The sequence below is a fragment of the Dolichospermum compactum NIES-806 genome (assembly GCF_002368115.1).
Taxonomy (GTDB): Bacteria; Cyanobacteriota; Cyanobacteriia; order Cyanobacteriales; family Nostocaceae; genus Dolichospermum; species Dolichospermum compactum.
The window spans coordinates 848,157-905,567 of sequence record NZ_AP018316.1 but is presented as its reverse complement, the minus strand read 5'-3'; the positions used below and the strand labels follow the sequence as shown (position 1 = coordinate 905,567).

The window sequence follows — 57,411 nt, the reverse complement described above, 5'->3', positions numbered from 1 at the left end:
AGATTTTTAGTGTGACACTTGCGTAAGTCCTATTTCAGTAGCTTTCACCAGTAATGTTGATAAATCATCCTTGTCAACATTTATTAATTGATAGCGGTTAATGAGTTGTTTACGAATACTTTCCAGAAATAATTCAGGACTATTACGATTTTATTGTAAGTTGTTGAAATAACAAATTGTTTTATGTTCAAAAACGTATTTTGCAGCGATGGTACTTTTACCCATTCCTGCATCACCGATAACTGTAAAATAGCCTTTTTTATTGGTGTTGATGAAGTTTTCAAAGGCAGCAAATACAAATCCGCGACCGCAGAAGGATTTGATTTTTTCGGTGATTAGTGATTGAAATTCTGGTGGATAGGTATATGAAATTGTCTGCTTGTCTTGAGAAGCAATTAATTTGTTTAATATTTCTTTTATTTCCTGTGTATCTTTCCCTATTTCCTCAATTTTTTGATGGCTAAGTATCTCTAATGGCTTACCACTTAGTCTTACTAAATCTATAAAAATATTTTTAAATTCTTCTAACTCTTGATCTAAATCAATATTTAATTTTTTTATTTTCTTTCCTAAAGTATTCCAACCTAATTCTTTCTCTGTGTCTGTCCATCCAAAAATCTCATTTAAAGAAGTTTTAAATATTTGATTATCTTCTTTATAAAAACTCTTGTCGAAAGCTTTTTTAATTGCATCTTTTAGAAAAAGTTCTGCTATTATGTCTGAGTCATTCCATTGATCTTCAGTTTTAGATTGGTCATATTTAATAACAGCACAAGCATAAATAATATCAAAATTCTGTTGTGGATGTTCTGTTTGATCAAAGTTAAAATCCTGCAACATCTTGATAATAGCAGGATTGCTTCTAATCTTATTAACAGCAATAGGAGCAGCAGCACCAAAAATACGAATAATTGCGGTCACAAAAGGTTGACTAGGGTTAAAGTTCATACTATTTCTTTAATCTATATTCAACTAGGCATGATTATACTTTATCATACTGTAAACATTACCCTTTATTTTTAAACATTTATTAAGTATTTATCCAGATACTTCATGCAAAATTGGTAAGGGTTTAGCATTGCTAAACCCCTACGACAACACAATATTTTTTATCTGGTATATCTCGTTCCCAGTCAGAGACCTGGGAATGAATAAGATAAGGCTCTGGCTTCAATGAGATAAGATGGAGGCAGAGCCGAGCCTCATCAACTGCATTCCTAGTCAGAGACTAGGAACGAGATAAAGATTTATTATTTTCAGTTATTATTTGGTATATACCCTATAAAATTATGTGTTTCCCGCACTGTTATGGAAAATCAATTGGGATTCTTGCTGAAGTTGCTATTATTTTCGACTTTGATCTCCATATTAATTAAATATGCTGCTCCATTTTTATGGATTCCCGCAACGGTGACAAATGTGTTAATTATGATTTTATCACCAACTATAATTATGGCGATCGCTCTACTGTGGCGAATACCAAGACAAAAGCAAAATTAACAAGAAAAATATAGTCAGTGTTGCTAAAATCAGCTAACCTAACTGCATTGTCATCAAAAAGCATTTTACCAAGCTGGGAGTCTTGCTTGTGAACCTTGGTCAATGGATAGGTTTAATTGCCTTAGTTATATCTCTATATATATTGTGGCAACTTCGTGATGTTCTGCTACTAATATTTGCGGCGGTTGTTTTAGCGACGACTTTAAATCGTCTCGCCCGACGCTTTCAAAGTTTAGGAATAAAACGAGGATTAGCAGTTTTATTAGCTGTAGGGATTTTCTTTGCTGGTGTTGTCTGTTTTTTCTGGTTGATTGTACCACCCTTTGTCCAGCAATTTCATGAACTTACCTATAGAGTTCCCCAAGGATTTGGGCGTTTGAATAGTTGGATTGATGTCCAAAGAACTCATATTCCTGCACAATTATTACCTTATATACCGGATCTAAATAGTTTAATTGAACAAGCCCAACCGCTATTTAATCGCCTCTTAGGTAATTCTTTTGCTTTTGTTTCTGGATCGTTAGAAGTTGTTCTCAAAATTTTATTAGTCCTGGTGTTAACAGGAATGTTTTTAGTTAATCCTGATGCTTATCAAAAAGTATTTATTCGCATATTTCCCTCCTTTTATCGGCGGCGGGTAGGGGGGATTGTACAGGAATGTGAAGTTTCTTTAGGAGGATGGGTGACTGGTGCTTCTATTGGTGTTTTGGTGGTAGGGCTGATGAGTTTGGTGGGTTTATCAATTTTAGGAGTGAAGGCTGCACTAGCTTTGTCCGTGTTAGCGGGATTTATGAATTTAATTCCTAATTTGGGTCCAACTATGAGTGTAGTCCCAGCAATGGCGATCGCTCTTTTAGATAATCCCTGGAAAGCTGTTGCTGTTTTTATTCTCTACTTTTTTATTCAACAGGCTGAGAGCAATTTCATCACGCCTGTAGTTATGGCACATCAAGTATCTTTACTACCAGCCGTGACTTTAATTTCTCAGTTATTTTTTGTGACATTTTTTGGATTTTTAGGATTATTTTTAGCACTTCCTCTGACGGTTGTTGCCAAAATTTGGGTACAAGAAGTATTGATTAAAGATGTTTTAGACCAATGGAATAATGATGAAGAAAATCATACGGAATTAGTGATAGTTGAAGAATATTCCGATATTCATGATGAAGTTTAGGCGTTCATAAAAGATATTTTCTTGTTTCTTTTTTATAAACTCCTGACTTCTGACTTCTGACTCCTGCTATATCAACCAAAACCAGGAATTAATCGCTTTAAGGCGCGATCAGCGACATCACCATAGCGCAATTCTCCACAGAGGATTTTACCCATGATTTGAGCGCCAGAGGGACGTTTGACACCAACTTTGTAGCCAATACCAGGGAAGCGATAAAATGCCCCTGCTAGTTTTTGCGCCCAAGCCATATCATTTCCCCATTGTTCGTTAATGGCATTGGTATAGTTTTCTAGAGCGTTAATATCACCATTTAAAGCATCGTGAATAAACCCTGCGGCCAGAACACCGCTAAAAATAGAGGGACGAATACCTTCGGCGGTAAAGGGGTCAACTACACAAGCTGCTTCTCCAGCTAAAACTGCATTTTGGGTATGGAGTTTTTGGTTTCCATCCCAAATACATAGAGGATGACCGTATTGTTTACTAGTTTTGATATCTAAATTAAAAGATTTGGCATATTCATCTAAAATTTTCTTAAAGTCTTGGGGTTCGCCACCCATAAAAGTGCCGACTCCGATAGAATAACAATCAGTTTTGGGGAAGTTCCAGATATAGCCGTTTTTGATTAAGCCAAACTCAAAGTGAATTGTGGTTTTTTTCTCGACAATTGCCGGAATTTCTGCTTCTAATGCTCCGGCCAATCGGCGTTTGCGGTCTTTAAACCCTAGCCATTTAGCCATTAGACCTTTTGCACCATCAGCGGCGATGAGATAACGACCAGTGACTATTCCTGTGGCTGTGGTAACTTGCCAAGCATCGTTTTTAAATTCTATCCCTGTAACTTCTGTGTTGTCTCGTAGTTCAGCCCCTTGATTTTGAGCTTGTTGGATCAGGAAATGATCAAAAATATCCCGCCGCACCATCCAAACGGGTTCTTTGGTGTCAATTTTTGCTTCTACGGGATCGCTTAATTGCCAGGTAAAGCGCAAAGAGTCAGCTTTGGTAGAGATAGCAGGGCTAAAGTCAAAGTCAAACCATTGAGCTACGCTAGGTGACACACCACCGCCACAGGGCTTATATCTGGGTAGGGATTCTTTTTCTAAGACTAAGACTGAGCGTCCTTTTTTGGCTAGATGATATGCTGCTGTTCCCCCAGCAGGACCTGCGCCAACGATAATGCAGTCGTACATAATGGCTAATTTTTTGCGTTCTATCTTAACTTAGTTGATTTTTCAGTATATATAAGGGGTTATGAGTTTTTTTTATCAATTTTTAGTAAATGGAGTTTGGTGATTGGGAAAAGAAATTATTTTTCCCTGATTTCCCAATCCCCAGTTCCCAACCCTCAGTCCCTAGTCCTTAGTCCCTTCAAGTTACACAGTGGTGATCTCTTTTTCCTTTTCTGCAAACAAGTGGTCTATTTTTTCTGTGTGCTTGTTGGTCAGTTTTTGGAGTTTGTCTTGCTGATCTCGTGATTCATCTTCGGAGATTTCCGCACTTTTTTCCTGTTTGCGAATGGACTCGATAGCATCTCGGCGGATATTGCGAATTGCTACACGACCTTCTTCGGCATACTTGGCCGCAAGTTTAACAAATTCTTTCCGGCGATCGCTGGTTAGTGGGGGAATATTCAACCGAATCACAACGCCGTCGTTACTGGGAGTTAAGCCCACGTCCGACAGAGAAATAGCTTTTTCAATGATATTTAAGCTGCCCTTATCGTAGGGCTGAATCAGGATGGTTGAAGAGTCTGGCGTGGTAATGTTTGCCAGAGATTTCAAGGATGTTGGTGTACCGTAATACTCCACTTGGACTTTATCTAATAAACTCGAATTGGCGCGACCAGTACGAATTGTATTAAAAGCTCGTTGAGTAGACTCAACGGTTTTTTGCATCGTACTCTCAGCTTCAGCTAATTTCACAAGAACCTCCCACAAGAGTGCCAATAGATTCTCCCATGACTGCCCGGTGGATGTTACCTCGCACCGTGAGGTCAAATACTAAAATGGGGAGATTATTTTCTTTACATAGAGCAATTGCGGTACTATCCATAACTCGCAAATCTTTAGCCAAAACGTGGGCGTAGGTAAGGGTGGTAAAACGCTTGGCATCAGGATAAAGTTTGGGGTCAGCATCGTAAATACCGTCTACTTTAGTCGCTTTGAAAATCACTTCTGCTTCAATTTCTGCCGCTCTTAAGGCCGCAGTGGTATCTGTAGTAAAGAAGGGATTCCCTGAACCTGCGCCAAAAATTACCACCCGGCCTTTTTCAAGATGACGGATGGCACGACGGCGAATATATGGTTCTGCTAGTTCTTGCATAGCGATCGCCGTTTGCACCCTTGTCTGAATTCCCATTCGTTCTAGAGAATCTTGCAGGGTCATGGCATTCATTACCGTGGCAATCATCCCGATATAGTCAGCGGTTGCCCGATCCATACCTGCTGATGCTGCTTTAATGCCTCGAAAAATATTGCCACCGCCAACCACGATGGCTACCTGCACACCACTGGCTATCACCTCTCCTATTTCCTTGGCTATTTCCTCGACCACTTCTGGGTCAATGCCATAGCCTAAGTTGCCCATTAAGGCTTCACCGCTCAGTTTAAGTAAAACCCGTCGGTAATTCGTTCCCATGAAGTTCCGCTTTATCAAAAAAGTTGCAATTGCCTCCAATTTAAGATAGCAGTAGAGTGACTATCTGTGTCTATTTAGGTTGTCTTCAGAAGTTCAGAAGTTCAGAAAGAAGAAAGAAGAAAGAAGAAGAAAGAAAAATATAATTCTCCCCCTGCCTCCCCTCTCACAAGGGTAGGTTTTTAATATTGTCTGTGAAGGCAAGACTGGGAAGACTTGGAGGGAACGTAGACAAGGAAGATTTTATCCGCACAATAGTCTTTTAACGGTGTGTTATTGTTGCCAAAAAACATCATCCTGTAGGGTTTTCCTCCCTTGTCACCTTGTCCACCTTGTCGCCCAAGTCTTGCCCTCACCAGAATGTAAAAAACCTACACCTGTCAGCTGCCTCCCCTGCTCCCTGCTTACTGCTTACCTACCAGCCAAAGCAGCAACCACAGAGACTAATTGATCCGGTTCTATGGGTTTGCTAATATGGATTTGAAATCCTGCGGCTAAAGCGGCTGTTTCCTCGGTTTCTCCAGTATAAGCAGTCAGCGCAGCAGCGGGAATTTGCCCACCTGCTTCGGGACTTAGCTGCCGGATCTGACGAATCAGCATATAACCATCTTCTTCTGGCAGACCAATATCAGATACAAGTACATCGTAGCCACCCGGATGATCTCTGAATATTGATAAAGTCTCTCTCACCGATACGGCTTCTGTGACTTCAGCGCCACATTCCTCCAAGACTATTCGGAATAATTCGCGGATGTCTGGTTCATCATCTACAATCAGCACTCGCACACCGGCTAAAGATGGGGAGGTAGGGGGGGTAGAGGAGGTAGGGGAGGTAGGGGGAGTAGGGGGTTCTATGGCTATATCGGTGGCTTTCTGGTTAGTTTGCAGAGGTAGCCTAACTGTAAAAGTTGAGCCTTGACCCTCACCTGCACTGGTGACTGTGATTGTACCACCGTGAAGTTCTACCAAATGACGCACTATGGAAAGCCCTAGCCCCAAACCAGCATTTGACTTGGTTTTACTACCATCAGATTGACGGAAGCGGTCAAATACATAAGGGAGAAAGTCAAGACTAATACCTTTACCCGTGTCCTTAACTTGAATTTCAGCTTGAAAATCACTGTAATCTAAACTGATATCAATTCTGCCTTCTGGGGAAGTAAATTTAATCGAGTTAGAAAGTAAATTCCAAATTATCTGTTGCAAGCGGATCGGATCTCCGACTACAGTTTTGGAACTAGGATCTAGTCTTGATTGAATTTGAATATTTTTTGCCTCTGCGGACAAATGCACTACTTCCATAGCTGCCGAAATCACAGAAATCAGCTTTACAGGCTGGGCATCCAGACGCATAGTACCACTGCTAATTCGGGAAACATCCAATAAATCCATAATTAACAGGTTTTGAGCTTGGGCAGCCCGTTCAATGGATGATAATGCTTGTTCAGTCTTAGCTTCATCAAGCTTTTTATGAAGCAACAACCTTGACCACCCTAGCAGGGAATTGAGGGGGTTTCGCAATTCGTGAGAGAGAATAGATAAAAACTCATCTTTGGCGCGGTTGGCTGTTTCTGCGGCAGTCCGGGCTGACTGTTCTTGTTCTAGGAGGTGAATCCGTTCTGCTTCAAACTGCTTCTGTTGAGTAATGTCCTCAATTACTAGGAGAATCAGTAGTTGCTCACCTATTTGCGGCATTCGTCGGGCATTGAGGCGCATAACTTTGAGGCCGATTTGCTCAAAAATATGCTCAACTTCCACATCTTGAAACTGGGTTTGGTGGGTGATAACATGTTCTAAGAGTGATCGCAATTGAGAAATATCCCACTGTCCATTACCGATTTCAGAAATCAGGCGATTTTCTGTTTCTTCTCGCACTACCCTAAATGTGTCGTAGAAAAACTGATTAGCCGTAACCACCCGTAAATCTGTATCTAGCACCACTAAAGATTGGCGGACAGTATCCACAATTGCTTCTGAATAATCACGGGATGCTCTGAGTTGATCTGTACTATGTTTGAGTTCATCAATATCTACCAAAACTACCACAGCGCCATCAATTTTGTTATCTATTGTCCGATAGGGTCTAATGCGTAAATCATACCAATGACCATCCTGGTCTTGCACTTCCTGAGTTTTAAAATTCAGAGTGCTAATTACGTCTAGAATTTGGGCTTCTAAATCTGGTATATTTAACTTATGTTTAATATCACTTAATGGTCTGCCCACATCGGAAGAAATCAAGTTAAATATTACCCCTGCCACTGGAGTAAAGCGGCGAATCTGTAAATTACTACCTAACATGAGGATAGAAATATTAATACTACTCAGGAGATTTTGTAAATCATTACTTACCTGATTAGATTCAATATTCCGCCGTTGCAGTTCATCATTAATAGTATTTAATTCTTCATTAGTAGCCTGAATTTCTTCCTTAGCTGTTTGTAATTCCTCATTGGTACTTTGCAACTCTTCATTACTAGAAAGTATTTCCTCATTCGCTGCTTTCAAATCTTGATTAGAAGCTTGCTGTTCTTCAATAATTGATTGCAGATACTCTTTATTAGTTTTTAATTCCTGTTGTAGATCAGCAATTTCTTTAGCATAACTGTTATTTCGCTCCTGTACAGATTCAATATCGCTATTTAATGCCGGCACAAAAGTAATTGCTGGCGATGATTCCACAAATAAAACTAAAAATAAATCTTCTTCCTCATGACTAACCATTTGAAAAGGAATTATCTCAATATTCACCAGCCTAAGTAACTCATTTCTGATAATTTTTATCCCTTCTTTTCTAACTGCTGTCCGTTGCCGTTTAGCTTGATGGATAGAAGTCCGTAGATCTAAGCGTAATTCTTCCTTGGCCATTTTCAGCAAATTAAAACTGGGTATACCTGGCGCTGGTTCTAAATAGAGACTTGTTCGACCTCGGAATTGTAAAATTTCTAAATTCTTATCAACAACCACACCTACAGGAGCAAATTGGTTTAACACAATCCTGTCGGCTTGTTTCTGTATTTCTAGATCACTCCACGAAATCTGCTCACGAACTGGTATTTGCGGTTTGAGACTGTCTAGTGGTTTGTGACTGGGGATGATCTGAATTGCCAATGGTTCAGATGTTATTTTTCGACCATATATCTTGTACTTTTTATCCACTACAGTAAATAGATCAGAAAATTCCCCCACTGTTTCTGATGTACCTAACATCAAAAAGCCTGTAGGTTTAAGACCATAATAGAAGATTGGTAGAATTGTATTCTGGATAGCACCACTCAAATAAATGAGGACGTTGCGGCAACTAATTAGATCCAATCGAGAAAAAGGCGGATCATTAATCAGGTTTTGTTTGGCAAAAACACACAGTTCTCGGACTAATTTGCTAATCTGGTAGCCACTCTCTGTATGCACAAAAAAACGTTGCAATCGTTCGGGAGAAATATCTGCTATTTGGTTGGGTTTATAAATGCCAATTCTCGCTTTTTCTATCGCTATTTCATTCACATCTGTCGCAAAAATCTGGATGGGGATATTCATTCCCTGATTCGTTAAAAATTCTATTAAGCAGATAGCTATAGAATAGGCTTCTTCACCAGTTGAACATCCTGCTATCCATATACGGATAGGATCATCAGCTTTACGATGCTTAATCAGCATTGGAAATACTTTAGTTTTTAAAGCTGCAAATGCTTCTGGATCTCGGAAAAAACTGGTGACAGTAATTAATACATCTTGATATAATGCGTTGACTTCAACCGGGTGAGTTTGCAGAAAATAAATGTAATCTTCCAGATTATCTAATCTATATAACATCATCCGGCGCTGAATTCGCCGCTTCAAAGTAGTATGCTTGTAATAGGTAAAATCAACACCAGTAGCCGCCCGGAGGATCTGGAAAATAGTTAATAAAGGATCTGTTGCTTCGGTGACGACTTCACTTACTGGAACTGGTTCTAATTCTTTAATATAGGGATGAGAGCTAATGTTTACTAGTTTCTCAGCAATTTGTTGGGGAGTGAGGATAAAGTCCACATAACCAGAAGCTACCGCAGTATTGGGCATGGTACTAATCATCCCCGGTTCTTCAGCTTGGGCAAAGGTAATGCCTCCTGCACCTTTGATGCTTTCTAAACCCTTTGTACCATCTTCATTACCCCCCGACAGGATCACGCCAATGGCTTTGTCGCCTAAATCATCTGCTAAAGACAACAGGAAACTATCAACAGTCAGCGCCAAACCGCGAGTTTTTTCACGAGGATTGAGTTTTAGAGTGCCTTGGTCAATGGTCATGGTGGCATTAGACGGAATCACATAAACATGATTCGGTTGTACTTTTAGCCCGTCTTGGGCTTCACATACGGGCATTTGGGTTGTCCGGGAAAGAATATCCGGCAACATACTTTTTTGATTGGGACTTAAATGCTGTATCACCACAAATCCCATGCCAGTATCTATTGGTAGATGGTTCAATAGTTGGGTAAATGCCTCTAAGCCACCCGCAGAAGCACCAATGCCGACAATGGGAAATAAATGTTCCTCTGTTCTCTGCTGTTGGGGAGATGCTTGAGGAGTAGGATTATTAGCTGGAGATTTCTTAGTAGACCGCCGAGTATTCATACTATGCACCCGATTAAAGTCCGGGATATGAATTGAGTAACGGAAATTTTACCTTCCTAGATTTAATTTAGCAACATATAGGTTTCATGATATACGTATAAACAAACTATTTTTGAGAAGATATAGAATAAGTAGTGGGACTTTGGGTACTCCCTAATCTAAATCTATCAACAGAATCTCAGCGGCTAAAGCCAGTGAGACTTCCAATTAAAAAAATATCCCAAAATTTCTTGTGGTGCGGGCATCTTGCCCGCTAATCATCAAGGACGGGCAGGATGCCCATCCCACAAAATTGGATCATTTTTTTGTGGAGTTCTCTTACGCACGCTCACTAACTTACCATCATATGAATGAACGAAATTGCGTCGTTTTCGGCTTTGGGAATAACTTATTGAGTAGGGTGCGTCAGATAGAGGAAATCTGTTTTTTACCAAATTATTGGGTCTGACGCACCCTACAAGAGATAAAATCCACATTACATATTTAGAAAACTTTGTCAATGCGTAAGCCCTAATTTTTTTAAAATCAATTATCATTATAATATTTCCCATGCAAGCTGATACAAAGACATTTACTTCTACAGAAATCTGGACTTGGCAAGGTTTTCCTATTTGTTACCAAACTCAAGGGAATACAGGACCCGCTGTAATTCTGATACATGGTTTTGGTGCATCCTGGGGACACTGGCGCAAAAATATTCCAGCTTTAGCCGCAAATTGCCGAGTTTATGCAATTGATTTAATTGGTTTTGGGGGTTCAGCTAAACCCAAACCAGGAGAAATTACCTATACCTTAGAAACTTGGGGAGAACAAGTAGCAGATTTTTGTCGGGAAGTGGTGGGTGAACCTGCATTTTTGGTAGGTAATTCTATTGGTTGTATTGTCGCTATGCAAGCTGCAATAATTAATCCAGATATGGCTTTGGGAACGGCTTTATTAAATTGTTCTTTGCGGTTATTACATGATCGCAAACGCGTTACTTTACCTTGGCTGAAGCGATTTGGTGCGCCAATTCTGCAAAACTTTTTAGCTATTAAGTCTGTAGGTGATTTCTTTTTTAGCCAATTAGCTCAACCAAAAACTGTTAAAAATATTCTTTTACAGGCTTATGCTAACGGGGAAGCAGTAACAGATGAGTTAGTTGATATTTTGATGACACCGGCCAAAGATCCTGGGGCTGCGGCTGTATTTTTGGCTTTTACTGCTTATTCTAGTGGACCTTTACCGGAAGACTTATTACCTGTATTATCTTGTCCAGTGATTATTTTATGGGGAACGGCTGACCCTTGGGAACCTATTAATTTAGGTAAAGAGTTAGCCAATTTTCCCCAAGTTCAAAAGTTCATTCCTTTAGAAGGTGTAGGACATTGTCCTCAAGATGAAGCTCCTGAGTTAGTAAATCCGATTTTACTCGATTGGATTGGTGAACTACTAGTACCGTAGGGCGGAATTAAAAATCAGCCATTAAAAATAAAAAAAGCTGATTACACAAGCTTTTCAGAAATTTTTAATGGTTGATTGATTTACGCCCGGCGGCACTAGTACAGTAGTACAGAAAAAAGCAACTTCAGAGAAATTAACTTTAAACTATTAAGACTGATTTTGTAGCCTAGGCTAACTTACCACCATCCGTGGCGACGATGACCACGCCAGCCACCACCCCAGCCACCATGCCAGCCACCATGCCGGCCACCACGCCAGCCACCATGACCACCAGATAGAAGTTGCTGTTCTTCTACGGATAGTTCTACAACTAAATCAGATGGGATATTTTGAGATGGAATATTTTGGTTTGACATAATAATTGTTGAACTCAATTAATTTTTTGCTAGGTTTTGTACAACCATGTTTACTTTTATAAATATATTTTTGATCAATTTAATGATTCTATAGTTAGAAATATTAGTTGATAACTTATATCTTTTGATGAAAATAAATAAATTTATTTTCTGACTAGAGACAGACTACTACAATTTTAAAGCCTTATCTAAAAAAAGGAGAGAGGAGAAAGTTAAGCCCGAATTTTCGCAGAGCTAAGATACTGTGTATGCTTGATATTAAGGAATTTATCTGCAAATTTCTCCTCACCCTATAATGACAACTTTGAAAAACTAAGACTATCAAAGATAGCCGACTTAGATATTTTGCTTATTGAGAAAGAGTATTAATCATCACAGTTGCCGTTATCATCAGGATAGCTATCTTCTCTGGAATAGGGTGTAGGTTCATCATAGTCTCCGCCACATTTTTTAGGTTTACGACAAGAGGAAGGGGGAGACTGACAACATCCTCCAGATAAAAGCTGTTGTTCTTCTGCGGATAGTTCTACAAGCAAGTTAGATTTGATGTTTTGATTTGACATGATTTTTACCTCAATTAATAGGTTAAACTTTACACACTTAAATAAACAACATAGTTAGCTGTGTGTAATCCTATCTTCTATTTGTAAATGTATTTTGAGAAGATTTTATTCTCCTAAAGTTATAAATAAAGAAACTAAAAGTATGAATTAAAAAATGGCAGTTACTTTTCCGTTATCAGCACTTTTAATTAGGGGAAAAAGAGAAAGATAATTGTTGTCTATAGGAGTTCAATTAATAGTATGTGAAAGAGAACATCCGAGACTACACAAAACCTTCCAAAAATTAATTATTTTGAGTTAGTTATATCAGCTTTCTTTTTCCCCAAATGCCAGGTTGAAATTAAATGGCTACCCAATTTGTGGGTTTATTCCAGTTAATATCTCTAGGAATCACTATCATCAATGTCGACATCAATATCAATATCGGTCCCAGAAGATTTTTTGCTTCTTCGTTTATAGGGACGATAGCGAGTGCAGATTATTGGTCGTTGTCGTCCAGGTCGTTGTCCGCCAGACAGAAGCTGTTGTTCTTCTGTGGATAACTCCACGAGTAAATCAGATCTAATATTTTCATATGACATGATTGTTAGCCTCAATTTATGAATAGGTGAATAACACCTATGCTTCTTTTATAACTATTGATTATGGGAAATAAATGATCCTGTAGTTATAAAGTTTTTAGAGTTTAAATTGATCTTAGGTCATATATATATTTAGATAAATTTCTCTCTTTTAGCTCATGTTTTTTCTTTTGTTCCCCTAATTGAAAATAGAAAATGCTATTCTTTATTAAAAAAAGTTATTTATTAACTCAGACAACAAAAAATGTAGAGCAGAAAATAAAGCTGTCTCTACAAGAAGATATTTAAGTTTAAATCCAGCTATTTTATGAAAACAAATTATTTAGAAGATTTGGTAATAAATTACTCAATTTATCACTACTGGGAATAATTGTTAGCAACCCAAATGTGAAAGAAAGTGCCATAGTGAGTTGAGAAAATTTATATTTAGTGGTTTGTGAAGTAGAATCACCTGAAGCCAGTTTTAAATCACTTTTTCCTTCAGTTTCCAGATCGGTTTGTTGGAAGAATAACTTACTTTCAGCTAATAGACCTAACATAGGAGATATTTGCCCACCAATTAAAGATTCTTGTTCTGTATCAGAAAGATATCTAAATAATTGAGAATGAGTCAATCGAGTATTTTTAGGCATATTATTACTCCTTGCATAAGTAACTACTTTGGGTTAATTAATAGGGCGATAAAAACTTTGACAATATTCATTTATACAGTTAAAAACTGTAAATGCTCTCCAGGTTTTGAGAGGAATGTCTCCGGAGTTCCTTGAATTTGGACTTGACCTTTTTCGATGAGAACAATCCAATTAGCACGATGAATGACACTAGGACGATGGGTAATTAAAATTGTGGTTTTACCTATGCGATGTTCCAAAAGACGATCTAGAACATGAGCTTCACTCATAGGGTCTAATCCGGCTGTAGCTTCATCTAAAATCAGTATAGGTGGATTTGTGAGAATGCCGCGAGCGATCGCTAATCTTTGTCTTTGTCCACCGGAAAGATTTGCGCCAAATTCTCCTAAAACGGTTTGATACTTATTAGGTAATTGACTAATAAAACCATCAGCATCAGCAATATCGCAAGCTTGAACTATGTCTTCAAAAGAAATATTAGGTGTACCCAAACGGAAGTTTTCCAAAATTGTCCGACTCCAAAAATGAGGTTCTTGGGGAACATAAACTACTTGTTGTCTGTAACAATCTAAAGCAATATCTTGGATATTAAAAAAGCCAATGCGAATATTACCAGAATCTGGGACATATAAACCAGCTAATAATTTAGCTAAAGTGCTTTTACCACAGCCAGATTTACCAATTAAAGCAATGGTTTTTCCTCCAGGAAGCTGAAGAGAAAAATCATCTAATAAGTCAACTCTACCTGCATGATGAAATTGGAGATGGGAACAATTAATATCTGCCACACTAGAAATTTGTGCAGTTGGTTTTTGACTTCCTCCTACTACTTCCGGTGTGGCATCAATGACTTCTAATAGTCGAGAAACTGCCGTTTGGGAACGAAAATATTCATCAACAAAACCAACTAATGAGTTAATCAAAGCTAAAACATTAACTTGTAAGGCATTAAAAGCTAACATTTGTCCAATACTTAAATTGCCTTTAATGACCAACATACTTCCCATTCCCAGCAAGATAACACCACCAATTGTAGATATAATTTTAGCGACAGTCCCATTGATAATTGCTATTTGCACTGTGCTAAAAGCCAGATTAGCCAGACGACCAAACCGACTTTGAAATTCATCCCAAAATTGAGGAGCAGCATTTGTAGTTTTAATTACCTGTGCGCCCTTAAATGTTTCTACTAAAACACCTTGGTTTTCTGCTCCTAAGACCAAAAGACTGCGGGTTTTTTGTTGCAGAATAGGTAAAAAAGGTAAAGTAGATACAGTCATTAAACCAGCAACTAATAAAACGGCTATTGTCAATTGCCAACTATAAAATAACATTAAAGAAAAAGAAATTAAAGCAATAAAAAACTGACTAGGTAAAACAATCACAATCTGTGATACTAATTGGTTAATTTCTCCAATATCTCGTAGTCGGCTAGTAATTTCCCCACTTCGACGGGATTCATAATAATTTAAGGGTAATTGCAGAAGTTTACGACCAAATTCTAGAACTAAACCTAGTTGTAATCTTTGTCCAAAATGAGAAATCATTAAGGCTTGAAATACTTGTAAACCTCCACCAAATAAACTCATAACAACAACAGCGGAAACTACAACAGTGAGTAATTGTACATCTCCACGCACGAGAACATCATCTGTTAATAATTGGATTAAAACAGGAGTTCCCAAAGCTAGTAAACCCAGGACAATATTAATCATTAAAACCTGAGTTAGCAACCCACGATAGGGTAAAATGCGGCGAAAAAATCGCGTTATCCCACCTTTTGATTGTTCTTGGGGTTGTTCAAAAAAGCGGTCTGGATCTGGCTCTAATAAGAGCATTACCCCATTCCAGGCATTGGTTAATTCTTCTTTTGTCAGATAACGAAGTCCAACAGCCGGATCAGCAATAACATATTTTTTTCCTTTTTTACCATATAACACAACCCAATGATAGCCTTGCCAATGGATAATTGCAGGTAATGTAATTTCCGTAATTCTGTCTACAATTTCTGGAGAAGCTTTGACGGCTCTAGCATTAAAACCAAGATTTTCTGAACCTCTTTTTAACCCTAATAATGTTGTTCCTAATTGCCCAGTACCAACAGCTTCTCGACTTTTAATCATACTTAAAAAGCGTCCATAGTGTTTGGTAATAGAAACTAAACAAGCTGCTCCACAGTCTTCTTCGCTTAACTGTAAAACACACTGATAATTCTGATGAGATTTGAAGATATTAAGCATAATTAGTAAGAGGAGTTGAGTAGGTTGGGTTGACAAAAGGAAACCCCACTTTATTAACACTTTGGTTGGGTTGTACTTTCGCCTAACAAAACCTATGGTTTTAGAAATGTATTGAATTATAAATTGGTGATTAATTTGCTTTTTCTGAGGATGAATTGTAGTACAGTTTCTTGACGGGAAATAATATCAGCACGTCCTTCCATGCCAGATTTGAGATAACATAAATGATTACCTTTTCCTAAAAATAGACTTTGTGGTTCAATATTGATTTCGTAATTAGCTACTTGGGGTGAGCTGATCATAGAGTTATTTTGTGTAGTTGCTAGAATATCAGGGGCAACTGTTTTCACAATTCCTTTGAGAGTTCCATAGTCTGGATAGGGACAAGCTGAAACTTGCATTTGAACTGCTTGACCTGTTTTTACCTTATCAATATCTTTAGCAGAAACGTGAGCTTTGATGATTAAGGGAGCATCCATAGGAGCAATTTGAGCAAGAGCCTCACTAAGTTGTACAACCTGTCCAGGGTTGCGAAGTTTGAGTTGCATTAGTGTGCCATTTGTTGGGGAGCGAATTACACTTTTATTCAACTCATTTTCTATTTGTTGTAATTCTTGACGAGTGCGAATTTGTTGTTTTTGTAATTCTAACCGTTGTTGAAGTAATAGCTCTCTCTCTTTTTTTAAAGCGGCTAAATTACCTTCACCTTTAGACTTTTCTTGGTTAATTCTTTCCAAAGCCACCGTTACATTTGCATTACTGGGATTAACGGCAATTTTGGCTTTTTCTAAGTTTATTTTAGCTAATTTAACAGCTTGTTCTTTTTCTTCTTGGAGATTCTTAGTAGTAGATTTAGCTTGTTCTAATTTAGCTTGAGCCGATTTAACAGCTTGTTCTTTTTCCTCAATTAGATTGCGAGATATTGCTCCTGATGCAACTATATTTTCCAAGCGATCGCGCTGTAATATAGCCAGCTTTAAACCTGCTTCTGCTTCTTGTACAGTGGCTATTAATACCTTTTCTTTTTGTAATCTCGCTAGTTGCTCTTTTGCTAAAGTTATCGCTATTTGAGCTTGCATCATTTCTGTACTGGCTTTAATTTGCTGATCTTTATAGTTGCGTTCAGTTCCATTTAATTCAGCCTGTGCAGCTACAATGGTGCGGTTATTTAAGTTGATTTGAGCAATTATTTGAGTATTGATTTGATTAATTTGAGCATCAATTTGAATAAGTTGTAATTGATTCTGCTCGATAGTATTTTGCAGTTGTCTTTTTTGAGATTGCAATTGGGAGTCATCAATATAAGCAATGATTTCTCCCTTATTTACTAGCTGATCTTCTTTGACGACAATTCTTTTGACAGTTCCAGTCATTGCAGATTCAACTAACCGTAATTCTCCCAATGGTCGGATAGTTGCAGGGACTTTAACTGTGATGTTGTAATAGAGAACAGAAGTAAGACTCACAGCCACTACAAACATACTAATCATTACCCCCCCACCGATATGAATCCATTTACCGATATGGGGGAGAAACTCATTAGCTTCTAGTATATGCAAATCCTCTGTAGTCGAGTTATTTAAATTATAGGGAGAATTGTTATTTTGACTCTGTAAGGAGTTCACGGTATTACACCTTTGATTAGGACTAAAATAGTCTCACCTAAGATAGAAGTTACTACTACCATGCAGCGGCAAAGTAACTATCTTAGGTAATAAATTGACAGAAATAAAAACAATTAAATTTCTCTATTCACATTGTGAAAATTAATTTGATCATCGGTTATAATTTAGTGAAGGGGTTAGAGATAGTTATGCCCTAGTTGTGGGAATTGCCTTTCTCAAATCTTTGAAGCGGATTAACCGTGAAGAAAATAGGGGAGAAAAATCAAACTTTCTCAAAGTCCTCACTTACGTTGAGCAAGTTATTCTCATCTCCTCTAACCCCCGTTATTGTCTAAAAAAGTTGTTGACTAGCAATGGAGAGCGGCGAAAATAACTAACCATTAAAAATCTCTAAAAAGCTGGCGTAATTTGCTTTGGTGATGTTTTTGTTATTTATTTTCAGTTCCCCTCTGCCGTACTAGTTGAGTCCTGCTTGGAAATTAGGAAACTTATAGCAATATTTTTGCCAAATTGAAAAAACCTTGATTTGTAGGTTGGATTGTGGAACATTTACGTTCACGGATCAATAGCATTGAAACCTAACAAGTGCGTTGGGTTTTGCTCCGCTCAACCCAACCTACAAAAAAATGGCGCAGGTATTGTTATGGGCTTACTAGCCCATACTTAGGCAAGAATCGCTCCCGTTCCACCTGAGTTTGCAACTAGAGGTAGAGGTAATGGAGTGGCAATTGCAGGTGCAGCACCACCGCCGCCACCGCCACCGTCGCTTGGTAATACGGCTGGACCTAAAGCTCCGACACCAGCAGGAAGCTCTGCACCTAAACCTAAGAAATCTTGTCCCGCAGTCAGGATGGTATTAGACTTACCTGCGGAAGTAGCACTGCTACCTTGAGGACCGGATACGCTTGATCCCATTAAGAGCGATCCCTTGTTAGCATAGTTACTAGCAGCTAGTTCAAAGTCAGCCCCACCAGTCACTACTTCTTGTTGTTGATCAGATAAACCAACAAGCAAATCGGATGCGTTGATTTGATTTAACAAAATTATTAGCCTCACTTACGTAATTAGGCGTTCCATCACCTAACAACTCAACTATAAGCATTATTGCCTAAGAATTCATAAACCTACGGGTAGAAAACAAAGTTTGCAAATTTACCTCTAAAAGTAGAGACAAAATAGTTTTTAATTACTAGAATAGTATTATTAAAAGATTAATCCTAGCTCACATAAAATCTGCACAATGTATATTTGTTGTTTTTACAGAAAACTCTGAATATATGAATTTATTCGGATTTCTACTCAACAGAGAATTAAATATCTATGTTTTTAGATATCTCTAATTTTAGAAAAATCATTTTTCTATATCAGGAATTATTCAGTAACGAGAGAGTAGCTGATTTAATAGATAAGCACAGGTAGCACTACCGATAGAAACTGTTAAATTATCTATGCCCAAAAAAGAAAATGCCTCTAAAATAGTTGCAATTACGGCGACAATTAAGGAAACTATCCAAGTTTGCCAAATATTACCTTGAGTAACCAGTAAAAGAGTTACACAAATCAAATAACTAATTAAAGTAACTGTTAAAGAACCTTCCCAGCTTTTTTGAGAACCAAAAACTATATATTTATGTTTGCCAAAGCGTTTCCCAATTAAAGCAGCCAATCCATCTCCCCAAGCCATAGTCATAATTCCTAAAACTGCATATTCTGGTTGGTGTAAATACCAAAAAATACCCACTAAAACACCTATACTCACAGCATAGAAAAATGTTCCTAAACTTTGACGACCGACGCTATTAATACCAGGAAGAATGGGGAATTGATAAGATAATAAGGTGATAATAGCCGCAAAAATTGCAGATGTAATTCCCACATAAGGGGGAATATCTAACCACCAAGCAATTAAAATAACGTTACCTGTGCCAATATGCACGATTTTACGAATGATTTCTGGTTCGCTATCAGTAAAACGACTAACTACCCAAGCAATGCAGATAATTAATCCTACCCAAGCCGCAGCGGGGGCAATTTGCAGCGACAATGGGGAAAGGGTTTCTAAGCTGAGGAATGTGTTAAACAATGAGAGAATAGAGGTATTTTTAACTTTAATTCTACTTTATGAGCTTTGGATATGAAAATATTATTGATTTGGCTAATTAAGGGTTATCGCTTCTTGATTTCTCCTCTGTTTCCCCCCACTTGTCGCTTTCAACCTACTTGTTCTATGTATGCGATTCAAGCGCTTGAACGGTTTGGGGTATTGCGTGGTAGTTGGATGGCTATTATACGGATTTTACGCTGTCATCCTTTTCATCCAGGAGGTTATGATCCTGTTCCAGATGCGAAAGCAAAATCTTGTTGTGAAGATGAAGAGTGATCACGGATTTAAGGGATTACTGGATTACACGGATACTTTGATAAGTAACTTGTCCCGTAAGGATTTTGTTATCATCAATCCTCAATCACCATAAAAGAGACGCAAGAGCCGTTTTTTCACAGGATGGGCAAGTAGAATTATTAACAGCTTTTTCTATTGTTATAATTATTCCTGCCCCTTCGATTTCTTGAAAATCTAACACTTTCATATCTGGGAGATTGAGAATTTGATCTACAGAAAATTTCATAGCTATCACCAAAACTTTTGTGTTTTATAATTATCATTATATCATCATTGCTATCTGAACATATTTAAAATCTTGTAATTTCTTGCTGTTATTGAAGTCTGAGACTTAATGAATATAAATTTTAGGTACTAAATTTTAGTTATTTGAGTTTCCACCATAAAAGTACCGCGAGAGCCAAAATATTTAATTATAATCAATTCATCTTCCAATTGTTCAATTACCTCAATATTGGTGATGTTTGCTAACTTTTCTAGTAATTCATTATCTGAATCTTTATCACCACCATAATATGAATAATCGGCATTATCAATCCATCTAGTTTTCACATTTTTAATGAGAGTTTCACGTTTTCCTTGTAGCATTCCCTGGGCAATCATTTTTTCTTTTTCATCTTCACTAATCTCCGAAAGTTTTGTCACAGATGCAGGTGGATTTGATGGTGGTTCTGTTGGGGATAATGTTTCATATCTGATACTATTATGTGCAGGATCTGGATTTCTTTGACCAGTTGTTGTTGTTGTTTCAGTGATAACAATTGCTTTCACTTTTACTTCAGAATTGACAAGATAAACAGGATAAATTGCTTTAATGATTTTTCCCTCATCATCGTACCCTTTTGCGGCTTCGTGATAATTGAAATGGAAAGGCACACCTTCACTTTCGAGACTCAGAAAAGCTGGTGGATCTGCAAGGTTAGCACGTTGCAGAAATATTAAAGCGTTGTTAATTGATTGCTGGATTTCAGTTTGAATATCTTGGTTTAGAGATGTAAAATTAAGGTGGAGTTTTTGACAAAGGTGATCGCTCAATTCTCTTATAGTTTGCTTAAAGTCGTCTTCTTGCCATTTGCCAGGAACAGGATATTGAACTTTTCCCTGTGCGATATTTGCTGCTTTTGTCAGCAGTTCTGAAACTTGTGATAATTGACCTTGTATATCAAATATTCCTAGCTTCTGAGAAAACAAGTTTAGCATTTCATTTAGCATTCCTGATAGTAATTCTATTGAAATTGTGTTTTCTCCTCGCATGATTGCCTGTCCACCAATCAGAACAATAGCCGAGATATCAGCTTTAATATCATTGACTTTTTCTCGACGCTGTTGCTTGAGTTCTGGGTTGCTTGTTGCCATCAATGTAAACAAGCTATTTGCTAAAGGATCAAGATATTGCTCTTTGAGAGTTTTATATTCACCTGTCAATACATGATGCTGGGGGCGATCGCTTGTTCCATCGTAATGAGTTCCTGTATTTTGTTTGACAGATGCTAGTTGTGTTAAAAGTCTGCCCTTGCTTGCTTCTAATTCAGCTAAATTTTGAACTATCGTTTGATTCTCTTTTTTGAGAGTTTCAATTTCCTCATTCTTTCTATCAATTTGTTGATGGTAATTACTTATTTTATTATTCAATTCTTTCTGAAGAGTTTCAATTTGTCCTTGATACCTTCCTATTAAAAGAGAAAAATTGTTTCTCTCTGCGGTAATCCTAGCAAGTTCTTTATTTAGTGATTTGTAGTCTCTATCCCAGTCTTGACAGATTTTCTCTAATTTACGATTTTCACGATTTAGCGATTCATTATCTTGTTCTTCTTCAGTTAGTTGTTGGCGCAATTTCTCTTTATCATCTAATAATCTGTTGATTAAATTAAGTGCTGGCTGAATATTTTCGTAAGCCACTTTTATCTCTGAATATTCAAACTGTGTGTCAGGTTGCCCATCGTAAATAGCACATAACCAGTTATAAACCAGCAGAAGTTTGTTGTATATTTGTTCGTTTGTTCTAGACATACCTAGCATACTTTTTAATGTATTTTTTCCTTGATCTATAAGTCCAATTTTTTTCTCTTTTGGAAATTGTTCAACTTGTTCTTTTGTTTCTGGCTGTGAGTTATTTGTCTCTTGAAATTCCATCATGTATAACCTTCCTTATTCAATCGAGTAGGTAGAAGAAAATCGCAAAGCAGTGTTGTAAGTTTTTCCTGTTTTGATATCTATAGCTGTGACAGCAATCTCAGTTTTACCAAAATTCATGGAAACTTCCACAGGGCGATCGCGTGTTCCTACTGTTGAGGAAATATCAACATCTAATTCACCTAATTCTTCTATCTCCGACTCATCGACATAGCGTGGATTCTGTTTCCGCGTTGCATAAAATTTAAAGTTAATGACTGTTTGATCGGCAGTTACAGGGTAGAAGGAATGAGTGACAACTTCATTCACACCGACACTTTCACCCGCCAATACAAAAGATCTAAAACGATTGAAAATATGCCAGTCACCTTGGTCTTCTAAATATTGTCGGTTGCTTTTTTGATTGCAATCGTACTTTTCATCGAATGGTTGACAACTTTGACAACCATAAGTAAGATGTGAACGACGTGAGCGGATGCTTTCTGGATTGATACCAAATGAAGCTGCCCCTTGGACAATAGCAGCACCCGGATCTGATGGCATAACAACCTTAATCCAACTCCCAAACTCTTTCTGAATCCGTTGACGTAAAACTGGGGATGTAGAAAATCCACCAACCACATAGAGAATGTCACATCCGCGATCATCTAGCCTGACAAATTGTTCTTTTACTTTTCGTACCAGACCATCCAATACAGGCTCAAAAAAGCCCTGCATGGTTTCTTTACTAAGATGAACTTTTTCATCATCGCCTTCCTGTTCATCAGCAAGTTGTTCTAATACCTGGGGATGGTCTTTAGAGAGGATTTTGTAGAGTCGGTTGGGAATTTCAAAATAAGTTGTGGCTGTTGTGGTAGGGTCAAAGTCACACTTTTTCCGTTCCCAGTTTGCCATCAGTTCTAACCATCCAACTGGGTCTTCTTCTTCATACCTCATCAAGGCTTGAGCCGTCAATTTAGTGACCAAGTATTCCCGAAACTCTTTGTCCACACAGGTTGAACCATAAGCTCCACCACTGCCTTCTGTTGCTTCATCTAGACCACCATGCGGGGAAACCTCATGGACTGTAATATCAACAGTACCACCACCACAATCTATAACCATGAAGCGGTTACCAGCTTCTAGTTCTGCTTGGTCTTTTTCTTGACAGTAAATAGCGGCCGCTTCAGGTTCGAGAACCAGTAACAGGCGCTCCCGATCATCATCGCTGTCAGTAATTAGTCCTGCTTTGATAGCAGCACGACGCATGAAAGATTTTTCTTCATCCTTCCAAATGGCAGGAATAGTTAAACACCAAAGAATTTCGTGATCTTTAAGTTCACCACTGGTAGCATTATCCAGTTCTTTACGCAATAATCCACCTAGTTGACGGAGGTAATCAGCTACAAGGTTAATGACTGGAAATTCTTGTCCGTTGTTAGCTGTGGCAATGGGACCTTCATCAGTACGTTTACGGCTTTCTCGCAGTGCCATTTTAAAGGTAGGAAAAAAGCTGTAGTCTTTAGCGTTTTTGGCTTGACGCAGTTCCGCTAATCGGGATAAGGCAGCATATCCCCATGTTTCCAATTTGCGATCGCCGTTATAGAGGCTTTGCGTCAAAGTTTTGATGTACGGAAAGGGTTGTTTGTCCCATTCATAGCGCCCGATAACCCGTTTATCGTCTTTAAAGGCATAGGCATAGCCTGAACGCGATGTTCCAAAGTCAATGGCTGCCACAACTTTGATCTTCTTGCTATCAAGGGTCACTACAATTAATCTCCTACAAACTATGAAAGTAATATCCTACACCATCTCTTTGTATCATAGATTGCACCTGATGGCAAGTTCAGAAAGAAGGGTCTAATGATTTAATCTCAAAATAACGTAGTATACCCCGGATTTCTCACCAAAATTCTCAAACCCTTATAAAATCTGGATTCTGGAGTTTCACACTGCATCAAAAATAAACCCCGTAAAAAATGCCTGAAACCGATTCTCTATCCGGGTTATACAAATTACGATTACATTATTCGTGAGAAATACGGGTATACTTGGGTTAATCGTATTGAACGGCAAGATGAAATACCTAACCCCAGAACAAGTTTACAATTTAGTTATCACCCTAAGACAACGGCAGAATGGGCTGACTTAGGGAAAATAGAATGTATCCGTTCCCCTGGTGGACACCGGAGATATCCAGAATCAGCATTTATCAAAACAGTCTCAACGGACAAAGAGCGAGTTCTCTATACCCGTGTCAGCACAAAAACCCAGGTGTTAGACATCTATTCGCTCTGAACTTATTTCCACTGTTTTATTCCCCTTCCCCTCAACTCCCCTGATAATACCCTAATCCTCTCCCGCTTCAATCCTTCCTTCGCTCTGTGGAGAACAAAATCTCTGTCTTCCTTTTTCTTCAAGACTTTAATTCCTGTTGTCTATTGAAAATGAGCGAACTGACAGTACTTAGTTGTATAATACTTTATAGTCATTTAAAATAAATAAAAAAATCCAGCCTTTTAACATTACTGCTAACCTACTTAAAATGCGACCTTATCACCAAATCCCCATTATTGAATGTGGTGAACCTTTAGTAAAGGTTCCTCTAGAATTGTTCGCGGTGGAGTCTCCTCACCCTTATCAAAAGTTAGGTGCTAATTATGGTGGACATTCACCTTATTATTTGCGCCAAAGTGTTGTTGAAAATTTGATTCAGGCACAAAATAATTTACAATTACTATGTCCTAATTGGTATATTCAAATATTTGATGCTTATCGTCCTGTGGCTGTGCAGCAGTTTATGGTAGATTACAGTTTTGGGGAAGCGTTGCGAGAACGAGGGTTGACTGAAAAGGAATTATCACCCCAGCAACGGGAAGATTTATGGAAGGCGGTTTATGAAATTTGGGCTGTACCTAGTTTAGATATGAACGCCCCTCCTCCCCACAGTACAGGGGCTGCGGTGGATATTACCCTAGTCAATGATTTTGGGGAAGTTGTGGATATGGGTTCACCTATTGATGAAATGTCCGATCGCTCTCATCCAGAATATTATACTCATAGTCATCAAGAGTATGATGCTAACCGTCAACTCTTACGAGATGTTATGTTAAAAGCTGGATTTCAACGCAATCCTAGAGAATGGTGGCATTTTTCCTTTGGTGATCAAATGTGGGCTTGGTTATATAATCAATCTCATCCCCAAACTGCGATGAAAGCACGTTATGGAAGATTAAGTTAAGTGATATGAATTTATGTTTCGCGCAAAGACACAAAGGCGCAAAGTTTGAGATTTTAAATCTTCCAATTTCATACTTTAATTTAGGAATACCGAAATTTTAAATCTTGTTGTGTTATAATCGTAGGCGCTACTAGTGAAGTAAAACTTCATAGTTGATTTTGGAGAGGTGTCCGAGTGGTTGATGGTGACGCACTCGAAATGCGTTTTGGGGAAACTCAACGGGGGTTCAAATCCCCCTCTCTCCGTTGAATTTGTGTTATGACTGCGGCTTTTCTTCCTTTTGTTGCTGAATTTCCGACGCTGGGTTTGGGTTGGTTTCCACAGTGGGAACTACCACACCTGCAGAACTTTCTGGTTGAGATTCCTGGGGTGGAGTCACTACAGGACGAGGTTCTGGTGCTGTATTTTCTGGAGGTGGAGAAGCTTTTTGGGATTCTTTAGAATCGCGCAGGGTATCCATTAAGGATGGTGAGGGAGTCACAACTGGTATTGATTTCTTTGTTGTATTTTCGGGAGTTGGAGTGGGTTGAGAGTTGTGATTCTCAGGTGCTTTTTCTTGAGAATTGCTGGTAGGAGTTGGTTCTGGAGAAACGCGAAGATTTTTAGGTTTTCTCCGCAAACGAGGTAAGGGTACAGATTGATTGAATGAGGAATTTTGAAGTTTTTGATTTGGAGATGATGGTGATATTTCCACAACAGGTTTAGGTGGAATAGGTTCATAAGTAGATTGTGCAAAAGATGGTTTCGGTGATGATTGTAAATTGGGTTTTGATAATATCCGCGTCATGCTAAAACCTGCGGTCGCTGCAACCAAAGCAATACTAATGCTAATAATTCCCTTCGATACACCTGTTTTTTTGCCAATGTTGGCGATTTTTGATGGTGTCGAAAGGGGATGAAAAGTAGCTTTTTTAGATGAATATTCTGATTGTAAATCTGATAAATTAATAGTAGGGATTGCTTGAGTCGGTAAACTTGGTGATGTGACAGCCAGCCTATTTTCTGGTAAAAGTTGCAGCCATTCTGCTACTGTGGTGGGGCGAAATTGTGGTTCTACAGCCATTCCTCGGTTAACTGCTTGATTAACAGCCGCACTCAGATGAGGTTGTAATTCACGGGGAGAAGGCATTTGTTCTCGATCACGCAATAATGCAGGTATGGGAACTTGTGCTGTTAGAAGTGCATATAAAGTTGCTGCCAACCCATAAACATCCGTAGCTGCTGTGCGTGGTGCTTGGGTTAAATACTGTTCAATGGGTGCATATCCCTCACTGACTAAACCTGTGTGTGTCTGCTTTGCCCCATTATTAAATTCTCTAGCAATGCCAAAATCAATTAGCACTACTTCCTGAGTTCCTTGACGCAAAATAATATTATCTGGTTTAATATCTCGGTGCAGCAACCCGTTATTATGCACCACTTGTAAGGCTGCACCTATTTGGCGGATATAATGAATGGCTGTAGCTTCTGGTAAGGGGATTCCTGGTAAAACAAATGCTGTACCTAAAGTGTCTCCACGAACATATTCCATTACCATGTAAGGTAAACTGTCTTCTTCAAAAAAGTCACTGACTCGGACAATATGAGGATGAACACAAGCGGCTAATCTCCTGGCTTCATCTTGAAACTGGCGCTGAAATTTGGGAAAATCGGGATGTTGCCGCAACCTTTCATTGATAGTTTTCATCACCACTTCTTGATTTAAATAGTGGTGCATAGCTTTGAAGGTAACACCAAATCCGCCCCGCCCTATCTCCTGGAGGATGGTATATTTTCCATTCTGCAAAATTGTTCCTGCTAACATAGGGTTTTTTCAGTCTTAAATAAGCAAATAATTAATTGGGTTATATAACTCCCATCTATTATGACAAGGGTTTTTGATTCTGCTTAAATATTGTCAGATATAGCAGGAGTCAGGAGTCAGGAGTCAGGAGTCAGGATAAAACCTCTTTGGTAGCAAGAACTTGACCATTTATTGATATCCTAACCGCCTTGGTACTTGCTATATCAGTATTGGTAATTAGTTATTTTCAATAAGATGAGGATAGGTTTTAAAGTATGCAAAATTTGTATCTTTTTAATCACAAGTCGCCATGATATCAGAATAATTATTAGTTGTTAATTGTCACCTATTACCTATGCTGAGGCTAGAATCTGTTAATTTTTATCGGCGGTTACAACATCAGCATCAATACCCAATTTTACAGGATATTTCCTTTAGGGTATCACCGGGCGATCGCTTAGTTATAGTTGGTGAATCTGGTGCTGGGAAAACTTCTTTATTACGCCTCATTAACCGCTTAAGTGAAACCACTAGCGGCAGAATTTATCTTCAAAATCAAGAATATCGGCAAATTCCCGTTATCCAACTCCGTCAACAGGTAATGCTTGTCCAGCAAGAATCTAAGTTATTGGGGATGACAGTTGGGGAAGCCTTGGCTTATCCTTTAGTTCTGCGCGGTCTACCAAAGCAAAAGATTCAGGAAAAAGTCAGTTATTGGCAAGAACAACTGCAAATTCCTGAACAATGGTTAGGACGAACTGAGGTGCAACTTGCTGCTGGACAAAGACAGTTAATTGCGATCGCTCGCGCCCTAGTTACCGAACCCCAGATTTTACTTCTAGATGAGCCTACATCAGCCTTAGACACTCCCACATCCACTCACTTAATGAATGTAATCACCCACCTAAATCAACCACCTTCCTCGGCAATTTTGATGGTAAATCGCCAAATAGATTTAGCTCAAGCATTTTGTACCCACCTCTTACATCTTCAGCAAGGTCAATTAGTAGTCAATCAACCTGCCGCTGAAATAGATTGGAATAACTTAGCAACCAGCTTAATCCAAGCCGAAACTCAAGCACTAGCAGAATGGACTTAAAGCACTTTCTGATGTTATGAGGTACAGTTTTTTATCGCAGAACTCGTAGGGGCGCAGGGTCTGCGCCCTCCATTGTATTTCATAAGAACGAGAATTCCTGTAACTCATTATCTGTTCCCTGCTCCCCTTTCCCTGTTTCATGAACTTTGAGTAGTTAGTACAGGAATTTGATTAGTAAATCTTTCTCTTGGTAATTTTGTTTGTGTTTGTGGAACATTAACATTCAAAATTTCCATGTTAAATCTGTATCCCACATTGCGGATAGTTTGAATTAAACTGGGTTGACGTGGATCAAGTTCCACCTTTTTCCGTAGCGATAAAACATGAGTATCAATAGTACGGGGATTATCAATAGCATCAGGCCAAGCACGACGTAATAATTCCGATCTACTTAAAGGCACTCCTCCAGCTTGTGCTAAAACGTATAATAAACTGAACTCCTGGGGCGTTAAATCAATAAACTCTCCTTGAAAACGCACCCGACGCTGAACTAAATCAATTTGCAAACTGCCATAATCTAAATAAGCTGGTGCAGTAGGTGTCCGGTTACGGCGAATAATTGCCTCAACCCTAGCCAAAAATTCTTGCATTCCAAAAGGTTTGCTTAAATAATCGTCCGCACCCGCTTTTAATCCCGTCACAATATCAGCTTCATTTGTACGAGCAGATAACATGAGAATCAAAGGCTGCTGTTGACGATGTAACCAGCGGCAAAACTCTACCCCATCCCCATCCGATAAATCCGCATCTAGAATGACTAGAGTGGGTTGATGGCTGATAAACACTTCTTTTGCTTGATAAATACTGGCAGCTTGATGAACTCGGTATTCTAGTTGTTGCAAGTGCCAACCCAACAACGACCTCAGATGGGGATTCCCCTCAACAATTTCTATACAAACCGAACCCACAGTGGCAAGACCCCTTAGCGTTGATGAATCTCAAATTAACAATCTCATGGTTAAGGTTTTGTAGTTTTTGTTACTTCAATAGACATATTCTTCATATTTCCCTCAAAAACCTTGCAGAAAATTTATTTTTTACTTTATTTACAGCCAAGCTAGTAGCTTTATTAAATTTTTATTACGTTTACATTATATCAATTTGACAACGGCAATAGGTAAATAAAATTACTTTCCTATCACTTGTAGCGGTATGAACTAGAATCAGCTACAAAATTTACTTCAAAAAGCCATACAACCATATCACTTTCACTCCTCTTTCTTCCTTCATTCTTTTCTTCTTCTTTTCTTCTTTTGATTCCTCCTGACTCCTGACTCCTACCCTTTATAATTAAAGTTTATTTTTAGCAATCTGTCCTACTCCTTCAGAGATATGATAAACTCGATAGAACAATCATTTACCAAAGGGAGTAGCACAAAAATCACACCCGATTATAACCAAAGGTAGAGACAGGTTGTTATTGATCCCGGAAACAGCCAACAAATTCTAAAACTTGATTTTACAGATTTATGCACTCATGGCTAGATTTGTATTCCCAGTGAACAACGTCTAAAAAATTGGATAAAAATCAATGACCCTTTGTGGTTACAAATAGATAGCTAACGTCAAGCTATCAGATTTAACTTTTGACAAAAAATCGTAAAAATACCTTACAAAATCAGCATATTTCCAATTTTTTGGCGTAGGATCTAATTAAGTTTTTAGCTGCTGGGGGGTCTCACCCAAGGTGAAAATATTAACTTATGAGTTAATACAGAAGAGGGAAGTGATACTTCATTAAGCGTGAATCATAATCTACAATTCTCATCGCAAAGAGATTAATACAGCAGTTATGCTCCAGGACACACAAACCATCCGCTACTACCAAAGACTTACCGACGCCTTCGTCGAATTATGGAATCGCGGTTATCGTATGGATGATATGCGGATGTATTTGGATGGATACCTAGCCGCACTTCGACATAGTAACATCATTGAACCATATTGGATTCATCGCTTAGAAGAGGAAGCCAGCCGTTATTTGCATGATGTATCTAACTTTGCAATGGTTCAACCAGAACCCGAAAAACAACATGGCTACTATTAAAGGTACTATCCGATTTTGCTAACTAGCCCATTACCGCCGATGATCATAGCACGATTTTTGCATTGGTCAATGGGGTATAGGGGACAAATTTTGGGAAATACTGCAATTTATATAAAATCAGACCCCTTAGTTTTACATCACCAAGGGGAATTTTTTTTGTCTATTTGCGGCTCTTCGGTGCTTGTTATGCTATATTACCAGTCGGTAAAAGGGAAAATTAATAGGCTCCAGTTTATGAATATTCTTGAGTGAAATTGACATTGAATAGGCTGAAAATTAGGGTAAATATGTTGCAAATTCTTGACTCAACTTTAAGAGAAGGAGAACTAGCTGAAAATAAAGACCTAGTAGATAAAATTCTCCAAGAGATTAAAGTAATTGCCAAAAGAGGAACTCCCATTGATATAGAAGAAGAACTACCAAAAATTATAGAAAAATTGGGAGCTATATTTTCATTTGTGACTCTTAACAATACTCAACTAAACACAAATATTAATATCACTAATGCACCTGTTGAATCATTAGTTTTAGGTACACAAATTACTTTTCGCTTCATTACTACCTACCTTCCGCACCCTAAACTGTCACACAACGAAAATTGGTCGTTTGGAGATTTGGTTTTAGCGAACTGCTTGCAGCAGCGCTTCGCTATCGCCTACCAATATTTCTTGGTTTTGGTACAAAATACAACATTAAATGGGGATAAAAATCAGAAAAAACCGATTGTGACACCGGGGGGTGCGGAATGTGGGTTACTATTCTCTTAGTTATTTCTACAGTATTTGCAATTTATTTATGGTGGATTGAACAAAAGCGAGTATCAATGGAAAAACTCATTTCTGATATAGATACCTGACTTATTTAAGAAGTCAGTAATCTGGATTTGATTTTAAATGGATGGTTTCCTCAGATAATTGACACAATTCTTCTAGGGATATCTTTTTGTCATTGTATAATTCTTCAATCTTCTTGGTAGCAGCTTCTAAAATTTCCTGACCACTTCTGATTTCGATGTTTAATTTATTTAGATTTTCATCAAAAATCACAAACAGCGATATATTTCTTTCAATAGTTTGTGCAATACCTTTCACTTTAAAATCAGTCACAAATTTACCTTCTGTGGGGACATGAAGAGGTAAATTGCAAGATTGAATAATTTCCTGAATATCTGCAAGTTGTAACCTAGAAATTGCGGTAATTTTCGCTTCTATATTCACAAATTCTGCTAAATCTGGCTGCTTAATTACAACATCTTCAAACGACTCATATTGAAATGTAATTTTCCCGGCTAAATTATCAGTAATTGCATAAATTTGGATAGAGTATGAAGGTTTAGGTACAGAACCCTGTGCATAGAATAAACTCCCCTCTACTGTGACAGTAATTTGAGATGTATCTGCTAGAGTTTGTAAAGATTGTAGATTAGCAATGGTACTTTTAACAAATACAGAATCCAGTCCTAAAATAGATGCTAAATCATTAGCTGTAGGTGGGGGATTAAACTCCATACCAGCACGAATAATAAACTCTTCTAAAACATTAAATTTGCGAGATTCTTTAATAGTTAATTCTAAGGAATTTTGAGTTACGGTATAGCCAAATTGACGCGCAGCTAAAACTAACAAACCAGAATTTTCAGCTTCAATTTTCTCAACTATATATTTGAGATTTTCATCAATCTTCTTAACTACAGAAGCAGGAAACATCAATAAAACCTCCATAATAATTAACAGTGTTGGCAACTTCAGAATACATATTACCCACTGTACCGGGTTTAGCTGTAAATAAATCGTGACAACCGACAATTACTAATAATTCTTGAGCGCGAGAAAAAGCCACATTCACCCGTTCTGGTTTATTTGCAAATCCCACATCTCCTTGAAGATTATTCCGTACCATACTGACAATTACTACTGGTCTTTCCATACCTTGAAATCTATCAACTGTACCTGTTCTAATTTGTAAAGAAGGGAAAAGCTCAGATTGCAACCGTTCATCAATTTTTCGTAATTGAGCGCCATAAAATGTAATTACAGCTATTTCTTTTCTTGGTTCTCCATTTGCAACTTTATGCACCCAAACCCGCTCAAATTGCTGACAGATACTTTCAATCACATCAATTTCCTTAATATTAAAAAATGAAGTTCCATTGCGTTCTTCTTGAAATTGATTTTCTCTAGGCATTTTTACCCAACATAGATGATGATCCGGTTGAATAATTTCCCCTGCTAAATTATGAGCGCGTTTTGTATCAGGTTCTAAAATCCCACATTCCAATTTACCATGATAAAATTGATTAATTGCGCCCATAATCATCGGGTGCATTCGATATTGAGTATTCAGCATTTTTTTAATGCTTTTATCGGCGGTTTCAAACTGACTTTTAAATAATGACTCTTCTAAAAATTGCAATTCTTCTCTGGTATTACCCATTGTTTTCGCAACTTCTTCCACAGTGCTAGTATCAAGCATAGGTGGTAATTGCCGATGATCTCCTACCATGACTAATTTTTTACCTTTTAAAGCCGGAATTAGCAATTCTGGAGGAGTGCATTTACTAACTTCATCAATAATCACAACATCAAAAGATTGAAATTCTTCTGAGAAATTATAATTTGCCGCTTGAACGCAAGTAATACCGACAACGTTAGCATTATCTAAATAAATCCCCCTTAAATCTTTACTATCTTGTTCTGAAGGTTTACGAAGTTTTGCAACCCAATCTTTCACAAAGTTTTGATATTTTTGCAAATAATTTTCTTCACTTTTTAGCTGTCGTTTCCATGACTTAAATTTATTTTGAATACTGCATAAAGAGTCTGAATCAAATAAATTATCATTAGATAATTCTGGTTTGAGTTTATCTGGGATTGTTTGCCAAATTGACTGCCACCAATTCCGTTCGCTAATTAAACTATCTGATAAATGTAATTGTAATTTCTGTTCTAAATCAGATATTTTTCTTTGTAATTCTTCAATTTCTTGTTTATAAATATCAGCTTCTGCTTGCAAATTTATGAACTCCTGATTTAAAGAGTCTTTAATAGTTGCTAAAATGGTAAAAGGTGCTAATGAGGAAATCAGAGTTTCCATTTCATTGACGCGATTTTCCCAAAATTTTACTTGCTGAGAAAATTCCTGTGTTTGTTCCCAAATATTTGCTTGTCTAGTCAGATATTTTTCTGCCATAATCCTTAATGGCAAAGGGATATTTTGCTGTTTATGCAGTGCTTGTAAGTTATGGATAACTTCTGCTAGTTTTAAATTAGCAGCTTCTTTGCTTTTTTTTACCTGAAATTTAGCTTCAGATATTTGTTCTGAAGAAATTGCATTTTGCGGAAGTTCTTGAAATTGCTGGTGTAAGATTTGTAATTGTTGTTCAGCTTCAGTTTTAACTCTTAAAACACATTGACGGGCATGAACTAAGATAATATCTAGTAATTCTTGGGTAATACGGGTAAGAGTAGCTTCAATATTCTTCCATTCAAAGGAATTACCATAAATTTTTTCCAATCTAATTAAAAAGACTTGAGTATTTTCAACTAGCAATTTTCGCTGTTTAGGATTGAGGAGTTGATAATTTTGGAGTTTTTGATAGGTTGTTTGCCATTGAATTTGATCGGGTTTTGATAATACTATCGGAATCTGACTAAAACTTTTCTGTAAAAAATAACTAAAATCATATTTTTTACCTTTTCTATCTGTAAAGTTACCTTCTATTTCATAAGATATGGCTTTTGTTAATACTCCCCAATCTGGCAAACTGATTTGATAATTTTTGGGAACAATAGTTAATTTTAATGTCTTGGCAAACATCAATAAACCTAATGGTAAATCTACCATGTTTTCTGTTAAAACTAAATTAGATTGTTGACATTCTTTTAAAACTTGATACAAGTTGTTGTAAGCTGTAGATTTCCATTCGACAATGGCTTCAATAATATAATCAATTTCCCGTTTGCGATTTTCCCAAATTTGGATTGTTGGCTGTAAATCATTTTGGGTATTAAATTTCTGATAATCTGTTTCTAATTTCTCCAAGGATACAGAATACTGTTGAAAAATATAAACCAATTTGGCTACTTCGGAAATGGCTAAACCTACATCATTAGCATTTTTTAATCCTGGTTTAAATCCAGAAAGATGAGTCGTGATATTTTCCTGTAACCAAATCGCTAATCCAAATGCACCAAAACCTGGACGGACAAAACCCAGTTCTTCAATACATTTGATAGTTTGACGCACATTTTCTCGAAAATCTACTAATTCTTGGTTATTTTCTGTATAAGGTTTAATTTGTGGTAAAAAATTGTTAATTTCCGAAGATTCCCAATCTATATTTGTGGAATTTTTCAGGATATTTTCTAAACCAGTAATTAAATATTCAATTTCTTTTTGCTTGATTAATGTTTGCTGATATTCAAGCTGTTGATTTTGATAAGAGGCTTCTAAAGTTTGTTTTTCAGTTTTAAGTTCATTCTGTTGCTGATTTATTTCTGCTTCTGCGAGAAAATAGTCTGTAAATCGTGGTAATAATAGTAATAATTGATTGAGGATTTTGATATTTTTGTGCCGTTGACTGAGATTATTTTCACAGTCAGTCGCCGTATTTTGTAGCCATGTGCCGATTACTTGATCTTCTAAAAATGGCTGTCCTTCTTCGCCAACTTTTTCGGCTCGTCCTTTTCTAATAGCGCGAATAACGGGATTATGAACTAAGCGACTGAGGGCGTTATCAACGGCTAAATTGGCTTGAGAGGTAATTAATGTCCGTCCTCCACGCAAGGCTACCTGATAGCAAATTTCCGCAATTACGGTAGTTTTTCCTGTACCTGGTGGTCCTTGAATCAACACTAAGTCTTCTGCAGACAAGACTTTTTCGACTGCGGCTTTTTGTCCAGCATTTGCGGAGGATAATAATAAGTCTTTTGAGTTTAGTTTAATCCTTTTGATAATCGGTCTGGCTTGGGAAGCGTCAAAGAGAAAGTTACCTAAATAGGGATTTTGAGTGCGTCCTTGTCTTAATTGTTCTAGAGCTTTTTCTTTGCGTTCGATTTGTTTGATGTCTCCAGCAGCATCAAAAAATAAGTAGCCTTTGTCAGGAAGTTGATAATTACCTTTGGCTATATATTCAATTAGTTCTCGTTCTAGGCGAATATGAATAAGATTATGTTTTTGATCAATTTTTTCAATAGTTCCTAATTGACGACTCTGGCGACGATTTTTATCTGTCGGTACGGAATTGAGAAAGTTGACTTCCTGATTTTTGGCTTTTTTGACTCGTTCCCAGAAATTATCCACACCTAAAATATTCTCTTCAGAACCATCTAATGTGGCTGAGTTAACTTTAATTTCTAACGCGATTTGTCGAGAATTTGAGCTATTGTTAGCAAGCAGAAAAGATACACAAAATTGGCGTGATTTAGCAATACGTTCTTCTACTTTTAAGAAGGCTTTCCAAGCTTTAAGTTGATCTTCGGTGGGGACATGATTTCCGCAAATTGGCATATTTTTTATTTTTGCCAATAATGGTTTGGGAATATCCAAACGATGTTGATGATTTGGGCTTAGTCGCAACCAATAGGGTAAGGCATAGCCGTCAATATTTCCTCGCAATTCATGTAGTAAATAAGCTGATAAAATTTTAAATCCGCCATGTCCATCTTGACGAATGGCAGCTTTGAATGCTAGGGTCTTTCCTAGCTTTTTTAATTTTTTTGGAAGTTGAAAGTTATCTTGGTCTGTGGCTATAGTTAGTTCCCAAATCTCTTCTCCTGATTCTTTTCCTGTTCCTTGACGACGAATATAAAATAACCCCGGTTGTTTACCAACTAAATCAAATAATAATTCATTGGCAAGTTCTCGCCGTTCTCGAAAGTCAGGATATAATTGTAGGGATGATTGACCTTCAAAATGGCGAACTAAATTATCAACGGCTGAACCTATGAATGTATAACCACAATCTTCTATCTTTGTTTTATTATTCATAGTTTTGGTAGTAAATAGGAGTAATAAATAATTTAATATTTAAAAATAAATTTGAAATTGTTGCCAATAGAGATAGGTGTTGGGTTGCGTTCCTTAACCCAACCTACACCTAATAAATGATTTTAAGAAGCTAGTGCTACTTCTACCGCTTGTTGTAATTCACCTTTATTGTACATTTCAATCAAAATATCAGAACCGCCAACGAATTGACCATTAATGTACACTTGGGGAATTGTTGGCCAGTTAGAATATTCTTTGATGCCTTGACGAATTTCTTGATCTGCAAGTACGTCAATGGTTTCAAAGGGAACTCCTAATGTATTGAGAATTTGGACAACGTTATTAGAGAAACCACATTGGGGCATTAATTTATTGCCCTTCATGAAAACCATAATTTTGTTTTCTTCTACCAAAGTATCAATTCTTTCTTTAAGTTCTGGGGTCATGATTAGTTATTTCCTGATGTTACTGAAATTCAAGAGTTGATACGATCTTAGATTTTGTTTTCCTAATCCAAAATCCCAAATCTAAAATCTAAAATTAGTTTGTTGCTTGCCAATCTTCGGGAGTGTAGGTTTTAAGTGCTAAAGCATGAATCGCTTCACTGGACATGGCTTGTTGCAATGCGCCATAAACTAGTTGGTGTTGTTGCACCAGTCCCTTATCTGCAAACTGCGATGAAACTACTGTTACCTGATAGTGATCACCACCACCTGTCAAGTCTTTTACTTGCACTTGGGCATCTGGCATTTGTGCCTTGATCATTGTCTCTACCTGTTGCGGACTCATTATCGCAATTCCTGAAAAACTTACTTCTCTATTATTAACAGATATGTAGCGGTTGGCTGTTGCCTATTAGCATTTGCCGATTATTTTTTACCTTGACGAGGAAAGGGGACATCTACAAAACCTAGTTCAAATAATTGTTGGTATGCTTTTGTTCCTAGTTCTCTGGTGGGGTTTTGACTTTTGATGACTTGCACTAGTAAAGGTATGGCCAATTCTGGCTGATTTTGAGATCGGTGTACTAGGGCTAATTGATAGGTGGCTTCATCGCGCTTTTGGGCAGTTGTTAAAGCATTTTTGCGGTAGGCATCGGCGGCGCGAATGTCAATACCTGCAAAACTAGAGTTGAGGTCTTGGTAAAAGCTTGATAATTGATTATAAACTTGGCGGGCTTCTTGGAGTTTTTTGGCTGCTAGGGCGTAGTTTTGATTAGAAACGGCTTCGGTTGATTCTTTCATCAAGCGATCGCCTCCCTCTATACTTAAAAGATTATTACTTATTCCTGTGGGACTAAGGGTATTAGGTTGATCTCTATCAATAGCTTTTGGTTGTTCCGTCGGTTTTGGTTTTTCAGCGGGTTTGGCTTGATTTACAGGATTAGATACCTTTTTCCCTTCAGCATAGGCAGGTGATAGCAGTCCCAAAAATACTATGATTGATAAAGATGTAAAGCGAATTAAGGTAGCAGCATTCATGAGTTTAATTAGTGCAACAATTCTATAGAAAAAGTTGGGAAACCTTGTGTATCTTAACTCTCTTTGTCCTAGAGATAACGTCAGACACTCGATAACTATTCAAAAAGCAAAAGAGAAAATCCTCCAACTAACGCTAGAGGATATATTCTCCATACTTTTTGTTAGTCGTCAGTTACCTATTTTAAAGTTCCCAAAACAGGTGTTAACTCAGTCGCTGGAATCTGCGGATTTAAGAATCCACTCGCATAAATATGAGGATTGGTTTGGGAAATAATCGTATAAGATTGGCGAACATGAGCATTGACAGCCACAGTTTTTGCATCATACATTTGCATAGCCACCTTGGGGTAGAAACCAATACCAATAATCAGCACCAGAAAACAGGCAGCAATAAACACTTCACGGGGTCTGGCATCAGTGTATACAGTTTCCGTTGGTAAAAGGCAATCTGTACCAAAACAAGCCGTCCCTTCATCTTCCTGATTTTCTAAATCGGCATTGTTAATATCGCAAATCAGGGCTGCACCGGAACCATAAAACACTTGACGCAGCATGGACAGTAGATAAATAGGTGTGAGGATAACGCCCACAGCGGCTAAAAAGACGGTGACGGTGCAAAATGTGGAAGTGTAAACATCGCTAGTTGTGATACCCACAAATACGGAAAGTTCGCCAACAAAGCCACTCATTCCCGGTAAAGCCAATGATGCCATAGCCCCCATTGTGAATAACGCAAATACTTTCGGCATAGCTTGACCAATACCGCCCATTTCTGCCATCATCATCGTGCGAGAGCGATCATAGGTGACACCTGCCAAGAAGAATAACACGGAAGCAATTAAACCATGTGATATCATCTGCAACATTGCACCGTTGATACCCAAATCGGTAAAAGAGGCAATTCCTATCAGGACAAAACCCATGTGGGAAATTGACGAATAAGCCAAACGCCGTTTCATATTCGTTTGGGCAAAGGAATTTAAAGCACCATAGATAATGTTGACAACACCGATAATAGCTAGAACCGGGGCAAAGTAAACATGAGCATCGGCAAGTAGGTCAAGATTTAGGCGAATTAGTCCATATCCGCCCATTTTCAACAGCACACCCGCCAAAATCATAGATACTGGAGAAGATGCTTCTCCGTGAGCATCTGGTAGCCAAGTATGCAAGGGGAAAATTGCCAATTTTACGCCAAAGGCAATTAACAAACCCGCATATAGTAGTAGTTGCAGAGTGAGAGGATATTCTTTATGGGCAAGTTCTGCAACATCAAAAGTTACATTTCCGCCGCCATATAGCCCCATTGCTAGGGCTGCTACCAAGATAAATATAGAAGCCGCTGCGGTATAAAGTAAAAATTTTGTAGCTGCGTAGCGTCGTCGTTGTCCACCCCAAATACAAACGAGTAAATATACGGGGATTAGTTCGACTTCCCACATAATGAAAAATAACAGCAAGTCTTGGGCGACAAATACCCCAACCTGTGCAGAATACAACACAAGCATGAGAAAATAGAAAAGCTTTGGTCTCCGGTCAACTTGCCAAGCCGAAAAAATCGCCAGTGTGGTGACAAATCCCGCCAAAAGTACCAAGGGGGCGGAAATACCATCCACAGAAACAGCCCAGTTTAAGCCCAATTGAGGCATCCAGACATAATTTTCTACCAGTTGAAAATTCGCATTACTGGCGTCGTAATGTTGCCAAAAGGCACAACACATTAAAATAAAGTCGGCAATACCTACGCCCAGTGCATACCATCTGACGAGTTTGCCATCTTTATCTGGCAATACAGGGATGAGAAAGGATGCTACAAGTGGAAATAGGACAATCGCGGTAAGCCAAGGAAATTGATCCGCTATCATGTCAATAGGAAAAAATACTTATTGGTGAATGATGTTATTGTACTAAACTTTTTAACAATTTCTTTATAAGTTTTTCCCCCAGTTTAGCATAGGAGAATATATACCTAAATAAATCTTATGCTTAGGATTGATTTGATTAACAACGGTTTCCTTTGTCTCCCCGATGATTTAAAATAAGGTATTAGACGTACTGTTAAATCAATGACTGAAATTCAATTGGCTAAAACAGGTCTTGACAATCGAGATCAGTACCTCTGGTTAGAGGAGACAATCCTAAAACTCAAGGCGCGAGATTTTCACGATTTGGATGTGGAACATTTAATTGAGGAGATGGAAATCTTGGCGAGTAGGGATAGGGCTGAGATTGAAAGCCGCCTAATTGTGCTATGGGTGCATTTATTAAAACGGATTTATGTTAGTAGTGAATATGATAATCGTGGCTGGGAAGTGACAATTCGAGAACAACGTCGTCAATTAAGAATTCTTCTTAAACAATCCCCTAGTCTGAAGCGATATTTTACAGCAGTATTAGATCAATCTTGGGAAGAGGCACTGATGGAAGTTAGGGAAGATTATCCTAGTTTTCAGTTTCCTGATGTGTGGGAGTTTAGTCTGAATGTTGATGCGCTTTTGAGTGAGAAGTTTTGGAATTTTGCTTGATTTTATGGTGTTGTTTTGTCATAAAATGTAGCCAATTTCTAGGGAAAATAACGATAAAACTCCCGACGATGTAGAACGCGCATTACTTCTATAATATCTCCATTAACTTCTATGCCAATACGATAATCACCAATACGAATACGATAGCGACCAGTGTAACCTCGCATGGCTTTAATATCAGGAATCTCCTCTAACAAGTTAATTTTTTCTAGAGTTGTAAATGCAAGTTCGTAGATGCGTTGGTATGATGTCGAACTCTTCAATTGTTTCAGGTCTTTCAAAAAAGCCTGACGGTATTGGACTTCCAAGATAATTATTCCTCAAGATAGGCTAAGGCTTTGGCTCGATTTAGCAATGGGGTATTCACAGATTCATTCATAGCTTTGTTCATACAATAGTCTTCTACTGCTTCAGCAAGTTCATCCAAAGAAGCATTTTCTGTAGGTAGTAATTGTCTCCAAATGTCAATAGGAATTACCACTGCAATAGTATTTCCTTCTGTGTTGGTAAGATATTCAAGATTTAGCATTTGTTACTCCAAAATTCATTATACAAGGTTGGGTTTTAGTTTGTGGTGTTGGGTTTTATAAACCTAAACTAATTTTATCTCTATACTTCCCTATTTTTCCAATTGACGATAATGACAGCCTCATATCCCCAGTCGTTTTCAAAAGACTTATCAAAATTATCAGGTAAAGGTTGAATGGGATTCGAGTGTCTGATAAATATCTACAATTATAGGAATTGGATGACCATGTATATCTATTTTAAAATCTGCTAAACCCTCATCTTCAGTTGCAGTAAGTTGAAATACTTTTTTACTTAAAAACCAAGCTCCGAAAGAAAGTTCCGTCATTAAACTTGAAAAAGCATCTGTTTTTTCTTTCTTTAACTGAGATGCTATACTCTGTCTGACTTTTGGATCACCATAGTTTGCAAAATCTCCTAGAGAAAAATTTGCAGTATTCCCTCCACTAACTTTGGCAAAAATATAGTTATCAAGCAATATAGAAGTAAGTTTAGGTAAAATATCAGTATTTTCAGGTAATTTAATAACTCCACCTTGTTCAATCATTTGTTGACAAATTTGATATCTCTTTATTGCTCGATGACTTGAGTTGCTTTGGTAGAGTTTTAGCCAATATTCTTCATCGAAAAGTTCTTGAATCAAAATTTGTTGAGCAGTAAAATGCTGAACAGAATCTAACATATTATAAAATTGCACCATATATTTAGTATTCCTATTGGATAGAATTGCAGGCTAGGTTAGTTAATTATTTACATCTGAATTTTTTAGGCTGGGAATTACCCAGCCTAATTTTTTAGAAGTTGCTAAAGTTGGCAATTGCTTCTGTGATTTTATTCACAACTTCATCTACAGTTATGACTCCCAATTCCCCAGAAGCACGGGTACGGATACTCAAGCTGTTGGCTTCTACTTCCTTCGCACCAACCACCGCCATGACAGGTATTTTATCCTTTTCGGCGTTGCGAATCAACTTACCAAGGCGATCGCCACTCAAATCTACTTCTGCCCGAATACCCAACGCAACCATCCTCGCTGCCACTTTTTTGGTAAAATATAACTGAAGATCACCAACAGGTAATAACCTGATTTGCACCGGTGCTAACCACAAGGGAAAATCACCCGCGTACTCTTCAATCAAAATCCCAATTAATCTTTCCAAAGAACCAAACGGTGCGCGGTGAAGCATTACCGGACGTTTACGCGAACCGTCTTCAGCTACATATTCTAAATCAAACCGTTCAGGTAAATTATAATCTACCTGCACAGTTCCCAATTGCCATTCTCGTTCCAAAGCATCACTGAAGATAAAATCTAGCTTAGGTCCATAGAAAGCCGCTTCCCCAATGCCTTCAAAATGCTCCATTCCCAATTGTTGCACAGCGCGACGAATCGCCCCTTCCGCTTTATCCCAAGCTTCATCAGAACCGATATACTTATCACTGGCTGGGTCACGAAAACTCAATCTAGCTTTAAAATTCTTTAATTGCAGACTTTTGAAAACGCTCAAAATCAAATCTACAACATCGAGAAATTCACTGTCTAACTGTTGAGGAGTCACAAATAAATGAGAATCATCAACCGTAAAACCGCGCACCCTGGTTAAACCACCCAATTCTCCCGACTGTTCATAACGATAAACTGTACCAAATTCCGCCAAACGCATCGGTAATTCCCGATAAGAGCGTAATTCACTTTTGTATATTTGTATATGGAAAGGACAGTTCATCGGTTTCATAACAAAACCCTGTTCTATGGCTCTTGCTTCCTCATCTTCAGCCATTAAAGGAAACATATCTTCTTTGTATTTCTGCCAGTGTCCAGATGTTTTAAATAAATCAACTCTAGCGATGTGGGGAGTAACAACAGGTAAATAACCCCGTTTTAATTGTTCTTTTTTGAGGAAGTCTTCTAAAATCGTTCTTAACAAAGTTCCTTTCGGAGTCCACAAGGGTAAACCAGGACCAACTAAATCGGAAAAGATAAACAATCCTAGTTCTTTCCCTAGTTTACGATGATCACGGCGTAAAGCTTCTTCTTTGCGGCGTTTGTACTCAGTTAATTGTTCGGGAGTTTCCCAAGCTGTAGCATAAATACGCTGCAATTGGGCTTTATTTTCATCTCCCCGCCAATAAGCACCAGCAACACTTTCTAGTTCTATAGCTTTGGGATTAATTTCGCTGGTATTTTCCAAATGGGGACCCGCGCACAAATCCCACCATTGATCTCCCAAATGGTAAATCGTGATAGGTTCTTGTTTAATGTCAGCCAGAATTTCTAGCTTATAAGGTTCTTTAATAGCTTCAATGCGGCGTTGTGCTTCTTCTCGGCTGACTTCTTCCCGAATTAACGGCAATTTGCGATTAATAATCTTCACCATTTCTTTTTGAATGGTTTTCAAATCCTTATCACTAAAGGGTTCTGGACTATCAAAGTCATAATAAAACCCATTCTCAATCCAAGGACCAATTGTGACTTGCGCTTTGGGAAACAGCTTTTGTACTGCCATTGCCATGATATGAGAAGCTGTATGGCGAATCTTTTTTAAAGTTTCTGATTCGCTGGTCCGGGGTAAATAGATTTTTTCGACGGCTGGGGTTTCTTGATTTGGCGACATTGGCTGTTAAACTTTTGGCGAAGTGTTAAAAATAAACTTGACAAAAAATATCTTTACAAAATAAATAATAGTCCACTGGCTATGGTTTCTCCTAATTTAGCTCAATCACAGACTGCTGCTAAAAGCCATACAAGACAAAATTAAATTCCATCGAGTTGTCAGGGAATAGGGAACGGGTCATTGGTCATTGGTCATTGGTCATTGGTGAAAACTATTCTTCCTCCTGAACTCCTGACTCCTGATTTCCTCCTTTAGAGGTATCAACACTTACTCCTAAGGAGCTTTACAAAGCTATTGCCAAATTTATATAATCGTGCCTTAGATACCAAGTTACAGAGTTTTTTGTGTGGGAAGTTATAAACTGATTGTTAAGAATCGTAAATGACGTTAATATAAAAAAAGAATTAGGAAATATGCTTCTCATATATGGGGGACTCGAATTTACCAAGTGCTGATTTACTGAAATCAGTCTTAGAACCGCTGTTAGAAGATTTTCAATATTGGTTTGAGCGATATCGTCAAATCCTGGAAAATGAGAAAATCCAATTCATGAGTGAACAAGAGCAACTAAACTTACTAAAACGAGTCAAAGATGCACAATGTGAACTGAACACAGCAAGAATGTTGTTTACAGCAACTGAAAACCAAGTGGGAATTGATATGCCAACTGTAATACCTTGGCATCAATTGGTTACAGAATGTTGGAGTGTAGGAATGCGTTTAGGTCAATCCAAGGAATCATAAATCCCTGGCAAAATCTAAATGAGGTGGAAATTGTAAAGATATTAGACAATTCTTAACATTGTTTTCATAAAAAAATAATGTGTCTCATGTTACCTTAATCTAAATATAAGGATTGCATCACATAACATAGGCGCACAAGTAAGGAATTTTACATTCTTTTTTACCGCGAAGCATTTATTTGCGGAGTTTTAAGTTTTACGAAATAACATTTTAACCTGTACTGTTCTGGAGGAAAAGTCAATGCTACATCTACTTTATATTTTAGCTTTCACCGTTTTGGCATTTATGGCTGTCGGTAATTTAATTCGGAATCTGATCATGTTCAGTTTCGATAGAGAACGGACATATCAAGCTAACCAATCATCAAAAGGTGGCTTTGGTTATTATACAGCTAGAAAGCAGTATGTTTCCCATCCCGAATTGTTAGACAGCGCAGGTAACATGATTAAAGAACCACTGTTAGTCATGCGGTCAATTAATCTTGAGGATGCACGGGAACAGTTAGATGCCCTTTATGAATCCTCTCCTAGTCAAACAAGCGATCGCTCAGAAGGAGCATAATTTATCATTATCAATATTCGGAATTATGTAGGGGCAACCCCCCGTGGTTGCCCAGTTACCCAGTGTCTATTGTAAAACCTGAAAAAGTATTCGAGTTGTCGAATCTCCAATTCCTAATTTTCTAATTTACATTCCAAGGCTTTTTTTTGCATTGTTTTGAAAATATTGTAAAAACCATTAGCGCGGGAAGGAGTCAAACTCACATTTAAGCCAGTTTCTTGAATAAAATCAGGAGTAAGCTGGACTATTTCTGTAGGTGTTGATCCATTTAATCCTTCTATTAATAATGCTAACAATCCCTTCGTTAACTGGGAATCAGAATCACCCTGAAACATGACTTTATCATCTTCTAATGATGCCGTAACATACACCTGGGAAACACAACCTGGAACTTTATTTTCGGGAATTTTCCCATTTTCAGGGAACTCTTTTAGCTTTTGAGCATACCATATCAACTGCTCATAGCGTCGTTTAGGTTCTGTAGCGCGTTGAAAGCGGTGGACGATTTTATTCAGTGCCGGCGGTAAGGAATCAAGAGTTGAGGACATGATCAATCCAGGAAATAATTACCCTTATTTTAGCAATTACCAGCCATTCCAGATACCATCAAGACAGCGGCAAATATCAAAAATTGTGATTGAGTACAGCACTTGCTTCTATTAAGAAGTAAAAACAAATATTAAAACTTGCTACAAAGTAAGCAATTATATAGATTTTTATTACTCAATATTTGGATGATATTGTCAAGCATCCGAAAATATCAGGAGTAAACCAGATGTTGACTTCAAGCTTACTGGCTACAGCGACCACATCTCTAGAATGGAGTCCTAATGTTGGCATAATTATGATTATTGCCAATATTTTCGCCATTGCTGTTGGCAAGTTTACTATTGAGTATCCTAGTGCTAAACCAGAATTACCAGCACCTCAATTTTTCGGTGGTTTTGGGTTACCTGCGGTATTAGCAACCGCTTCCTTCGGGCATATTTTGGGAGCAGGTATCATTTTAGGACTACATAGTATTGGTAAAATCTAAGTTCTGCTGATTAAAAATTAGGGAGAGAAATATATTTTTCTTCTCCCTTTTTTATAATTTAGCTTTGCGATAGCGAAGCGCTCCGTAGGAATCGCTATCTGACTATTATTAGCCCTATAATGGTAATCTTGGTGTATTACAAAATGAAGTGCGGAATGTGGGATGTAAACTATCAAGTAAAGAAGTTATGAGTGCATTATCAAGAATACAAGAACTGCCATCTCAATTGATTACACCAGAAAATTTTCAACCTTATGGACAGGTAATATACGCAAGTAAAGATGGGAAAAATTTTGATCAAGAAGATGCACAGTTAAACTTACAAAATGGTATTCCCCGTTTTTATATTATGCGATTGCAAAAAAAAGGACGGAAATTTCACCAAATTACTCGTCATATCAAATGTACTCAATGTTTAGGTTCTTTGGATGGTAAAGACTGGTTAATGGCAGTTTGTCCACCTAATAATAATATGAATGAACCTGTATTATCAAAAATTGCGGCTTTTCGGATTCCAGGAAATTGTTTTATTAAATTAAGTGTGGGAACTTGGCACGCAGGACCATATTTTGATCATGAGTTTGTAGATTTTTACAATTTAGAATTGAGTGATACAAATGTAGTAGATCATTTTACTCATAATTTTCTCAAAAGTCATAATTTAGCTTTTGAGATGATTTAACTAATGTAGAGTGGGGAATATCCACAAGAACCTGGATATCTTGGATTAATGCCCACCCTAGCTAATATTGCGAATATTAAATATTGGTCATATATTGATCTATTTTCCATGAATTTTGAATAATTTTTTTGAGTGAAGTTTCCTTAACTAATTCGGCGGCTTGATTAACCTCTAACCATTTTCTTTCTCTGGCGGTAGCTTCTGGCCAATCTTCTAAGATTATTTCTACAGGTAGTAAAAATAAATTTACTTGATAGGTATTCCCGCGTTTTCGATATTTATAATTACCTAACTCTTCAGTTGTGACTCTACCGACAACTCCTGCTTCTTCCCATGCCTCTTTAGCTGCTGAATCATGGGGACTCATACCTTTACAAAGTCCCCCTTTAGGAATTACCCAACCTTGACGGCTACGAGTGGTAATCAATAAAACTTCAACTTTTCCGTCGTTGATTCGATAGGGAATAACTCCAGATTGTTGTAAGACTTTGTTGGCTTTGCGAGTCATGGTGGTAGATTCCTTCTGAATGAGTCTTTTTGATTTTAAATGTGTATTTGATGATAATGTGCCATTAAGGCAACTGTCAGAAAAATTAATCCAATTTCGGGTAATCTTTACTATAAATTCATTAATTTTTCACAAAAATCCGGAAGTATACTTTGCAGTATGATACTTACTTTTATGACTTCATCACCCAAAATACGTTAAAATTCAAGCAGAGTAAGCATTTATCACGTAAATATACCCATGCTAGAAACTCTGGAAACACGCATTTATGAACTTGAACAATTTGCCAACACCCTTGTTGCGAACCAACTCACCCACTTGAGTTTCGTCAGCATTGGCATTATTTTTCTGGCTGGCTTGCTGACCAGCCTCACGCCCTGTATGCTGTCTATGCTGCCCATTACCATTGGCTATATTGGTGGCTATGAAGCGAAAAGTCGTTTGCAAGCAGTAGCCCAATCAACTTGGTTTGCGCTGGGATTAGCAACTACATTAGCAGGGATGGGAATTGTAGCAGGTTTAGTTGGTAAAGTCTATGGACAGATAGGAATTGGTTTACCGATTATTGTCAGCATTATCGCTATTATTATGGGACTAAACTTATTAGAAGCATTACCCATACAATTTCCTTCTTTGAATGAAACAAATTGGATTTCTCAAGATTTACCTGCCGGAGTACGTTCATACTTGATTGGTTTAACATTTGGGTTAGTCGCTTCCCCTTGTAGCACACCAGTTTTAGCTAGTTTATTAGGTTGGGTTGCTAATACTCAAGATTTAGTTTTAGGTGCTGTTTTACTACTTTCTTACACAGCCGGATATGTAACTCCATTAATTCTAGCAGGTACATTTACTGCTGCAATTAAAAACTTATTAGAATTGCGCCGTTGGTCTGGTTGGATCAATCCTGTTAGTGGTGGGTTATTAGTAGGCTTTGGTGTTTTTTCTTTACTTTCTCGCATTCCTATTGGTAGTTTCTAAGCAATGACTTCAGATCAGACAACATCCACAGAATTAAGTTGGTGGTTAATCCCTGGACGATTTATCCGTCGGCAAATTTTACCTGTATTAACTGATTTACGGTTGGCAATTATCCTATTACTGGTTATTGCCTTATTTAGTGTTAGTGGTACAGTAATTGAACAGGGACAATTGCCTGATTTTTACCAATCTAATTATCCAGAACATCCTGCTTTATTTGGTTTTCTTTCTTGGAAAGTTATTCAAGTAGTTGGATTAGATCATGTATATAGAACTTGGTGGTTTTTGAGTTTATTAGTTTTATTTGGAACTAGTTTAACAGCTTGTACCTTTACTCGGCAATTACCAGCCCTCAAAGCTGCTCAAAAGTGGAAATATTACGAAGAACCTCGCAACTTTACAAAGTTAGCTTTGAGTGCTGAATTAGAGGGTGTTTGTTTGTCATCAGTTACGCCAATTTTGCAGCAAAAAAGTTATCGAATATTTCAAGAAACAAGTCAAGAAAAAGATGATATTCTCTACGCTCGTAAAGGTATAGTTGGGCGCATTGGTCCGATCATTGTTCACATTGGTATTGTTGCCATTTTGCTGGGAGGAATTTGGGGAGCAATGACGGGATTCATGGCTCAAGAAATGATTACTAGCGGCGATACATTCCAGGTAAAAAATATTGTTGATGCTGGTGCTTGGTCTTCTCAAGATGTGTTAAAAGATTGGTCTGTGCGTATCAATCGCTTTTGGATTGATTACACACCAACGGGGGGAATTAACCAATTTTATTCAGATATGTCTGTGTTGAATAATGATGGTCAAGAAGTTAACCATGAGAAAATTTATGTTAACAAACCTCTCCGTTATCATGGTGTCGTTTTCTATCAAACAGATTGGGGAATTTCTAATGTTCGGGTGAGATTAAATAAAAGTCCAATTTTTCAATTACCAATGGTACAATTAGACACCAAAGGTAGAGGGAGAATTTGGGGAACTTGGATTCCGACTAAACCTGATTTAAGTGAAGGTGTTTCCCTATTAGCCAAAGATTTACAAGGTATGGTATTGATTTATGATGCCCAAGGTAAATTAATTAATACTGTGCGTGCCGGAATGTCTATCCCTGTAAATGGGGTAAATTTACAAATTCTTGATATCATGGGTAGCACGGGTTTACAAATCAAATTTGATCCTGGTATTCCTATTGTTTATACAGGTTTTGGTTTGTTGATGTTAGGTGTAGTTATGAGTTATTTTTCCCATTCTCAAATTTGGGCTTTACAAAAAGGCAAAACTTTGTATATTGGGGGAAAAACTAACCGCGCTCAAGTTGCATTTGAACAAGAAATTTTGTCAATTTTAGAGCAAATTAGTTCTCTCAATAAAACAGAAAAAAGTGAATAGTTATGTAGGTTGGCTTGAGGCTTTGGAAAATCCAACAAAATCTGGAAAATGTTGGGTTTCATTCTATTGCTCCGCAACGCTAACGCGAACAAACCAACCTACAATTTTTTTACACTAAATTGCTCTTTATTCAATTAAACTGCGGTGAGAAGTTCTGACCGCATTTGTTCGATTAATTGATGTAAATTACCTGTATTCAACCGATAACTTAAAGGGTGAACAATTAAGCGGGCTGTACTTTCATACAAAGTCGCAATTTCAATTAAACCATTTTCTTTTAAAGTCTTTCCTGTGGAAACTATATCAACAATTGCTTCTGACATTCCGGTAATTGGACCTAATTCCACAGAACCGTATAAGGGGACAATTTCTATTGGTAAATCCAAACCTTGGAAATATTCTCGCGCACAATTTACATATTTAGAAGCAACTCGACCATGAGCAGGTAAATCTAAAGGAGATTTGTAGGAACTGGTAGCTTTTACAGCCACAGACATCCGACAATATCCAAATTTTAAATCTACTAATTGGGCAACTTGAGGCTGTTTTTCTCTAAGGACATCGTAGCCGACAATTCCCAATTGTGCTTGACCATATTCTACATAAACAGGTACATCTTGCGCTCGGACTAACAACGCTTTTGCTTGTCCACTGGCATCAGGAATTTGCAATTGGCGGTTGCCTGATTCTAAAAAAGCACTAAAATCTAATCCTACAGATTGTAATATGCGGAGACTAGGTTTAAGTAGTTCCCCTTTTGGTATTGCAACAGTTAACATTCTTTTTTTGGTATTCTTGATGTGTTTGCAGTTCACTATATTGAGAATATATCTATATTGCTCACTACTAACATAATGAAAATTTTATTGGTTGATGATGAAGTCGAACTGACTGACCCTTTAAGTCGTCTGTTAACTCGTGAAGGTTACAGTGTTGATGCTACTGATGATGGAATAAGTGGCAGTAATTTAGCGGCAATAGGCAGTTATGATTTACTGATTTTAGACTGGATGTTACCGGGAAAAACGGGGTTAGAGATTTGTCAGGAATTACGTCGGCAAGGGAAAATAGTTCCTGTGCTATTTCTAACGGCAAAAGATACTTTAGACGACAGAGTGCAAGGTTTGGACGCGGGTGCTGATGATTATTTAGTCAAACCTTTTGAATTACGGGAATTACTGGCAAGAGTCCGGGCTTTGTTACGTCGTAGTGGTACAGAATTTTATACTAGTACAAAAGGAAAGTTAGTTGTAGCCGATTTGGAACTTGATATAGAAAATCAAATAGCTTATCGTCACGGAAGAATCATAGAACTCTCTCAAAAAGAAAGTCAGTTGTTACAATACTTTATGGAAAATTCAGGACAATTACTGACTCATCCTCAAATTTTGCAGCATTTATGGCAAAATGAGGAACAACCTAATAGTAATGTGATTGCGGCTTTAATTCGTCTGTTGCGTCGCAAGGTAGAAGGAGTGGGTGAAACACCAATGATTCATACTGTTTATGGTAAAGGTTATCGGTTTGGCTCGACTGGAATTGAATAAGTTTACTGTAATATTTCTCATGAAATTAGTTTATTTATCAAGTAAATACAAATCTTAAATAAAATTTTTTATTCGGCAGGAATCAAATAATATGCGATTTTCTACTGATTTATTAAAACCTCAGTTAATCCAAGAGTACCAGAAAGTAGAGGCAGCTTTACAATCAGAACGAAAGGTAAATTATTGATCCAAGGAGAATTACCAATTACTAATTATCCTATCCAGAAATATGAACTACTAACTCTCTTATATTATTATGTTGACGATGTTCCCAAACATAGATTCCTTGCCATGTTCCTAATACCAAATGACCACGATTAATGGGTATTTGTTCGGAGGTATGGGTTAAAACTGTGCGGATATGTCCTGGCATATCGTCGGGTCCTTCAGCATCATGAATGTAATGGTTTCCTTCTGGGACTATTTTTGCCATGAAATTAGCTAAATCAACTAATACATCAGGATCAGCATTTTCTTGAATTACTAAACTAGCTGAGGTGTGACGTAAAAATAAACTACAAAGCCCAGTTTCTATACCAGACTCGGCAACAATAGCTTCAATTTTGGCGGTAATATTGTGAAATGATTTTCCATTGGTGGGAACTCTTAATAGTTTTTGGTAGTGGGTCATGGCTAGTTTAGATTAGTTTATATATTTGTCTCTAAATAATCTATCACAGCTTTGGCTATTGTTTCATTCCCATCTTTAGTGACAATGTTAGGTTGCTTTGGTGTTTGGGGTAACTGATAAAGAAAATCCCAATCTCCTTGAAAAAATTCTGGTGCTGTAAGAAGTTGATGGTGGTTGTAGTTAGCAATTCCGGCTAACATAAAAGCTGCTTCGGCAAAATCATCACGGGGAATAGTGACAACTGGTATTTCTAGACGGGTAGCTTCTGAAAATGTCCCATATCCAGGTTTAGAGATGATTCTTCTGCAAATCGGCATAAAATCTACAGGACGGTATTGACGATTTGTAACTTTAATTAAGTTAGGTAAATCTGGGGCTGAGGCATCGAAAGTGATAAATTGCCAGTCGGAAAATTTGCTGATATTAGTATAAGGAATTTCTTGCAAACCTAAGCCGCCAAATGTCATTAAGATAGTTTTTTCTAAGGATGTGGTTATTCCCCAATTAGTCCGTAATTCATCAATAGTAAAATGGGGAGAACCACCAGTTAAACCTACATCTGTAATGTTAGTAAATGCTGACATAGGTTCATGGAAAGGAAGACGAAATAGGCGATCGCATTTTCCATACCAATCACTAATCCAATCAGCCATTTCCGTAAATTCTCCCCCCCAATCTCGATAGATAAAATCCCAACCAAAGTTACTAATCATCCAGCAAGGAATATTCGTAGCTTCAGCAAATCCAGCCGACAGAAAAGGAATATCTGCTAAAATTAAATCAACACGATTTTGACGAATAAAGTTAACTTCTGAAGCAATTAAGGAGTGGTAATTTTTTTGAATTTCTCGCAGTTTTGCTAAAGTTGCTGGTTTATCCATTGTCAAACTATCAGCTTGAATCACACCTAAATCAAACGCCCGTTGACGTAAAATAAAATCACCTTCTATATAAGATTCCAGTAACCAGCGAGGTGCAGTGGTGACTAGAATTAATAATACTTCAGGATATAATTTTTGGATGGTGTTAGCGATGGAAGCTGTGCGGGTAGCATGACCAAAACCGTGATTTGTGATTGCTATGTATATAGTTGGTCGTTTCATGATTTAAAACAAGGTGAAGAATAGTATTAGGCGATTGGAAATCACTACTACACAAGCGAAGTCCGCCGTCGCGGACTAATCTAATTTAACCCACGCAGGTAGGTTTTGTCTGTTTAGCTGCGACTTCTAGTCGCCTTTTATAGCTGTTATTAATTTGTCAATTTCTAATTCTAAACTTAAGTAATGAACACTTATGCGAATGCAATTAGGATTGGCAATTGTGCGCGTTAAAATATTTTCCGACTCTAGAGATTGCACTAATTTATAACTAGGCTGATTAGTTAATTGAAAGGAAACTAATCCACTTTGTGGAGGTGAATTTTTTAAACATTTAACATTAGGTAAAGAGTTTAATTTTTGCCAGAGATAATTACTATTTTTGCAAATTTGCTCATATCTTTCCTGTGCCGTTCCCCATTGTTCATGAATTGTAATTGCTTCTTTTAAACCAATATACAATGAAGTTGGTAAAGTAGATACTTCATATCTGCGTCCATCTGGTTGCCAACCCGTCGGTTGGGCTTGATTATTAGTAATTACTCCATTTAAGCCAATAAAAGTAGGGGAGAGATTTTCCCTGGCTTCAGGACGCACATATAAACCACCCACACCAGCGGGACCACATAACCATTTGTGACCAGTAAAGGCATAAAAATCTACACCCAAAGCAGTTAAATCCAAAGGGAGAACGCCCACTGATTGAGCCGCATCTATCAATAACAGAGAATTATTGCTTTTGCATACTTGTACAATTTTATAAATGGGTAGGACTTGACCTGTATTCCATAGGACATGACTTAAAACTACTAAGCGGGTTTTGGGACGGAGGTTTTCAGCAATAATACTAATGGGATTCCCCTCATTTAAAGTAGCCATTAAGGGACAGGTAGTAACCTCTATGGCAAATCTGCGGGCAATTTCTTGGGCGGTGGCAATGACTCCAGGGTGTTCACAGTCAGAAAGGAGAAGATGATCACCGGGTTGCCAATCAATGCCCCACATCGCAATGTTACAACCGACTGTGACATTACCAGTGAGAGTTATTGTATCAGATAGTACATTTAGTATAGAGGCGATCGCCTCCCGACTGGCTTGTATTTGCGGTGCAATCCAAGCATAAGCATCACTCCCAAAAGGCCCTATACTTTGAATATGTGCTTGAGATTGGGTAATGGCATCCATAGCCCTTTGCGGCATTGGACCTTGTCCTCCGTAGTTAAAATAAAGCTTATTACTTAAAGCGGGAAATTGTGACCGATGGTGATGCAGGTTATTCATAAAATAGGTTTGCGGTTTTTTATCTAATCTATTGATATATACTTTTATCAACAATTAATCAACATTAACTTTTACGTCAAAAACTATGAATTGGTGGCAACGACTCAACAAAAACCCTTTAGCACGAACTGGGGCAATTGTCCTCTTATGTTTCTATTTAGCAGTAATTGGTGCTGATTTCATCGCTCCTTATAACCCTTATGATTCACAAACCAATGGTTCACTACTCCCACCCACTCAAATTCATTGGGTGTCTCAATCAGGGCAGTTTATTGGACCCCACGTATATCCTACAACACAAGGCGATACTAACTTAGAAACCGGGGAAAGAAAAATAATTATAGACCAGACAAAACCTTCACCATTAAGATTATTTGTGACTGGACCTAAATATCAATTATTCAACTTGACTATTTCCCTCCCACCAAAATGGCAGGAAGTCACAATTATTCCTGGTATTTCTTTAAATTGGCATTTGTTTGGGGTTATTGGTGACGCAAAATTGAATATTTTGGGAACAGATGAACAAGGACGCGACCAATTTAGTCGGCTGTTGCATGGTGGTCGCATTAGTATGTTTATTGGTATTTTTGGGATTATCATTACCTATCCATTGGCTTTGCTTATTGGTGGTATTTCCGGCTATTTTGGCGGAATAATTGATAGTATCATCATGCGTTTAGCAGAAGTATTGATGACCTTTCCGAGTATTTATTTATTAGTAGCACTATCAGGGATTTTGAGTCCAAAATTAACCAGCACTCAGCGATTTTTATTAATTATTTTGATTACTTCTGTAATTAGTTGGGCAGGTTTAGCGAGGATAATTCGCGGACAGGTATTATCAATCAAAGAACTCGAATTTGTGCAAGCAGCAAAGGTAATGGGTGGTAATCCCATTTATATTATTGTTCGTCATGTTTTACCACAAACTGCAACTTACATCATTATTTCTGCTACTTTAACAATTCCTAGTTTTATTGGAGCAGAAGCAGTATTAAGTTTAATTGGTTTAGGTATTCAACAACCTGATCCTTCTTGGGGAAATATGCTTTCTTTAGCTAGTAATGCTTCTATTTTGGTATTACAACCTTGGCTAATTTTACCGCCGGCAATTCTGATTATTATCACCGTTTTGTCATTCAATGTATTAGGTGATGGTTTGAGAGATGCTCTTGATCCTCGCAGTTTGCAAAGGTAGTTAGTTAGATTCCCGATTTTTGAAGAAGTTGGGAATCTGTGTTCAATTTAATTTACAACCTTATCCAATGGTTTTCAATTATGTCTAGACTTTTAGTAACCCCATACCAAGCGGAAGTAGAAAAAATTATTCAATGCAGTATATAATATTATTAATAACTTATGCAGTTCTATTTTCTATCTACCTCCAATCAAACGATCAAATTGAAGACCTTTCGGAGAGCTAATTTTTAGCATCTTTTCTGGACTATCATGAGTAAGCGTTTGTTTCTCACGCGTTGGTCTCTTATGAATGTTGATATTTCTGATAGTGACGAAGCGATAAACATAACTGTCAAGGAATGTCGATTGCGCCCAAAACTCTTTGCCAATTTTCTGACAATAGGTGGCAAAACACTTTGCACCCTTAAGTTGCTCAATAATTTTCTTCTCTGTGCTTGTCTCTGTTTTCATCTTCATCTCAATACAGAGAATTACCTTTTTTGTGCCAGTATCGGCGATGATGACAAAATCGGCACGCTTACACTCACCTTTTGAGCCAATAAACACTGTATCTGGTGACTTAAATTTATCTGCCTTGATAATAATAACATCATTATTATGGGGCATTTTATGAATTGTTACACAACAGTCGGGAAGATCAGGCTCTATAAGCGTAACTATATTTTTGCCATTTTTCTCTTCTAATGGAACTGTAGCATCTTCCTTAATCATTTTTTTGAGGATAGCAATATCAGACATTACTCCTCACCCCAAACAATTGCTTCCTGAATCCGATTCATTGTTTCAATGGTTATATCAAAACTGCGGGCTTCAATACCCAATTCTGGGCTGATGTCGGCTGGTATCAGAGTTTGTCCTTTAGTTCTTTTTGTCTTTCCCCCCACTGTTGTTACTGTTGTATATGCTTCTTCTGCAATGTAGACTTTGATTTTTTCCGAAGAAATTAGTTCTTCTAAAGGATAACCTTCTTGTTCAGCAATTCGTTTGAGATGAGGTTTATCATGATTGAGCATGATCAGGGTGTTCAGTTCTTTAATAATGTAATCACTGTGGGTAGTGATAAAAACCTTAATCCCCAAGTTAACCAGTCGAGCAAAAAGTCGTGCAACTCGACGCTGATTTTCAGGGTGTAGATTTAGTTCAGGTTCATCTACCATTAGTAAATCGCCAAGTTTAGCTTCATGTCTTAAGTAAAATCCGATGTCTAGCAAAGAACGCACGGCACTAGAACTTTCATCCATAGAAAGCTTAACTCGTTTACCCTTTGGCTGGTAATAAAGCTCATCGTTGCGGGTAACGGTGTACTCACCGCCGATAATGTCAGCGAAATCTGCCAGTACATCAGGATGATTTTCAGCAACAAAACTACTTTTTTTGACAATACTTTCAAGTTGCCGGATAAAATCTACATTTGTTTTTATTGGCAGGGCATAATCTCCATAATCTTTAAGTAGAAGTTCCATTCGATCAATATTTTGTCCACCCTGACCTATTTCTTCAAATAAGCGATTGCGGTCAAAATTCAAGTCTTTACGAAAAATGGCTGCACCTGTTCGTTCGCTACTGGCGATGAAAGGACGAGGGAAAAGCGGATCGAAAATAATATCTTTGAGAGCGTCGCCAATAATGCGCTTAAGAATTTCGGTGGGTATTTTTACTTTCTCTTTCTCAATAAGCAAAGTTGCAACTAATTCTGTGCTTTCTTCACTTTTAGTAATAGAGAACAGTGATACTTCACCAGAGCCAATTTCCAGATCAAATTTCTTTGATAAACGTATATTTTCTATGTTTAGGCTTACTTGAAATTCTGATTCCTTAAATCGTTCAGCCGATGCTGCAAAAATCTTCGGTAATTCCTGGGTATATGCCTGACAACCTTGAGTCACAATCTGCTCAACCTGATTAACATATTCCTGTATATCAAGACGAAGTACACCGTCAGCAAGGAGTTGCTCAATCTTGTCGTCGTTGATTTTAATCGAAAACATCTTGCGCCAAGTATATAAAAAGCCAAACAGCGCGTAAGTGGCGTAAGTCTTCCCCGTATTGTTGTATCCACAAATGAGTGTCAGTTCACCAAGTGAAAATTCTGCCTGTTTTAAAGCGCCAAGATTTTTGATTTTAATTTTCATTAGTAAATTTGGTATACATAAGTTTTTGATTTCAAGTTATTATATAATGCAGAGCCTTTAGTGGGCATTCCCCGTCGGAGACTGGGAACGAGTTATCAAATTCTATCAGGAAGTAGACTTGCGTCAACCCAACCTACTTAATATCTAATTCTTGGATCTACATAGGCATTGAGAATATCAATTAAAATACTTGCACTCACCACAATTGCCCCAAAAAATACTAACACACCCTGAACGGTAGGATAATCTCTGTCAGAAATGGCTTGATATAAACGATTTGCTAAACCTGGCCAGGAAAATGTGACTTCTGTTAAAATTGCTCCACCTAATAAGGAAGCAAATGTTAGTCCTAAGACCGTAATTACAGGAATTAAGGCATTCTTTAAAGCATGGGAGACTAAAATCTTATTTTCAGGAATTCCTCG

The 57,411-nt window shown here is 37.7% G+C and carries 52 protein-coding genes, 1 tRNA gene and 1 pseudogene (1 of these 54 cut by a window edge); 18 read left to right on the top strand and 36 right to left on the bottom strand.

Translation table 11 applies throughout. The features are described from left to right. Nucleotides 1-150: 150 nt before the first annotated feature. The gene (locus CA730_RS25420; protein ID WP_231939971.1) at nucleotides 151-948 is read right to left on the bottom strand and encodes a hypothetical protein; all 798 of its coding nucleotides are present in this window, start codon (nucleotides 946-948) and stop codon (nucleotides 151-153) included. A 360-nt stretch (nucleotides 949-1,308) separates the two neighbouring features. On the opposite strand from CA730_RS25420, the gene CA730_RS04245 reads away from it, so the two are divergent. Both CA730_RS04245 and CA730_RS04240 read left to right on the top strand, forming a co-directional pair. Beyond that, the gene (locus tag CA730_RS04245; RefSeq protein WP_096664403.1) at nucleotides 1,309-1,500 is read left to right on the top strand and encodes a hypothetical protein; all 192 of its coding nucleotides are present in this window, start codon (nucleotides 1,309-1,311) and stop codon (nucleotides 1,498-1,500) included. A gap of 88 nt (nucleotides 1,501-1,588) precedes the next feature. After that, nucleotides 1,589-2,674 carry an AI-2E family transporter gene (locus tag CA730_RS04240; protein ID WP_096664400.1) on the top strand — a complete coding sequence of 362 codons (1,086 nt, stop codon included), beginning with the start codon at nucleotides 1,589-1,591 and terminating at the stop codon, nucleotides 2,672-2,674. Nucleotides 2,675-2,745: 71 nt separating this feature from the next. On the opposite strand, the gene CA730_RS04235 is transcribed toward CA730_RS04240, so the two are convergent. The 4 genes from CA730_RS04235 to CA730_RS04220 form a co-directional block, all read right to left on the bottom strand. Beyond that, nucleotides 2,746-3,864 carry a geranylgeranyl reductase family protein gene (locus tag CA730_RS04235; protein ID WP_096664397.1) on the bottom strand — a complete coding sequence of 373 codons (1,119 nt, stop codon included), beginning with the start codon at nucleotides 3,862-3,864 and terminating at the stop codon, nucleotides 2,746-2,748. Between the two features lie 183 nt (nucleotides 3,865-4,047). Next, complete coding sequence (gene frr / locus CA730_RS04230; protein WP_096664394.1) at nucleotides 4,048-4,596, bottom strand: ribosome recycling factor; 549 nt, start codon at nucleotides 4,594-4,596, stop codon at nucleotides 4,048-4,050. Further along, nucleotides 4,583-5,311, bottom strand: coding sequence for a UMP kinase (pyrH, locus tag CA730_RS04225; RefSeq protein ID WP_096664392.1), 729 nt, complete (start codon nucleotides 5,309-5,311; stop codon nucleotides 4,583-4,585). The genes frr and pyrH overlap by 14 nt, the downstream gene beginning before the upstream one ends. A gap of 408 nt (nucleotides 5,312-5,719) precedes the next feature. Next, a complete protein-coding gene (locus tag CA730_RS04220) occupies nucleotides 5,720-9,925 on the bottom strand; it encodes a chemotaxis protein CheB (RefSeq protein WP_096664389.1) in 4,206 nt (1,401 codons plus the stop codon). 549 nt (nucleotides 9,926-10,474) lie between these two features. Here CA730_RS04220 and CA730_RS04210 point away from each other — a divergent pair. After that, the gene (locus tag CA730_RS04210; protein ID WP_096664383.1) at nucleotides 10,475-11,368 is read left to right on the top strand and encodes an alpha/beta fold hydrolase; all 894 of its coding nucleotides are present in this window, start codon (nucleotides 10,475-10,477) and stop codon (nucleotides 11,366-11,368) included. Nucleotides 11,369-11,544: 176 nt separating this feature from the next. Here the strand turns inward: CA730_RS04210 and CA730_RS04205 are convergent, their stop codons facing one another. The 7 genes from CA730_RS04205 to CA730_RS04170 all read right to left on the bottom strand — a co-directional run bounded on the left by CA730_RS04205 (nucleotide 11,545) and on the right by CA730_RS04170 (nucleotide 19,448). Further along, on the bottom strand, nucleotides 11,545-11,724 hold the full coding sequence (locus CA730_RS04205; protein WP_096664379.1) for a hypothetical protein: 180 nt from the start codon (nucleotides 11,722-11,724) through the stop codon (nucleotides 11,545-11,547). Nucleotides 11,725-12,089: 365 nt separating this feature from the next. After that, nucleotides 12,090-12,287 (bottom strand): hypothetical protein, encoded by a 198-nt coding sequence (locus CA730_RS04200; RefSeq protein ID WP_096664376.1) that lies wholly within the window; start codon nucleotides 12,285-12,287, stop codon nucleotides 12,090-12,092. 886 nt (nucleotides 12,288-13,173) lie between these two features. Continuing rightward, nucleotides 13,174-13,500, bottom strand: a complete 327-nt coding sequence (locus CA730_RS04190) for a hypothetical protein (protein ID WP_096664370.1) — start codon at nucleotides 13,498-13,500, stop codon at nucleotides 13,174-13,176. 71 nt (nucleotides 13,501-13,571) lie between these two features. Beyond that, nucleotides 13,572-15,740: a peptidase domain-containing ABC transporter gene (locus tag CA730_RS04185; RefSeq protein ID WP_096664367.1), complete on the bottom strand. Its 2,169-nt coding sequence runs from the start codon at nucleotides 15,738-15,740 to the stop codon at nucleotides 13,572-13,574. A 116-nt stretch (nucleotides 15,741-15,856) separates the two neighbouring features. Continuing rightward, on the bottom strand, nucleotides 15,857-17,365 hold the full coding sequence (locus CA730_RS04180; protein WP_096664364.1) for an HlyD family efflux transporter periplasmic adaptor subunit: 1,509 nt from the start codon (nucleotides 17,363-17,365) through the stop codon (nucleotides 15,857-15,859). Between the two features lie 663 nt (nucleotides 17,366-18,028). After that, the gene (locus CA730_RS04175; protein ID WP_096664361.1) at nucleotides 18,029-18,406 is read right to left on the bottom strand and encodes a CTB family bacteriocin; all 378 of its coding nucleotides are present in this window, start codon (nucleotides 18,404-18,406) and stop codon (nucleotides 18,029-18,031) included. 334 nt (nucleotides 18,407-18,740) lie between these two features. Continuing rightward, nucleotides 18,741-19,448 (bottom strand): diacylglycerol/polyprenol kinase family protein, encoded by a 708-nt coding sequence (locus CA730_RS04170; protein ID WP_096664358.1) that lies wholly within the window; start codon nucleotides 19,446-19,448, stop codon nucleotides 18,741-18,743. Nucleotides 19,449-19,499: 51 nt separating this feature from the next. Here CA730_RS04170 and yidD point away from each other — a divergent pair, with 51 nt between their 5' ends. Next, on the top strand, nucleotides 19,500-19,745 hold the full coding sequence (gene yidD, locus CA730_RS04165) for a membrane protein insertion efficiency factor YidD (protein ID WP_096664355.1): 246 nt from the start codon (nucleotides 19,500-19,502) through the stop codon (nucleotides 19,743-19,745). A 118-nt stretch (nucleotides 19,746-19,863) separates the two neighbouring features. On the opposite strand, the pseudogene CA730_RS04160 reads toward yidD, so the two are convergent. The 3 genes and pseudogenes from CA730_RS04160 to CA730_RS04150 all read right to left on the bottom strand — a co-directional run. Beyond that, nucleotides 19,864-19,992, bottom strand: a pseudogene (locus CA730_RS04160) (ISL3 family transposase); the annotation flags it as partial. A 128-nt stretch (nucleotides 19,993-20,120) separates the two neighbouring features. Next, the gene (locus tag CA730_RS04155; RefSeq protein WP_157749912.1) at nucleotides 20,121-21,902 is read right to left on the bottom strand and encodes a hypothetical protein; all 1,782 of its coding nucleotides are present in this window, start codon (nucleotides 21,900-21,902) and stop codon (nucleotides 20,121-20,123) included. Between the two features lie 12 nt (nucleotides 21,903-21,914). Further along, nucleotides 21,915-23,645, bottom strand: coding sequence for an Hsp70 family protein (locus tag CA730_RS04150; RefSeq protein ID WP_096664349.1), 1,731 nt, complete (start codon nucleotides 23,643-23,645; stop codon nucleotides 21,915-21,917). 778 nt (nucleotides 23,646-24,423) lie between these two features. On the opposite strand from CA730_RS04150, the gene CA730_RS04145 reads away from it, so the two are divergent. Both CA730_RS04145 and CA730_RS04140 read left to right on the top strand, forming a co-directional pair. After that, on the top strand, nucleotides 24,424-25,119 hold the full coding sequence (locus CA730_RS04145) for a M15 family metallopeptidase (protein WP_096664346.1): 696 nt from the start codon (nucleotides 24,424-24,426) through the stop codon (nucleotides 25,117-25,119). Between the two features lie 160 nt (nucleotides 25,120-25,279). After that, nucleotides 25,280-25,364, top strand: a tRNA-Ser gene (locus CA730_RS04140). Between the two features lie 11 nt (nucleotides 25,365-25,375). Here the strand turns inward: CA730_RS04140 and CA730_RS04135 are convergent. After that, a complete protein-coding gene (locus CA730_RS04135) occupies nucleotides 25,376-26,923 on the bottom strand; it encodes a protein kinase domain-containing protein (RefSeq protein WP_096664343.1) in 1,548 nt (515 codons plus the stop codon). Nucleotides 26,924-27,257: 334 nt separating this feature from the next. Here CA730_RS04135 and CA730_RS04130 point away from each other — a divergent pair, with 334 nt between their 5' ends. Continuing rightward, nucleotides 27,258-28,001 carry an ABC transporter ATP-binding protein gene (locus CA730_RS04130; RefSeq protein WP_096664340.1) on the top strand — a complete coding sequence of 248 codons (744 nt, stop codon included), beginning with the start codon at nucleotides 27,258-27,260 and terminating at the stop codon, nucleotides 27,999-28,001. 137 nt (nucleotides 28,002-28,138) lie between these two features. Here the strand turns inward: CA730_RS04130 and CA730_RS04125 are convergent, their stop codons facing one another. Next, nucleotides 28,139-28,909 (bottom strand): response regulator transcription factor, encoded by a 771-nt coding sequence (locus CA730_RS04125; protein WP_096664337.1) that lies wholly within the window; start codon nucleotides 28,907-28,909, stop codon nucleotides 28,139-28,141. Nucleotides 28,910-29,793: 884 nt separating this feature from the next. Here CA730_RS04125 and CA730_RS04120 point away from each other — a divergent pair. Further along, the gene (locus tag CA730_RS04120; protein WP_096664334.1) at nucleotides 29,794-30,048 is read left to right on the top strand and encodes a DUF6761 family protein; all 255 of its coding nucleotides are present in this window, start codon (nucleotides 29,794-29,796) and stop codon (nucleotides 30,046-30,048) included. A 287-nt stretch (nucleotides 30,049-30,335) separates the two neighbouring features. Further along, nucleotides 30,336-30,815 carry a hypothetical protein gene (locus tag CA730_RS04115; RefSeq protein WP_096664331.1) on the top strand — a complete coding sequence of 160 codons (480 nt, stop codon included), beginning with the start codon at nucleotides 30,336-30,338 and terminating at the stop codon, nucleotides 30,813-30,815. A gap of 102 nt (nucleotides 30,816-30,917) precedes the next feature. On the opposite strand, the gene CA730_RS04110 is transcribed toward CA730_RS04115, so the two are convergent. The 6 genes from CA730_RS04110 to CA730_RS04085 all read right to left on the bottom strand — a co-directional run bounded on the left by CA730_RS04110 (nucleotide 30,918) and on the right by CA730_RS04085 (nucleotide 39,382). Then, nucleotides 30,918-31,754, bottom strand: coding sequence for a hypothetical protein (locus CA730_RS04110; protein ID WP_231939970.1), 837 nt, complete (start codon nucleotides 31,752-31,754; stop codon nucleotides 30,918-30,920). Beyond that, nucleotides 31,732-36,036: an AAA domain-containing protein gene (locus CA730_RS04105; protein ID WP_096664328.1), complete on the bottom strand. Its 4,305-nt coding sequence runs from the start codon at nucleotides 36,034-36,036 to the stop codon at nucleotides 31,732-31,734. The genes CA730_RS04110 and CA730_RS04105 overlap by 23 nt, the downstream gene beginning before the upstream one ends. Nucleotides 36,037-36,158: 122 nt before the next feature. Then, nucleotides 36,159-36,482, bottom strand: a complete 324-nt coding sequence (gene grxD, locus CA730_RS04100) for a Grx4 family monothiol glutaredoxin (RefSeq protein WP_039199298.1) — start codon at nucleotides 36,480-36,482, stop codon at nucleotides 36,159-36,161. 94 nt (nucleotides 36,483-36,576) lie between these two features. Then, entirely contained in the window at nucleotides 36,577-36,828 is a 252-nt protein-coding gene (locus tag CA730_RS04095; protein ID WP_096664325.1) for a BolA family protein, read from the bottom strand. 77 nt (nucleotides 36,829-36,905) lie between these two features. Beyond that, the gene (locus CA730_RS04090; protein WP_096664322.1) at nucleotides 36,906-37,517 is read right to left on the bottom strand and encodes a hypothetical protein; all 612 of its coding nucleotides are present in this window, start codon (nucleotides 37,515-37,517) and stop codon (nucleotides 36,906-36,908) included. A gap of 176 nt (nucleotides 37,518-37,693) precedes the next feature. Continuing rightward, entirely contained in the window at nucleotides 37,694-39,382 is a 1,689-nt protein-coding gene (locus tag CA730_RS04085) for an NAD(P)H-quinone oxidoreductase subunit 4 (protein ID WP_096664319.1), read from the bottom strand. Between the two features lie 201 nt (nucleotides 39,383-39,583). On the opposite strand from CA730_RS04085, the gene CA730_RS04080 reads away from it, so the two are divergent. Further along, nucleotides 39,584-40,042, top strand: coding sequence for a DUF29 domain-containing protein (locus tag CA730_RS04080; protein ID WP_096664316.1), 459 nt, complete (start codon nucleotides 39,584-39,586; stop codon nucleotides 40,040-40,042). A 38-nt stretch (nucleotides 40,043-40,080) separates the two neighbouring features. Here CA730_RS04080 and CA730_RS04075 read toward each other — a convergent pair whose 3' ends face one another. The 4 genes from CA730_RS04075 to thrS form a co-directional block, all read right to left on the bottom strand. Continuing rightward, nucleotides 40,081-40,350, bottom strand: coding sequence for a type II toxin-antitoxin system RelE family toxin (locus CA730_RS04075; protein WP_096664312.1), 270 nt, complete (start codon nucleotides 40,348-40,350; stop codon nucleotides 40,081-40,083). A gap of 5 nt (nucleotides 40,351-40,355) precedes the next feature. Then, nucleotides 40,356-40,571 carry a hypothetical protein gene (locus CA730_RS04070; protein ID WP_096664309.1) on the bottom strand — a complete coding sequence of 72 codons (216 nt, stop codon included), beginning with the start codon at nucleotides 40,569-40,571 and terminating at the stop codon, nucleotides 40,356-40,358. Nucleotides 40,572-40,730: 159 nt separating this feature from the next. Beyond that, complete coding sequence (locus CA730_RS04065) at nucleotides 40,731-41,270, bottom strand: hypothetical protein (RefSeq protein WP_096664306.1); 540 nt, start codon at nucleotides 41,268-41,270, stop codon at nucleotides 40,731-40,733. Nucleotides 41,271-41,364: 94 nt separating this feature from the next. After that, nucleotides 41,365-43,185 (bottom strand): threonine--tRNA ligase, encoded by a 1,821-nt coding sequence (gene thrS, locus CA730_RS04060; RefSeq protein ID WP_096664303.1) that lies wholly within the window; start codon nucleotides 43,183-43,185, stop codon nucleotides 41,365-41,367. Nucleotides 43,186-43,611: 426 nt separating this feature from the next. On the opposite strand from thrS, the gene CA730_RS04055 reads away from it, so the two are divergent. Then, nucleotides 43,612-43,929: a DUF2605 domain-containing protein gene (locus CA730_RS04055; RefSeq protein WP_096664300.1), complete on the top strand. Its 318-nt coding sequence runs from the start codon at nucleotides 43,612-43,614 to the stop codon at nucleotides 43,927-43,929. Between the two features lie 240 nt (nucleotides 43,930-44,169). Then, nucleotides 44,170-44,490: a DUF2973 domain-containing protein gene (locus CA730_RS04050; RefSeq protein WP_096664297.1), complete on the top strand. Its 321-nt coding sequence runs from the start codon at nucleotides 44,170-44,172 to the stop codon at nucleotides 44,488-44,490. Nucleotides 44,491-44,603: 113 nt separating this feature from the next. Here the strand turns inward: CA730_RS04050 and CA730_RS04045 are convergent, their stop codons facing one another. Continuing rightward, nucleotides 44,604-45,038, bottom strand: coding sequence for a SufE family protein (locus CA730_RS04045; protein WP_096664293.1), 435 nt, complete (start codon nucleotides 45,036-45,038; stop codon nucleotides 44,604-44,606). Nucleotides 45,039-45,265: 227 nt separating this feature from the next. Here CA730_RS04045 and psaK point away from each other — a divergent pair, with 227 nt between their 5' ends. Further along, a complete protein-coding gene (gene psaK / locus CA730_RS04040; RefSeq protein ID WP_096664290.1) occupies nucleotides 45,266-45,526 on the top strand; it encodes a photosystem I reaction center subunit PsaK in 261 nt (86 codons plus the stop codon). Between the two features lie 187 nt (nucleotides 45,527-45,713). Beyond that, complete coding sequence (locus CA730_RS04035) at nucleotides 45,714-46,208, top strand: ureidoglycolate lyase (RefSeq protein ID WP_096664287.1); 495 nt, start codon at nucleotides 45,714-45,716, stop codon at nucleotides 46,206-46,208. Nucleotides 46,209-46,284: 76 nt separating this feature from the next. Here the strand turns inward: CA730_RS04035 and CA730_RS04030 are convergent, their stop codons facing one another. Next, on the bottom strand, nucleotides 46,285-46,716 hold the full coding sequence (locus CA730_RS04030; RefSeq protein ID WP_096664284.1) for an NUDIX hydrolase: 432 nt from the start codon (nucleotides 46,714-46,716) through the stop codon (nucleotides 46,285-46,287). A 240-nt stretch (nucleotides 46,717-46,956) separates the two neighbouring features. Here CA730_RS04030 and CA730_RS04025 point away from each other — a divergent pair, with 240 nt between their 5' ends. Continuing rightward, nucleotides 46,957-47,697 (top strand): cytochrome c biogenesis protein CcdA, encoded by a 741-nt coding sequence (locus CA730_RS04025; protein ID WP_096664281.1) that lies wholly within the window; start codon nucleotides 46,957-46,959, stop codon nucleotides 47,695-47,697. Between the two features lie 3 nt (nucleotides 47,698-47,700). Beyond that, nucleotides 47,701-49,092: a cytochrome c biogenesis protein gene (locus CA730_RS04020; protein WP_096664278.1), complete on the top strand. Its 1,392-nt coding sequence runs from the start codon at nucleotides 47,701-47,703 to the stop codon at nucleotides 49,090-49,092. 134 nt (nucleotides 49,093-49,226) lie between these two features. On the opposite strand, the gene hisG is transcribed toward CA730_RS04020, so the two are convergent. After that, a complete protein-coding gene (gene hisG / locus CA730_RS04015; protein WP_096664275.1) occupies nucleotides 49,227-49,871 on the bottom strand; it encodes an ATP phosphoribosyltransferase in 645 nt (214 codons plus the stop codon). Between the two features lie 75 nt (nucleotides 49,872-49,946). Between hisG and rppA the strand changes: the two genes are divergently transcribed. Beyond that, nucleotides 49,947-50,639, top strand: coding sequence for a two-component system response regulator RppA (gene rppA / locus CA730_RS04010; protein ID WP_096664273.1), 693 nt, complete (start codon nucleotides 49,947-49,949; stop codon nucleotides 50,637-50,639). 217 nt (nucleotides 50,640-50,856) lie between these two features. Here the strand turns inward: rppA and CA730_RS04005 are convergent, their stop codons facing one another. From CA730_RS04005 to CA730_RS03995, 3 genes are all read right to left on the bottom strand, one after another. Beyond that, a complete protein-coding gene (locus CA730_RS04005; protein WP_096664270.1) occupies nucleotides 50,857-51,270 on the bottom strand; it encodes a secondary thiamine-phosphate synthase enzyme YjbQ in 414 nt (137 codons plus the stop codon). A gap of 17 nt (nucleotides 51,271-51,287) precedes the next feature. Next, nucleotides 51,288-52,373, bottom strand: coding sequence for a glycosyl transferase (locus tag CA730_RS04000; protein WP_096664268.1), 1,086 nt, complete (start codon nucleotides 52,371-52,373; stop codon nucleotides 51,288-51,290). A 126-nt stretch (nucleotides 52,374-52,499) separates the two neighbouring features. Continuing rightward, entirely contained in the window at nucleotides 52,500-53,651 is a 1,152-nt protein-coding gene (locus CA730_RS03995; protein WP_096664265.1) for an aminotransferase class V-fold PLP-dependent enzyme, read from the bottom strand. Nucleotides 53,652-53,736: 85 nt separating this feature from the next. On the opposite strand from CA730_RS03995, the gene CA730_RS03990 reads away from it, so the two are divergent. Further along, the gene (locus CA730_RS03990; RefSeq protein ID WP_096664262.1) at nucleotides 53,737-54,852 is read left to right on the top strand and encodes an ABC transporter permease; all 1,116 of its coding nucleotides are present in this window, start codon (nucleotides 53,737-53,739) and stop codon (nucleotides 54,850-54,852) included. Between the two features lie 176 nt (nucleotides 54,853-55,028). On the opposite strand, the gene CA730_RS03985 is transcribed toward CA730_RS03990, so the two are convergent. From CA730_RS03985 to CA730_RS03975, 3 genes are all read right to left on the bottom strand, one after another. Next, nucleotides 55,029-55,592 carry a hypothetical protein gene (locus CA730_RS03985; protein WP_096664259.1) on the bottom strand — a complete coding sequence of 188 codons (564 nt, stop codon included), beginning with the start codon at nucleotides 55,590-55,592 and terminating at the stop codon, nucleotides 55,029-55,031. Further along, nucleotides 55,592-56,986 carry an AAA family ATPase gene (locus CA730_RS03980; protein WP_096664256.1) on the bottom strand — a complete coding sequence of 465 codons (1,395 nt, stop codon included), beginning with the start codon at nucleotides 56,984-56,986 and terminating at the stop codon, nucleotides 55,592-55,594. The genes CA730_RS03985 and CA730_RS03980 overlap by 1 nt, the downstream gene beginning before the upstream one ends. A gap of 137 nt (nucleotides 56,987-57,123) precedes the next feature. Continuing rightward, a protein-coding gene (locus CA730_RS03975) for an ABC transporter permease (RefSeq protein WP_096664253.1) crosses the window boundary here: on the bottom strand, nucleotides 57,124-57,411 show its final stretch. 738 nt of this gene lie beyond the right edge of the window; the window shows 288 of its 1,026 coding nt (coding positions 739-1,026); the start codon falls outside the window, past its right edge; its stop codon occupies nucleotides 57,124-57,126.

Bases quoted from the DNA above. Each gene is read 5' to 3' on its own strand.
- CA730_RS04155 (WP_157749912.1), bottom strand. From the start codon at position 21,902: ATGATGGAATTTCAAGAGACAAATAACTCACAGCCAGAAACAAAAGAA.
- CA730_RS04090 (WP_096664322.1), bottom strand. From the start codon at position 37,517: ATGAATGCTGCTACCTTAATTCGCTTTACATCTTTATCAATCATAGTA.
- CA730_RS04050 (WP_096664297.1), top strand. From the start codon at position 44,170: ATGCTACATCTACTTTATATTTTAGCTTTCACCGTTTTGGCATTTATG.
- CA730_RS03990 (WP_096664262.1), top strand. From the start codon at position 53,737: ATGAATTGGTGGCAACGACTCAACAAAAACCCTTTAGCACGAACTGGG.
- CA730_RS03985 (WP_096664259.1), bottom strand. From the start codon at position 55,592: ATGTCTGATATTGCTATCCTCAAAAAAATGATTAAGGAAGATGCTACA.
- psaK (WP_096664290.1), top strand. From the start codon at position 45,266: ATGTTGACTTCAAGCTTACTGGCTACAGCGACCACATCTCTAGAATGG.
- CA730_RS04220 (WP_096664389.1), bottom strand. From the start codon at position 9,925: ATGAATACTCGGCGGTCTACTAAGAAATCTCCAGCTAATAATCCTACT.
- grxD (WP_039199298.1), bottom strand. From the start codon at position 36,482: ATGACCCCAGAACTTAAAGAAAGAATTGATACTTTGGTAGAAGAAAAC.
- CA730_RS04035 (WP_096664287.1), top strand. From the start codon at position 45,714: ATGAGTGCATTATCAAGAATACAAGAACTGCCATCTCAATTGATTACA.
- CA730_RS04000 (WP_096664268.1), bottom strand. From the start codon at position 52,373: ATGAAACGACCAACTATATACATAGCAATCACAAATCACGGTTTTGGT.
- CA730_RS03980 (WP_096664256.1), bottom strand. From the start codon at position 56,986: ATGAAAATTAAAATCAAAAATCTTGGCGCTTTAAAACAGGCAGAATTT.
- CA730_RS04190 (WP_096664370.1), bottom strand. From the start codon at position 13,500: ATGCCTAAAAATACTCGATTGACTCATTCTCAATTATTTAGATATCTT.
- thrS (WP_096664303.1), bottom strand. From the start codon at position 43,185: ATGTCGCCAAATCAAGAAACCCCAGCCGTCGAAAAAATCTATTTACCC.
- CA730_RS04130 (WP_096664340.1), top strand. From the start codon at position 27,258: ATGCTGAGGCTAGAATCTGTTAATTTTTATCGGCGGTTACAACATCAG.
- CA730_RS04020 (WP_096664278.1), top strand. From the start codon at position 47,701: ATGACTTCAGATCAGACAACATCCACAGAATTAAGTTGGTGGTTAATC.
- CA730_RS04245 (WP_096664403.1), top strand. From the start codon at position 1,309: ATGGAAAATCAATTGGGATTCTTGCTGAAGTTGCTATTATTTTCGACT.
- CA730_RS04235 (WP_096664397.1), bottom strand. From the start codon at position 3,864: ATGTACGACTGCATTATCGTTGGCGCAGGTCCTGCTGGGGGAACAGCA.
- CA730_RS04045 (WP_096664293.1), bottom strand. From the start codon at position 45,038: ATGTCCTCAACTCTTGATTCCTTACCGCCGGCACTGAATAAAATCGTC.
- CA730_RS04080 (WP_096664316.1), top strand. From the start codon at position 39,584: ATGACTGAAATTCAATTGGCTAAAACAGGTCTTGACAATCGAGATCAG.
- yidD (WP_096664355.1), top strand. From the start codon at position 19,500: ATGAAAATATTATTGATTTGGCTAATTAAGGGTTATCGCTTCTTGATT.
- CA730_RS25420 (WP_231939971.1), bottom strand. From the start codon at position 948: ATGAACTTTAACCCTAGTCAACCTTTTGTGACCGCAATTATTCGTATT.
- CA730_RS04205 (WP_096664379.1), bottom strand. From the start codon at position 11,724: ATGTCAAACCAAAATATTCCATCTCAAAATATCCCATCTGATTTAGTT.
- CA730_RS04200 (WP_096664376.1), bottom strand. From the start codon at position 12,287: ATGTCAAATCAAAACATCAAATCTAACTTGCTTGTAGAACTATCCGCA.
- CA730_RS04105 (WP_096664328.1), bottom strand. From the start codon at position 36,036: ATGAATAATAAAACAAAGATAGAAGATTGTGGTTATACATTCATAGGT.
- CA730_RS04120 (WP_096664334.1), top strand. From the start codon at position 29,794: ATGCTCCAGGACACACAAACCATCCGCTACTACCAAAGACTTACCGAC.
- CA730_RS04135 (WP_096664343.1), bottom strand. From the start codon at position 26,923: ATGTTAGCAGGAACAATTTTGCAGAATGGAAAATATACCATCCTCCAG.
- hisG (WP_096664275.1), bottom strand. From the start codon at position 49,871: ATGTTAACTGTTGCAATACCAAAAGGGGAACTACTTAAACCTAGTCTC.
- CA730_RS04185 (WP_096664367.1), bottom strand. From the start codon at position 15,740: ATGCTTAATATCTTCAAATCTCATCAGAATTATCAGTGTGTTTTACAG.
- CA730_RS04070 (WP_096664309.1), bottom strand. From the start codon at position 40,571: ATGCTAAATCTTGAATATCTTACCAACACAGAAGGAAATACTATTGCA.
- rppA (WP_096664273.1), top strand. From the start codon at position 49,947: ATGAAAATTTTATTGGTTGATGATGAAGTCGAACTGACTGACCCTTTA.
- CA730_RS04085 (WP_096664319.1), bottom strand. From the start codon at position 39,382: ATGATAGCGGATCAATTTCCTTGGCTTACCGCGATTGTCCTATTTCCA.
- CA730_RS04030 (WP_096664284.1), bottom strand. From the start codon at position 46,716: ATGACTCGCAAAGCCAACAAAGTCTTACAACAATCTGGAGTTATTCCC.
- CA730_RS04210 (WP_096664383.1), top strand. From the start codon at position 10,475: ATGCAAGCTGATACAAAGACATTTACTTCTACAGAAATCTGGACTTGG.
- CA730_RS04025 (WP_096664281.1), top strand. From the start codon at position 46,957: ATGCTAGAAACTCTGGAAACACGCATTTATGAACTTGAACAATTTGCC.
- pyrH (WP_096664392.1), bottom strand. From the start codon at position 5,311: ATGGGAACGAATTACCGACGGGTTTTACTTAAACTGAGCGGTGAAGCC.
- CA730_RS04145 (WP_096664346.1), top strand. From the start codon at position 24,424: ATGCGACCTTATCACCAAATCCCCATTATTGAATGTGGTGAACCTTTA.
- CA730_RS04115 (WP_096664331.1), top strand. From the start codon at position 30,336: ATGTTGCAAATTCTTGACTCAACTTTAAGAGAAGGAGAACTAGCTGAA.
- CA730_RS03995 (WP_096664265.1), bottom strand. From the start codon at position 53,651: ATGAATAACCTGCATCACCATCGGTCACAATTTCCCGCTTTAAGTAAT.
- CA730_RS04110 (WP_231939970.1), bottom strand. From the start codon at position 31,754: ATGTTTCCTGCTTCTGTAGTTAAGAAGATTGATGAAAATCTCAAATAT.
- CA730_RS04055 (WP_096664300.1), top strand. From the start codon at position 43,612: ATGGGGGACTCGAATTTACCAAGTGCTGATTTACTGAAATCAGTCTTA.
- CA730_RS04005 (WP_096664270.1), bottom strand. From the start codon at position 51,270: ATGACCCACTACCAAAAACTATTAAGAGTTCCCACCAATGGAAAATCA.
- CA730_RS04065 (WP_096664306.1), bottom strand. From the start codon at position 41,270: ATGGTGCAATTTTATAATATGTTAGATTCTGTTCAGCATTTTACTGCT.